Origin of the sequence: Massilia sp. MP_M2 (assembly GCF_039123635.1) — a bacterium.
Classification (GTDB): Bacteria; Pseudomonadota; Gammaproteobacteria; order Burkholderiales; family Burkholderiaceae_D; genus Telluria.
Genome location: NZ_JBCHJF010000003.1, coordinates 285,018 through 340,729, shown reverse-complemented (window position 1 = coordinate 340,729; position 55,712 = coordinate 285,018). Strand labels below are relative to the sequence as shown.

Annotated in this window: 56 protein-coding genes (1 of these 56 only partly in view); 26 read left to right on the top strand and 30 right to left on the bottom strand. The window is 62.9% G+C overall.

What is annotated here, in order from left to right:
- The 5 genes from RCH14_RS09285 to RCH14_RS09265 all read left to right on the top strand — a co-directional run.
- On the top strand, positions 1–1,174 hold the 3' portion of the coding sequence (locus RCH14_RS09285; protein WP_343025841.1) for a penicillin-binding protein activator. 152 nt of this gene lie to the left of the window's left edge; only the last 1,174 of its 1,326 coding nucleotides appear in the window; the start codon falls outside the window, past its left edge; the stop codon is at positions 1,172–1,174.
- Position 1,175: 1 nt separating this feature from the next.
- Positions 1,176–1,535 carry a YraN family protein gene (locus RCH14_RS09280; RefSeq protein WP_343025840.1) on the top strand — a complete coding sequence of 120 codons (360 nt, stop codon included), beginning with the start codon at positions 1,176–1,178 and terminating at the stop codon, positions 1,533–1,535.
- Between the two features lie 56 nt (positions 1,536–1,591).
- On the top strand, positions 1,592–2,188 hold the full coding sequence (locus tag RCH14_RS09275; protein ID WP_183555000.1) for a phosphoheptose isomerase: 597 nt from the start codon (positions 1,592–1,594) through the stop codon (positions 2,186–2,188).
- Entirely contained in the window at positions 2,181–2,828 is a 648-nt protein-coding gene (locus RCH14_RS09270; protein ID WP_343025839.1) for a BON domain-containing protein, read from the top strand. Before RCH14_RS09275 ends, RCH14_RS09270 begins: the two co-directional genes overlap by 8 nt.
- An 80-nt stretch (positions 2,829–2,908) precedes the next feature.
- Positions 2,909–3,427, top strand: a complete 519-nt coding sequence (locus RCH14_RS09265; protein ID WP_343025838.1) for a TlpA disulfide reductase family protein — start codon at positions 2,909–2,911, stop codon at positions 3,425–3,427.
- A gap of 4 nt (positions 3,428–3,431) precedes the next feature.
- On the opposite strand, the gene RCH14_RS09260 is transcribed toward RCH14_RS09265, so the two are convergent.
- From RCH14_RS09260 to RCH14_RS09220, 9 genes are all read right to left on the bottom strand, one after another.
- Complete coding sequence (locus RCH14_RS09260) at positions 3,432–3,854, bottom strand: PaaI family thioesterase (protein WP_343025837.1); 423 nt, start codon at positions 3,852–3,854, stop codon at positions 3,432–3,434.
- A 57-nt stretch (positions 3,855–3,911) separates the two neighbouring features.
- Entirely contained in the window at positions 3,912–5,918 is a 2,007-nt protein-coding gene (locus RCH14_RS09255; RefSeq protein ID WP_343025836.1) for a helicase-related protein, read from the bottom strand.
- A 122-nt stretch (positions 5,919–6,040) separates the two neighbouring features.
- On the bottom strand, positions 6,041–7,033 hold the full coding sequence (gene lipA, locus RCH14_RS09250) for a lipoyl synthase (protein WP_343025835.1): 993 nt from the start codon (positions 7,031–7,033) through the stop codon (positions 6,041–6,043).
- Between the two features lie 13 nt (positions 7,034–7,046).
- Complete coding sequence (gene lipB, locus RCH14_RS09245) at positions 7,047–7,736, bottom strand: lipoyl(octanoyl) transferase LipB (RefSeq protein ID WP_343025834.1); 690 nt, start codon at positions 7,734–7,736, stop codon at positions 7,047–7,049.
- Between the two features lie 15 nt (positions 7,737–7,751).
- Complete coding sequence (locus tag RCH14_RS09240; RefSeq protein WP_183554968.1) at positions 7,752–8,018, bottom strand: DUF493 family protein; 267 nt, start codon at positions 8,016–8,018, stop codon at positions 7,752–7,754.
- Between the two features lie 82 nt (positions 8,019–8,100).
- On the bottom strand, positions 8,101–10,035 hold the full coding sequence (locus tag RCH14_RS09235; protein ID WP_343025833.1) for a DUF6600 domain-containing protein: 1,935 nt from the start codon (positions 10,033–10,035) through the stop codon (positions 8,101–8,103).
- Positions 10,036–10,148: 113 nt separating this feature from the next.
- Complete coding sequence (locus RCH14_RS09230) at positions 10,149–10,787, bottom strand: LysE family transporter (RefSeq protein WP_343025832.1); 639 nt, start codon at positions 10,785–10,787, stop codon at positions 10,149–10,151.
- Between the two features lie 111 nt (positions 10,788–10,898).
- Positions 10,899–11,186 (bottom strand): HU family DNA-binding protein, encoded by a 288-nt coding sequence (locus RCH14_RS09225; RefSeq protein ID WP_343025831.1) that lies wholly within the window; start codon positions 11,184–11,186, stop codon positions 10,899–10,901.
- Between the two features lie 89 nt (positions 11,187–11,275).
- Entirely contained in the window at positions 11,276–11,485 is a 210-nt protein-coding gene (locus tag RCH14_RS09220) for a BrnA antitoxin family protein (protein ID WP_343025830.1), read from the bottom strand.
- Positions 11,486–11,535: 50 nt separating this feature from the next.
- On the opposite strand from RCH14_RS09220, the gene RCH14_RS09215 reads away from it, so the two are divergent.
- The 3 genes from RCH14_RS09215 to RCH14_RS09205 are packed head-to-tail and all read left to right on the top strand — an operon-like array spanning position 11,536 to position 13,485.
- Positions 11,536–11,712, top strand: coding sequence for a hypothetical protein (locus RCH14_RS09215; RefSeq protein ID WP_343025829.1), 177 nt, complete (start codon positions 11,536–11,538; stop codon positions 11,710–11,712).
- Entirely contained in the window at positions 11,691–12,623 is a 933-nt protein-coding gene (locus RCH14_RS09210; protein WP_343025828.1) for a DUF808 domain-containing protein, read from the top strand. Before RCH14_RS09215 ends, RCH14_RS09210 begins: the two co-directional genes overlap by 22 nt.
- Positions 12,624–12,648: 25 nt before the next feature.
- Positions 12,649–13,485 carry an oxygenase MpaB family protein gene (locus RCH14_RS09205; RefSeq protein WP_343025827.1) on the top strand — a complete coding sequence of 279 codons (837 nt, stop codon included), beginning with the start codon at positions 12,649–12,651 and terminating at the stop codon, positions 13,483–13,485.
- Positions 13,486–13,492: 7 nt separating this feature from the next.
- Here the strand turns inward: RCH14_RS09205 and RCH14_RS09200 are convergent, their stop codons facing one another.
- A complete protein-coding gene (locus tag RCH14_RS09200; protein WP_343025826.1) occupies positions 13,493–13,966 on the bottom strand; it encodes a hypothetical protein in 474 nt (157 codons plus the stop codon).
- 36 nt (positions 13,967–14,002) lie between these two features.
- Here RCH14_RS09200 and RCH14_RS09195 point away from each other — a divergent pair, with 36 nt between their 5' ends.
- Positions 14,003–15,292, top strand: coding sequence for an SDR family oxidoreductase (locus tag RCH14_RS09195; protein ID WP_343025825.1), 1,290 nt, complete (start codon positions 14,003–14,005; stop codon positions 15,290–15,292).
- Between the two features lie 26 nt (positions 15,293–15,318).
- Positions 15,319–16,344, top strand: a complete 1,026-nt coding sequence (locus tag RCH14_RS09190) for an NAD(P)-dependent alcohol dehydrogenase (RefSeq protein WP_343025824.1) — start codon at positions 15,319–15,321, stop codon at positions 16,342–16,344.
- Here RCH14_RS09190 and RCH14_RS09185 read toward each other — a convergent pair whose 3' ends face one another.
- The 3 genes from RCH14_RS09185 to RCH14_RS09175 form a co-directional block, all read right to left on the bottom strand.
- Complete coding sequence (locus RCH14_RS09185; RefSeq protein WP_343025823.1) at positions 16,345–17,121, bottom strand: glutaminyl-peptide cyclotransferase; 777 nt, start codon at positions 17,119–17,121, stop codon at positions 16,345–16,347.
- 66 nt (positions 17,122–17,187) lie between these two features.
- Positions 17,188–17,610: a hypothetical protein gene (locus RCH14_RS09180; RefSeq protein WP_343025822.1), complete on the bottom strand. Its 423-nt coding sequence runs from the start codon at positions 17,608–17,610 to the stop codon at positions 17,188–17,190.
- Positions 17,611–17,663: 53 nt separating this feature from the next.
- Entirely contained in the window at positions 17,664–18,011 is a 348-nt protein-coding gene (locus RCH14_RS09175) for a DUF6152 family protein (protein WP_343025821.1), read from the bottom strand.
- A gap of 130 nt (positions 18,012–18,141) precedes the next feature.
- On the opposite strand from RCH14_RS09175, the gene RCH14_RS09170 reads away from it, so the two are divergent.
- On the top strand, positions 18,142–18,651 hold the full coding sequence (locus RCH14_RS09170; protein WP_343025820.1) for a GNAT family N-acetyltransferase: 510 nt from the start codon (positions 18,142–18,144) through the stop codon (positions 18,649–18,651).
- On the opposite strand, the gene nfsB is transcribed toward RCH14_RS09170, so the two are convergent.
- The 4 genes from nfsB to RCH14_RS09150 form a co-directional block, all read right to left on the bottom strand.
- Complete coding sequence (gene nfsB, locus RCH14_RS09165; RefSeq protein ID WP_343025819.1) at positions 18,644–19,297, bottom strand: oxygen-insensitive NAD(P)H nitroreductase; 654 nt, start codon at positions 19,295–19,297, stop codon at positions 18,644–18,646. The two genes, RCH14_RS09170 and nfsB, sit on opposite strands and share 8 nt — an antisense overlap.
- 66 nt (positions 19,298–19,363) lie before the next feature.
- Positions 19,364–20,371, bottom strand: a complete 1,008-nt coding sequence (locus RCH14_RS09160) for a zinc-binding alcohol dehydrogenase family protein (RefSeq protein ID WP_343025818.1) — start codon at positions 20,369–20,371, stop codon at positions 19,364–19,366.
- A 458-nt stretch (positions 20,372–20,829) separates the two neighbouring features.
- Complete coding sequence (locus tag RCH14_RS09155) at positions 20,830–22,143, bottom strand: amidohydrolase family protein (protein WP_343025817.1); 1,314 nt, start codon at positions 22,141–22,143, stop codon at positions 20,830–20,832.
- Between the two features lie 78 nt (positions 22,144–22,221).
- The gene (locus RCH14_RS09150; RefSeq protein WP_343025816.1) at positions 22,222–22,839 is read right to left on the bottom strand and encodes a LysE/ArgO family amino acid transporter; all 618 of its coding nucleotides are present in this window, start codon (positions 22,837–22,839) and stop codon (positions 22,222–22,224) included.
- Positions 22,840–22,933: 94 nt separating this feature from the next.
- On the opposite strand from RCH14_RS09150, the gene RCH14_RS09145 reads away from it, so the two are divergent.
- On the top strand, positions 22,934–23,833 hold the full coding sequence (locus tag RCH14_RS09145; protein ID WP_343026029.1) for a LysR family transcriptional regulator ArgP: 900 nt from the start codon (positions 22,934–22,936) through the stop codon (positions 23,831–23,833).
- Between the two features lie 107 nt (positions 23,834–23,940).
- Here RCH14_RS09145 and RCH14_RS09140 read toward each other — a convergent pair whose 3' ends face one another.
- Complete coding sequence (locus RCH14_RS09140; protein ID WP_343025815.1) at positions 23,941–26,202, bottom strand: PhoX family phosphatase; 2,262 nt, start codon at positions 26,200–26,202, stop codon at positions 23,941–23,943.
- A gap of 235 nt (positions 26,203–26,437) precedes the next feature.
- Here RCH14_RS09140 and RCH14_RS09135 point away from each other — a divergent pair, with 235 nt between their 5' ends.
- Positions 26,438–28,420 carry an ATP-binding protein gene (locus RCH14_RS09135; RefSeq protein ID WP_343025814.1) on the top strand — a complete coding sequence of 661 codons (1,983 nt, stop codon included), beginning with the start codon at positions 26,438–26,440 and terminating at the stop codon, positions 28,418–28,420.
- A gap of 22 nt (positions 28,421–28,442) precedes the next feature.
- Here the strand turns inward: RCH14_RS09135 and RCH14_RS09130 are convergent, their stop codons facing one another.
- The 4 genes from RCH14_RS09130 to tssE all read right to left on the bottom strand — a co-directional run bounded on the left by RCH14_RS09130 (position 28,443) and on the right by tssE (position 32,483).
- Positions 28,443–28,850: a DUF2750 domain-containing protein gene (locus tag RCH14_RS09130; protein WP_183554928.1), complete on the bottom strand. Its 408-nt coding sequence runs from the start codon at positions 28,848–28,850 to the stop codon at positions 28,443–28,445.
- 75 nt (positions 28,851–28,925) lie between these two features.
- Positions 28,926–30,095 (bottom strand): type VI secretion system baseplate subunit TssG, encoded by a 1,170-nt coding sequence (gene tssG / locus RCH14_RS09125; RefSeq protein ID WP_343025813.1) that lies wholly within the window; start codon positions 30,093–30,095, stop codon positions 28,926–28,928.
- Entirely contained in the window at positions 30,059–31,939 is a 1,881-nt protein-coding gene (gene tssF / locus RCH14_RS09120) for a type VI secretion system baseplate subunit TssF (RefSeq protein WP_343025812.1), read from the bottom strand. The genes tssG and tssF overlap by 37 nt, the downstream gene beginning before the upstream one ends.
- Position 31,940: 1 nt before the next feature.
- Entirely contained in the window at positions 31,941–32,483 is a 543-nt protein-coding gene (gene tssE, locus RCH14_RS09115; RefSeq protein WP_343025811.1) for a type VI secretion system baseplate subunit TssE, read from the bottom strand.
- Between the two features lie 172 nt (positions 32,484–32,655).
- On the opposite strand from tssE, the gene tssK reads away from it, so the two are divergent.
- Together tssK and RCH14_RS09105 are read left to right on the top strand one after the other, a co-directional pair.
- The gene (gene tssK, locus RCH14_RS09110) at positions 32,656–34,008 is read left to right on the top strand and encodes a type VI secretion system baseplate subunit TssK (protein ID WP_343025810.1); all 1,353 of its coding nucleotides are present in this window, start codon (positions 32,656–32,658) and stop codon (positions 34,006–34,008) included.
- A gap of 200 nt (positions 34,009–34,208) precedes the next feature.
- Positions 34,209–34,739, top strand: a complete 531-nt coding sequence (locus RCH14_RS09105; RefSeq protein WP_343025809.1) for a hypothetical protein — start codon at positions 34,209–34,211, stop codon at positions 34,737–34,739.
- A gap of 91 nt (positions 34,740–34,830) precedes the next feature.
- On the opposite strand, the gene mqo is transcribed toward RCH14_RS09105, so the two are convergent.
- The 4 genes from mqo to RCH14_RS09085 all read right to left on the bottom strand — a co-directional run bounded on the left by mqo (position 34,831) and on the right by RCH14_RS09085 (position 41,375).
- Positions 34,831–36,420: a malate dehydrogenase (quinone) gene (gene mqo, locus RCH14_RS09100; protein WP_343025808.1), complete on the bottom strand. Its 1,590-nt coding sequence runs from the start codon at positions 36,418–36,420 to the stop codon at positions 34,831–34,833.
- Positions 36,421–37,087: 667 nt separating this feature from the next.
- The gene (locus RCH14_RS09095) at positions 37,088–38,101 is read right to left on the bottom strand and encodes a LysR family transcriptional regulator (protein ID WP_343025807.1); all 1,014 of its coding nucleotides are present in this window, start codon (positions 38,099–38,101) and stop codon (positions 37,088–37,090) included.
- Positions 38,102–38,184: 83 nt separating this feature from the next.
- Positions 38,185–38,787 (bottom strand): NF038129 family PEP-CTERM protein, encoded by a 603-nt coding sequence (locus RCH14_RS09090; protein ID WP_343025806.1) that lies wholly within the window; start codon positions 38,785–38,787, stop codon positions 38,185–38,187.
- An 11-nt stretch (positions 38,788–38,798) separates the two neighbouring features.
- Positions 38,799–41,375 (bottom strand): glycoside hydrolase family 3 C-terminal domain-containing protein, encoded by a 2,577-nt coding sequence (locus RCH14_RS09085; RefSeq protein ID WP_343025805.1) that lies wholly within the window; start codon positions 41,373–41,375, stop codon positions 38,799–38,801.
- A 380-nt stretch (positions 41,376–41,755) separates the two neighbouring features.
- Here RCH14_RS09085 and RCH14_RS09080 point away from each other — a divergent pair, with 380 nt between their 5' ends.
- Entirely contained in the window at positions 41,756–43,189 is a 1,434-nt protein-coding gene (locus RCH14_RS09080) for a histidine kinase (protein WP_343025804.1), read from the top strand.
- Between the two features lies 1 nt (position 43,190).
- On the top strand, positions 43,191–43,874 hold the full coding sequence (locus RCH14_RS09075; protein WP_343025803.1) for a response regulator transcription factor: 684 nt from the start codon (positions 43,191–43,193) through the stop codon (positions 43,872–43,874).
- 166 nt (positions 43,875–44,040) lie between these two features.
- On the opposite strand, the gene RCH14_RS09070 is transcribed toward RCH14_RS09075, so the two are convergent.
- Positions 44,041–44,994 carry a LysR family transcriptional regulator gene (locus tag RCH14_RS09070; RefSeq protein ID WP_343025802.1) on the bottom strand — a complete coding sequence of 318 codons (954 nt, stop codon included), beginning with the start codon at positions 44,992–44,994 and terminating at the stop codon, positions 44,041–44,043.
- Positions 44,995–45,079: 85 nt separating this feature from the next.
- Here RCH14_RS09070 and RCH14_RS09065 point away from each other — a divergent pair, with 85 nt between their 5' ends.
- From RCH14_RS09065 to RCH14_RS09055, 3 genes are read left to right on the top strand one after another with little or no spacing between them, the layout of a single operon-like run.
- The gene (locus RCH14_RS09065) at positions 45,080–45,715 is read left to right on the top strand and encodes a DsbA family protein (protein ID WP_343025801.1); all 636 of its coding nucleotides are present in this window, start codon (positions 45,080–45,082) and stop codon (positions 45,713–45,715) included.
- Between the two features lie 59 nt (positions 45,716–45,774).
- Positions 45,775–46,674 (top strand): MBL fold metallo-hydrolase, encoded by a 900-nt coding sequence (locus tag RCH14_RS09060; protein ID WP_343025800.1) that lies wholly within the window; start codon positions 45,775–45,777, stop codon positions 46,672–46,674.
- A gap of 4 nt (positions 46,675–46,678) precedes the next feature.
- On the top strand, positions 46,679–47,092 hold the full coding sequence (locus RCH14_RS09055; protein ID WP_343025799.1) for a nuclear transport factor 2 family protein: 414 nt from the start codon (positions 46,679–46,681) through the stop codon (positions 47,090–47,092).
- A 77-nt stretch (positions 47,093–47,169) separates the two neighbouring features.
- On the opposite strand, the gene glmS is transcribed toward RCH14_RS09055, so the two are convergent.
- Positions 47,170–48,999, bottom strand: coding sequence for a glutamine--fructose-6-phosphate transaminase (isomerizing) (glmS, locus tag RCH14_RS09050; RefSeq protein WP_343025798.1), 1,830 nt, complete (start codon positions 48,997–48,999; stop codon positions 47,170–47,172).
- Positions 49,000–49,154: 155 nt separating this feature from the next.
- On the opposite strand from glmS, the gene RCH14_RS09045 reads away from it, so the two are divergent.
- Positions 49,155–49,631 (top strand): Lrp/AsnC family transcriptional regulator, encoded by a 477-nt coding sequence (locus tag RCH14_RS09045; RefSeq protein ID WP_343025797.1) that lies wholly within the window; start codon positions 49,155–49,157, stop codon positions 49,629–49,631.
- 135 nt (positions 49,632–49,766) lie between these two features.
- Here RCH14_RS09045 and glmU read toward each other — a convergent pair whose 3' ends face one another.
- On the bottom strand, positions 49,767–51,143 hold the full coding sequence (gene glmU, locus RCH14_RS09040) for a bifunctional UDP-N-acetylglucosamine diphosphorylase/glucosamine-1-phosphate N-acetyltransferase GlmU (RefSeq protein ID WP_343025796.1): 1,377 nt from the start codon (positions 51,141–51,143) through the stop codon (positions 49,767–49,769).
- Between the two features lie 25 nt (positions 51,144–51,168).
- Here glmU and RCH14_RS09035 point away from each other — a divergent pair, with 25 nt between their 5' ends.
- From RCH14_RS09035 to RCH14_RS09020, 4 genes are all read left to right on the top strand, one after another.
- Positions 51,169–52,062 carry a DUF6279 family lipoprotein gene (locus RCH14_RS09035; protein ID WP_343025795.1) on the top strand — a complete coding sequence of 298 codons (894 nt, stop codon included), beginning with the start codon at positions 51,169–51,171 and terminating at the stop codon, positions 52,060–52,062.
- Between the two features lie 78 nt (positions 52,063–52,140).
- Positions 52,141–52,797 carry a 16S rRNA (guanine(966)-N(2))-methyltransferase RsmD gene (rsmD, locus tag RCH14_RS09030; protein ID WP_407070066.1) on the top strand — a complete coding sequence of 219 codons (657 nt, stop codon included), beginning with the start codon at positions 52,141–52,143 and terminating at the stop codon, positions 52,795–52,797.
- A 123-nt stretch (positions 52,798–52,920) separates the two neighbouring features.
- Positions 52,921–53,421, top strand: a complete 501-nt coding sequence (gene coaD / locus RCH14_RS09025; RefSeq protein ID WP_343025794.1) for a pantetheine-phosphate adenylyltransferase — start codon at positions 52,921–52,923, stop codon at positions 53,419–53,421.
- A gap of 16 nt (positions 53,422–53,437) precedes the next feature.
- Positions 53,438–53,698, top strand: a complete 261-nt coding sequence (locus RCH14_RS09020; protein WP_343025793.1) for a YfhL family 4Fe-4S dicluster ferredoxin — start codon at positions 53,438–53,440, stop codon at positions 53,696–53,698.
- Positions 53,699–54,322: 624 nt separating this feature from the next.
- Here the strand turns inward: RCH14_RS09020 and RCH14_RS09015 are convergent.
- The gene (locus RCH14_RS09015; RefSeq protein WP_343025792.1) at positions 54,323–54,520 is read right to left on the bottom strand and encodes a hypothetical protein; all 198 of its coding nucleotides are present in this window, start codon (positions 54,518–54,520) and stop codon (positions 54,323–54,325) included.
- Positions 54,521–54,658: 138 nt separating this feature from the next.
- Between RCH14_RS09015 and RCH14_RS09010 the strand changes: the two genes are divergently transcribed.
- Positions 54,659–55,612: a LysR family transcriptional regulator gene (locus tag RCH14_RS09010; protein ID WP_343025791.1), complete on the top strand. Its 954-nt coding sequence runs from the start codon at positions 54,659–54,661 to the stop codon at positions 55,610–55,612.
- Positions 55,613–55,712 lie beyond the last annotated feature (100 nt).

Below are 55,712 nucleotides of genomic sequence, written 5' to 3'. Positions count from 1 at the left end.
TGCCGCACCTGCCGAATCTGCCGAATCTGCTTATACACCACCTGCGCCGCGTTCCGATAGCGGTGTTCAGACCAGTCCAGTCGAGCTGCCGCCGAGCGCCGACGGCAGCACGCCAAGTGCAGCAGTTGCACCAAGCGGCCCGACCGTCCGCATCGCGCTGCTCCTGCCGCTCGAATCGCAGGCGCTGGCCCAGCCGGCCGAAGCGGTGCGGGCCGGCTTCATGGCCGCGTACGACCAGCAGCGCGGCAGCGTTACCGTCAACCTCGTGCCCACCGGCGACTCGTCGCAAGCCGCGCTCGAGGCCTACCGCATGGCGGCCGCAGAGAACGACATCGTGGTCGGCCCGCTCGCGCGCCCTGCCGTGGCGGCCCTGGCCACGAGCGGCGCCGTCACCAAGCCGACCATTGCGCTGAACCATCCGCAGGTGGCGTCCGCGCTGCCGTCCAAGATGCTCGTCATCGGCTTTTCGCTCGAAGACGAAGCGCGCCAGGTGGCCGACTGGGCTGCTGGCGAGCAGCCATCCGGCCAGGCGCTGGTGCTGACCGGCCGCGCCACCTGGCAGCAACGTCTGTCGGGCGCCTTCAGCGCGCGCTGGTCCGAGCTGGGCCGCAGCCAGACCACGATCGAGCTGCCCAATGCGGGCGGCTATGTCGATGGCAATGCGCTGTCCGACCTGCGCGCGCGCCTGCAATCGCAGCCGCCGCAACTGGTCTATGCGGCACTCGATGCCAACAGCCTGCGTCAGGTGCGCAGCGCGCTCGGCACCTCGACGCCCACCTACGGCACGGCCTCGGTCAACCCGGGCCGCGACCCGGCCAGCATCCCGGCCGAGCTGGTCGGCGTGCGCATCCTCGACCTGCCCTGGACCGTGCAGGCCGATCACCCGTCGATGGCGAGTTACCCGAGCTGGAGCAGCGGTGGCCAGAGCCTCGACCTGCAGCGCCTGTATGCGCTGGGCATCGACGCCTACCGCATCGCGCGCGAACTGTCGCTGCGTCCGTCCGGCTCGTTCGAGCTCGACGGCGCCACCGGTCGCCTGTCGATCGACATGGGCCAAGGCGCGCGCGCGTTCCGCCGCGCCGAAACCGGCGTCGTCGTGCGTGACGCGACCCCTGGCGCCGATGGCGCCGCCGTGACCGGCCGCGTGTTCGAAGCAGTCTCCACCGGCCAGTGACATGTGGCCCGGGCGCCTGTCCCAACGGCAGGCCCAGGGCCACCAATATGAACTTGCCGCTGCCACTTTCCTGCGCCGCCACAGGCTGGCGCCGGTGGAAGAGAACTTTCGCTGCAAGGGCGGCGAAATCGACCTGATCATGCGCGACGGCGCCACGCTCGTGTTCGTCGAGGTGCGCCAGCGCGCCAGCAGCGCGCAGGGCGGCGCCGCAGCCAGCATCACGCCGGCCAAGATCCGGCGCCTGGTCTGCGCAGCCCAGGTGTACCTGCTGCGCTTTCCCGTCACACCGCCGTGCCGCTTCGACGTGATTGCCATCGATGGCGAACAGATCGAGTGGCTGCAGAACGTCATTGAAGTGTAAGCAATTTTTACCGACCTTGCCCAGTGCCCCTTGCTACTACACTATAATCCTCGGCTATGAATACACAACGCATCCTCGCTCACTTCCAGGAGAGCGCTGACCTGAAGATGAGGTCGGCTGCAACCCTGGCTCCCCACATTTCGCAAGCAGTCGAACTCATGTTCGGCGCCCTGTCCAATGGCAACAAGATCCTGGCCTGCGGTAATGGCGGTTCGGCCGCCGACTGCCAGCACTTTGCTGCCGAGCTGGTCGGGCGTTTCGAACGCGAGCGCTTCCCGCTCCCGGCCATTGCCTTGACCACCGACACGTCGATCCTGACCGCCGTCGGCAACGACTACAGCTTCCGCGAAATCTATTCCAAGCAGGTGCAGGCCTTCGGCCAGGCCGGTGACATCCTGCTGGCCATTTCCACTTCGGGCAACTCGGGCAATGTGCTCGCTGCGGTCGAAGCGGCGCTCGAGCGCGAAATGCGCATCGTGGCGTTCACAGGCAAGGACGGCGGCCAGTTGGCCAAGCTGCTGACCGACGCCGACGTCCACGTCAACGTCCCGCATTCGCGCACCGCGCGGATCCAGGAAGTTCACCTGTGCGCCATTCACTGCATCTGCGACGGTATCGACGTCGCGCTGTTCGGAGGAGACGAGAATGCGTAATACCCGCCGTTTCACGGCTGTGTTGTTGACCAAGGTTGTTCTGGGTTCGGCCCTGCTGGCATCGCTGTCGGGCTGCTTCGGCCTGATCGTCGGCGCCGGCATCGGCAGCGCCATCTCGGCGGTTGACCGCCGCACGCTGGGCGCCCAGACCGAAGACAAGTCGGTCACCGTTAAAGCCGAGATCAAGATGCGCGAGATCACGAATGGCGACGGCAACATCAACGTCACGAGCTTCAACCGCAAGGTGCTGCTCACCGGCGAAGTACGCGATGAGGCCATGAAGGCCGCGGCCGAGCGCGAATTGCGCAAGATCGAGAACGTCGTGTCGGTCATCAACGAGCTCAAGATTTCGGGTTCGTCGAGCTACACGTCGCGCTCGAACGATGCGCTCATCACCACCAAGGTCAAGGCCAGCCTGGTCGACATGAAGACCGTGTCGGCGATCTCGTTCAAGGTCACGACCGAACGCGGCGTGGTCTACCTGATGGGTCTTGTGACCCCGCGCGAAGGCAATATCGCCGCCGATGTCGCCAAGGGCGTCTCGGGCGTGACGAGCGTGGTGAAAATCTTCGAATACATCAGCGAAGAAGACGCACGCGCCAAGCAAGTCAACGCACAGAACGCACCGCAGGGTTCCTGAACCCCGGGTGCATACTCACCATGCAAAAAAGCGGCAGGGCTATAATGGCCCTGCCGCTTTTTTTTACTCGATCGCCGACCATGACCGCATCCACACCCTCCCGCTCCTGGATCAAGCCTGCCGCCATCGGCGCCGTCGTGCTGGCGCTGGCCGGCATCGGCTATGCATCACTGGCCAGCAGCACGCCGGCCCCGGACGTCACGTTCATCAGCATCGCCGGCGACAAGGTATCCACGCAGTCACTGCGCGGCAAAGTTGTGATGGTCAACTTCTGGGCCACGTCGTGCGTCACCTGCGTCAAGGAGATGCCCGACATGGTCGCGACCTACAACAAGTACAAGGACCAGGGCCTGGAATTCGTCGCCGTCGCAATGCAATACGACCGGCCCGACTACGTGCTGAACTTCGCCGAGCAGCGCAAGCTGCCATTTACCGTGACGCTCGATTCGGCGGGCGATATCGCGCGCCAGTTCGGCGACGTCACGCTCACGCCCACCACCTTCCTGATCGACAAAGAGGGCCGCATCATCAAGACGTATGTCGGCGCGCCGGACTTCAGCGCGGTGCACAAGCTGATCGAGAAAGAGCTGGCCGGCTAAGCGCCTACGCTTTCGGGTACAGGATCATCTGCGTGCAGCGAAACAGCGCGATGGTCTTGCCGCTGGCTTTGTCCGTGACGGTGGCATCCCAGATTTGCGTCGTGCGGCCCAGGTGCACGGCGGTGGCGACGCAGGCGATGGTGCCTTCGCGCGCGGTGCCCAGGTGATTCGATTTCAATTCGATCGTCGTGAAGTTCTGCGCGCCTTCCGGCAGGTTGCTGACGCAGCCGTAGCCGGCGCAGGTATCGGCCAGCGTGACGACGCTGCCGGCGTGCAGGTAGCCGTTCGGCGCCAGCAGGTGCGGCGCGACCGGCATCTCGGCGGCCAGCTTGCCTGGACTGACTTCCGTAATGCGGATGCCCAGGTGGCCGGGCAGGTAGGTCGCGCCGAAGGTGTTGAAGGCGTCGGGGGTGTGCGGCATGCTCATGGTGTTGTCTCGATGTTTTTATGAAAGCGGCATCGTACACCGAGACCATGGCCGGCGTCAGCGGCGCCGGCCTTCATGGTGCTTGCCACCCTTGCCGCCACCCTTGCCACCATGCCGCTGACGGGCCGCGGCGTTTTGCTGCTGCAGCAGCGCGTCGACCCGCTCGGACGCTTCGCGCGCCAGCTCCTGCGCCAGCGCGATGCTCGGGAAGAATTCCGGCGCCCGGTATCCCAGCCACGCGTAGGCCGAGTACACGCGGCACTGATCCTCGACCTCTTGCAGGTTCATGTAGAACAGCTGCTGCGGATTGCTGTGGCCATGCAGCTTGACGACGATCTTTTTGGCCAGCGACAGGCACCAGTGCTCCCACGCCTTCTGCAGCGCCGGCACGCGGCTCGAGATCGGCACCAGCGACAGCATGAACTTCTCGGCCACCGACAGCGGCAGCGTGTCGAGCCACTCGGCGCGCTCGTTCTGGTCTTCGGTGATGCGCGGGTAAAAGAAGCCGTCCGGCACGTCGATATTGTGGACGAACCGCTTGAGCAGCTTGACCAGCGACGTCTCGCCCGTCACCGACGAAATGCGATGCAGCTGCTCGAGCGACGGCGCCACGGCAAAGCCGCTGGTGGCCACCGCCGGGATTTTCTCTTTCATCAGCGAGCGCATGACCTGATGCGTTTCGTCGTCGTAGCCGACAACGAAGCCTTCGTCGTGCACGCCGTAGCGCCCTGCCCGGCCCGCGATCTGCTTGGCCAGCGCAGCGGAGATTTCTTCTTCCTCGACGCCGTTGTACTTGACCGTGGTCGTCATCACGATGCGGGCGATCGGCATGTTCAGCCCCATCGCCAGCGCATCGGTGCCCACCACGATATCGGCCTGCCCGTCGCGGAAGCGCTCGGCCTGCGCGCGGCGCACCTCGGGCGACAGATTGCCGTAGACGGTGGCCACCGACAGCCCCTTGTCGGTGATCATGTCGCGCCACTTGAGCACCTCGCGGCGCGAAAACGCGATCACGGCGTCGCCCCGGCGCAGGTTCGACAGCTTGCGCACGGCCATCGGTTCCATCTCCAAAGGGCCCATCCGCTTGAGCACGTGCACCTCGAGCGGCACATCGAGCCGCTCGGCCAGTGCCTCGATCGCGCGCCGCGCTTCCGGCGCGCCGACCAGGTACACGACCGCCGCCGGCGCGCCGCACACGGCGGCAGTCCAGGCGGCGCCGCGGTCGCGGTCGGCCAGCATCTGGATCTCGTCGATCACGGCCACGTCGATCGGCGTTTTGGAGTCGAGCATTTCGACGGTGCTGGCAACGTGCGTCGCGCCCTCCACCAGACGCCGTTCTTCGCCCGTGATCAGGCTGACCTTGATCGCTTCGCCGTGCGGGCGCGCGGCCTGCAGGCGCTCGTAGTTTTCCAGTGCCAGGAGGCGCAGTGGCGCCAGATAGACGCCGCTGGGGGCCTTGGCCAGCGCTTCCATCGCGCGGTGCGTCTTGCCCGAGTTGGTGGGACCCAAGAGCGCGATGAACTTGCGGCCCATGCGGCTGGCGACGTCGAACGAGCGCGGGTACTCGGCCAGGTTGATGCTCTCCTTGGTGCGCGCGGCGTGGCGCTCTTCGGCGTCGCGCTCGATCGCGTGGGTCAGGCGCTGCGAAATCCGCTGGAACACGTACTCGGCCGGCTCGGACGTCTGCAATTCGTCCAGCACATCGAGAAACAGCATCGGGTCGTAGCCGGCATCGTCGGCGTCGCCCGCCAGGTCGCGTACGAATTCCTCGGCATCCTGATGCAGGCGCGCGAGGTCGTCATCACCGATACGCTCTTCGATCAGTGCGCGCCGGGCGGCAGCGTCCAGCTTGCGCCACTTGCTCGGCTTGGCCAGCACGCCGCGCGACGGCACCAGGCGATATGGCACGTGCAGGCCTTCGTAGCGCACCGCGCCCGAGAAGCGCAGGAACACGCGGCCTTCCAGTTTGACCAGTTCGATGCCGCGCGCGGCCAGGTCAAGTGCACGCTCGAGCGCGGCGTCGTCGGTGTGGTCGGATGAAGAAGGGTCTTGGAAGTCGGTCATGGCGCAGTGCTGAAGGTCGATGGCGTCACTATATCGCGGCGGCGGCGGATGCAACGCCCGGGAGGCAGACGGCAAAAGGGACGGCAGCGCCGTCCCTTCGTGTGTACGTGCTGCGCTGGCTGTTACGCCGCCACGCCCGCGTTGTGCGCCTGCTGATCGGCGTGATACGACGAACGCACCATCGCGCCCACGGCCGCGTGCACGAAGCCCATCTCGTAGGCTTTTTGCTCGAACATCTTGAAGACGTCCGGGTGCACGTAGCGGCGCACCGGCAGGTGCGAATTGGTCGGTGCCAGGTACTGGCCGATCGTGAGCATGTCGATGTCGTGGTCGCGCATGTCCTGCATCACCTGCAGGATTTCTTCATCGGTCTCGCCCAGGCCGACCATGATGCCCGACTTGGTGACCGCGCTCGGGTACATCTTTTTAAAGTCGCGCAGCAGCACCAGCGAGTGCGTGTAGTCGGCGCCCGGACGGGCTTCCTTGTACAGGCGCGGCACGGTTTCCAGATTGTGGTTCATGACGTCGGGCAGGCCGTCGGCGAAGATGTTCAGCGCTTTGTCGAGGCGGCCACGGAAGTCGGGCACCAGCACTTCGATCTTGGTGTTCGGGCTCGAGGCGCGCGTTTTCTGGATGCACTCCACAAAATGGCCGGCGCCGCCGTCACGCAGGTCGTCGCGGTCGACCGACGTGATCACGACGTACGACAGGCGCAGCGCGGCGATGGTCTTGGCCAGGTTGGCCGGCTCGTTGAGGTCGAGCGGGTCAGGACGGCCGTGGCCGACGTCGCAGAACGGGCAGCGGCGGGTGCACTTGTCGCCCATGATCATGAACGTCGCGGTGCCCTTGCCGAAGCATTCGCCGATGTTCGGGCAGCTCGCTTCTTCGCACACCGTCACCAGGTTGTTGGCGCGCAGGATGTCCTTGATTTCGTAGAAGCGCGACGAGGCGGTGGCCGCCTTGACGCGGATCCAGTCGGGCTTTTTCAGGCGCTCGAAGTCGGCCACCGGCACGATCTTGATCGGGATGCGCGAGGTCTTGCTGGCGCCCTTCTGTTTTTCGCTGGCGTTGTAGGCGGCTGCGGAGGCGATGCCGGTATCGATTTCGGAAGTCATAGGCTCGTTGCCCTCACGGGCTGTCAGTTGGTTTGTTCGGGTCTGGCTGGACGCCCTCGGGTGCCAGCTGATCGACCAGGGCCTGGGCCAGCGCCCGCTGTACATCGTGCAGCGGCACCTCGACGCCCATCGTGCGCATATCGACTGTGACCAGTCCGGAGTAACCGCACGGATTGATCCAGGTAAACGGTGCCAGGTCCATCGCCACGTTCAGCGATACGCCATGGTAGGTGCAACCATTGCCGCGTACTTTCAGACCCAGCGCGGCGATCTTGGCGCCTTTGCGCGGACCGTCTGCGATATAGATGCCGGGTGCACCGGCAACACGCTCACCGCCAAGATTATACGCCCCCAACACATCGATCACCGCCTGTTCGATTTTTTCGACAAACTGGCGCGCGTACAGCTTGCCGCCCGGCTTGTTGCGGCGCAGGTCCATTAACAGATAGATCACGACCTGGCCGGGACCATGGAAGGTCACTTCGCCGCCACGGTCGGTCTGGATCACCGGGATGTCGTGCGGAGCCAGCACGTGCTCGCGGTCGGCGCCCAGGCCCAGCGTGAACACCGGCGGATGCTGGACGATCCACAGCTCGTCGCGCGACTCGGGCGTGCGCGCGTCGGTGAAGGCGCGCATCGCGGCGAAGGTGGGCTCGTAGTCGGCTTGGCCGAGATCGCGAATCAGGGGAGAGGTCGATGACATCGGATACGAACGCTGTTACAGGACCATCTTGACCATCGGGTGCGTCGACAGCGTGCGGTACACCTCGTCGAGCATTTCGCGGCTGGTGGCGCGGATGGTCACGGTCAGGCCCGTGTAGTTGCCCTTGGCCGACGGCCGGGTTTCCAGCTTGCTCTCGTCGAAGGTCGGATCGAGCTGGGTCACCAGCGCCACAATGGTCGGGGCGAAGTCGATGTGGCTCGCGCCCATCACCTTGATCGGAAAGTCGCTCGGGTATTCGATGAGGGAATCTTTGGGGTCCATGGCTGAAATCCTGTGCAAAAGCGCATTGTAGCCAATACCGGCGGTTTCGCCCCGGGGGTGGGCCGAAAACCGCCGGTATCGGTCAGCGCTCGTCGCGCGACACCCCGCGCGCGTCGGTGTTGGCGCGCTGGTCGTTGTTGCGCTGCGCCGGGGTGAACGCGGGCGCCGACGGCTGCGGGCGCGGCGCTGGCGGGGCCACCATCTGCGGCGGCGTGGCGGGCCGTTGCGGCGCGTTCAGCATCGGACCGGGCTCGGGCCGCTGCTGTGGGCGCGATTCTTGCCGCGATTCGGGACGCGATTCCGGCCGCGCAAACACCGGCGCATCGGTCGACATGACCGGCTGTCGCTGACTGCGTTCGGCCTGCTCGCGCATGCGCTCGCGCCCGATCCGCTCACGGTCGTTGCGCTCGACCTGGAAGCGCATGCGGTCCATCTGGTTGCGGTTCTCGAACTCGCGGCCCATGCGTTCACGCTCGCCCTGCTCGCGCAGCGCCCGTTCCTGGCCGTCCATGCGCTCGCGCGCCAGCCGCTCGCCATTATTGCGTTCGCGCGTGAGCCGTTCCTGCTCGCCGCGTTCGCGCGCCTGCTGCTCGAACTGCATGCGTTCGAGGCCGGGGCGCTCAACGCCGTTACGCTCGACGCCGTTACGCTCAACATTCGCGCGCTCGAGCAGGTCGCGCCGGTCGCGGTTCCAGCCGGCGCGCGCCACCAGTGGCGGCGGCGGCGCGCTGCCCGGCGTGCCGGGCGCCAGCTGCTCCGGACGGTTCGGACGCGGCGCACGCGGGACGATCACCGGACCACGCCCGCCAAATTGGTCGCGCGGCACGACGGTCAGGCCATTGTGGCGACCTGGCTGCTGTTGCTCGCGACGGGTGGCATGGCGCCAGTCGTTCAGGCGACGCAGACGCTCGCCCGACAACCGATAGCCCGGCTCATAGCGGTCATAAGGGCTGAGTGGATACCAGCCATGCGCCGCCAGGTTGCGCGACTGGAAGCCGACATTCCAGTTGCTGCCGCCCACCCAGCCAACCAGCGCCGGCGACCATACCGGCCGCCGCTCGAGACGCCCCGGCGCCCAGGCCCAGCGATCCCGGACCTGCACCCAGCGCCCGTAGTGGAAAGGCGCATACCCCCACGGCGCGTTGTCAACCCAGGTCCAGCCCCATGGGGCGATGAAGGTCCAGCTGCCGTCGCGGTAGGGCGTCCAGTCGGCGGCCACCTGCGGGGTCCACAGGCTGCCATAGTCCGAACTGGTGCTCCAGCTGCCGTAGCGGTCGAGTTCTTCGTAGCCGGTCATCTCGGTGCCGATATGGCGCGAAGACTGCGCTGCCACCAGAGCCTGGTCGCGCGTGAGCGACCAGTCGTCGAAGTTGTCGCGCTGCGCCTGCAGCGTGCGCACGTCCTCAATACGCACCTGGGCCGCGCGGCCGCTACGCACGGTCAGGCTGGCGCCGGCGCCATCCACCTGCGCTTGCCCATCGAGCACGCTCACGAGGCTTGTATCGCGCTCACGCTCGGCGTCCACGCGCAGGCGTCCCGGCTGCGTCAGGCGCACGGTGGCTTGCGCGGTGCGCAGCTCGAACTCGGGCACGACGTCGACGTTCATGACGCGCACGCTGACGCTGCCGTAATGCAAACGCAGGCGCAGGCTGTCGTCATCCAGTTCGGTCACCTCGAGCGAGCTGTCGCCGTCGAGCCGGATGGCGGTGGAGCCGATCCGCAGCTCGGTGCGCGCACCACGCGCGGTGGAAATCAGGTTGCGCGACGTGATCGGCCAGTTCAGTTGCGCCGGTGACGATTCGGCCCCGACGTCGCCGCCGATATCGACCTTGCCCTGCACCAGCGAGATGCGCCCGACCCGACCCGGGGCCTCGGCCAGTTGCGTCTCGTCCTGAAACTGCGCCTGCATCTGTCCCTGTTCGAGCGCGTCGGTCTGCAGCACCGTTTGCGCGGGCACGGACGTGGAAAATGCCGCCAGTACGAGCAGTGCGGCGGTCGGGGCGAAACGATGGGTCATGGTGGTGCTCCGGAGGGGAACGCAGACGGAAAAGTACCAAGGCATTACAACGCGCGCCCGCTGGCGGGGCAACGCGCCTTACAAACAGTTGCATCTGACGGCAGACCGGCGCGTCAGCCCGGCTGGCGCTTGACGAAAAACAGCATCGAGCCGATCACCACCAGCACCGCGCCGAACACGCGGTTCTGCAGTTTCATGTGGCGCGGATCGCGCATATAGCGCTGCATCGACGCGGCCAGCGCGGCGTAGCAATGCATGACGACCGAATCGATGACGACCATCGTCACGCCCAGGATCGCCAGTTGCGTGAGCAGCGGGGCGTCTTTCGAAATGAACTGGGGCAGCACCGCGACCATGAAGATGATGCCCTTCGGGTTGGTGGCGTTGGTCAGGAAGCCCGTCAGCACGCGGCGCCCGAACGGTGGATGCGCTTCCAGGCCAACGGTCGATGCGGTGGGGCCGGGCGCAGGCGCGGCGCGCCACTGGCTTACGCCCAGGTAGATCAGGTACAACGCGCCGACCACCTTGACGATCGTGAACGCGACCGAGGATGCCAGCAGGAGCGAACCAACACCGGCACCGGCGATGATCAAGACCAGCACCAGGCCCAGTTGCAGGCCCAGCACGGTGGCGCTGGCTTTCTTGAGGCCATACGCCAGACCGTGCGACATCGACAGCACCGCACCGGAACCGGGCGAAATGGCGATCAGGGAACCAGCGATGACGAAGGCGATCCAGGTGGCGAAGCTCATGGTGGCAGGTAGGGAATGGGGAACAGCGGGGAGGGTGGACGACGGGACGTCACTGCATCAGCCTCGCGCGCGACCCGCACAGGGCCGCGGCACAAGGCCGGAGGATGGTGCTTACTTCTTTTTGGTCGGGTTGACCGACGCCTTCAGGGTCGCGCCAGCCGAGAAACGCGGGCTCTTCGACGCCGCGATCTTGATCACTTCGCCGGTGGCAGGATTGCGACCCTTGCGCGCGGCGCGCTTCGTCACCGAGAAGGTGCCGAAACCGGTGATGCCGACCGTGTCGCCTTTTTTGAGGCGCTCGGTGATGATCTCGAGGATCGTGTTCACGGCCACGCCAGCGGCAGCACCGGACATCTCGGTACGCTTCGCGAATTCTGCGATCAGTTCGCCTTTTTTCATAAATCCCTCCGGGGTTAAAAGAGCGGGAAGATTAGCATAAATATTGCCAAGTGTAATGCCGCGCCAGGAGGGAAATCTGAAAGGAAGCCTTATGCGACGCCAGTTTCGCCAATCGGGCCGTTCAAACGGTTACGCAGCGCGGCGTTGATCAGGGTCTGGTATCCGGTGCCACAACGCTCGGACAGGGTGCGAAATTCATTCAGTACTTCGTCGTCGAGATAGATGGTGATGCGGGTCTTGCGCTTGGGAGGACGGACACGGCGAACGGGAGTGGCGGCCTGGATCGAATCGGTGTTCATGGGATCTCCTTCGTGATGGGGGACGAGGCTGCAGCACCGCAACCTTCAGCATGGACAATACGTACAACGCGTGCGGCGCGGACGGCAAAAGCGACGAGATGCAGATTGGCGGGGGTGAAACGCAAAAACCGGCGCTGAACCGTGTAGGTACTTTACGTCGCCTCGGTTACTATCATTGCAACTTAATTTTGAAGGAGCACGACCCATGGCTGGAGCAAGTTTACTGACCTTACTGGACGATATCGCCGCCGTCCTCGACGACGTTGCCGTGATGAGCAAGGTCGCCGCCAAGAAAACCGCTGGCGTCCTTGGCGACGATCTGGCGCTCAATGCGCAGCAAGTCACGGGCGTGCGCGCCGAACGCGAACTGCCGGTGGTCTGGGCGGTGGCCAAAGGCTCGTTCGTCAACAAGGCGATCCTGGTGCCCGCCGCGCTGGCGATCTCGGTGTTCCTGCCGTGGCTCATCACGCCGCTCCTGATGATCGGCGGCGCATTCCTGTGCTTCGAGGGCGCCGAAAAGCTCGCGCACAAATTCCTGCACAGTGCTGAAGAAGATGCGCAGCACAAGGCCGCGCACGTGGCGGCGGTGGCCAATCCCGAGGTCGACCTGGTCGCACTGGAAAAAGAAAAAATCAAGGGCGCCGTGCGCACCGACTTCATCCTGTCGGCCGAGATCATCGTGATCTCGCTGGGCACCCTGGTGGGCGTCGCGTTCGGCCAGCAGGTCGCCGTGCTGGTGACCATCGCCATCGCAATGACGATCGGCGTGTACGGCCTGGTGGCCGCCATCGTCAAGATGGATGACGCCGGTCTGCACCTGAGCAAGAGCCAGAACGGCGCCGCGCGCGGCCTGGGCAAAGGCTTGCTGGCGTTCGCGCCGCGCCTGATGAAGGTGCTGTCGGTGGTTGGTACCGCCGCCATGTTCATGGTTGGCGGCGGCATCATTGCCCACGCCATTCCTGCCGTGCACCACTTCGCGCAAACCATGGCCGCCGGCGTGGCCGACGTGCCGGCCGTCGGCGGCGTGCTGGCGTTCCTGGTCCCGACCCTGATCGATGCGCTGGTCGGCGTGATCGTGGGCGCAATCATCGTCGCTGTGGTGACGCTGGTGCAGCGCATGCGGGGCAAGAAAGGCTGACGTGCTGGCACAGCTGCGAGCGTTGATGCAGCCACCGGCCGGCATGGCGTTCGACTTCAGCCAGCCGGCCGGCGAACCGGCACTGGCGCCGGCCGGCGGCATCACCTGGCAGGTGTTTGCCAACCCGGTCGCGCTGTTCGTCGGCGGGGTGACGGCAGTACTGCTCGAACTGGCCGAACCGTCGGTGCGCACTGGCGTCTGGGACCACAGCAGCTTCCGGCGCGACCCGGCCCTGCGCCTGCGCCGCACCGGCTTTGCCGCGATGATGACGGTGTATGGGCCCCGCTCGGCGGCCGAACAACTGATCGCGAACGTGGTGCGCATCCACCGCCACGTGCACGGCACCACGCCGGCCGGCGTGCCGTACCACGCGAACGATCCGCGCCTGCTCGACTGGGTGCAGGCGACGGCCACTTTTGGCTTTACCGAGGCGTTTCACCGCTATGCGCGCAGTTTGTCGGCATCTGAAAAAGATGCGGCGTTCGCCGAGGTGCAGGAGGCGGCGCGGTTGTATGGTGCGACGGGTGCCCCGCGCTCTTGGGCCGGGTGGGAAGCCACGCTGGCCGGCATTGCGCCCAGCCTGGAGGGCTCGGCCATCCTGGCCGATTTCATTCATATCATGGGCGAGGCGTCCATCCTGCCGGCGCCCCTGCGGCCGCTCCAGCATCTGCTGGTACGCGCCGCCATCGAGATCACACCGCAACCGGTGCGCTCGCTGCCGCAGCTACGCGGCAATGGCCTGCGCCCGGGCGAGGCCACGCTGGTGCGGGCCCTGGCGCGCGGCGCCGGCTTGCTGCCACTGGGCGACACGCCACCGGCGCAGGCCGCCCGGCGGCTGGCGACAGCCAGGCCGCACCACTAGACCACCATCACTTCGGCGGCTGATTACGCCGCAAGAACATCGAGCCCAGCGCCATGCCGACGGCAATCGACGTGTAGACCACACCCAGCGACTTGTTCGACAGGCGTTTCTGGTAGCCCGGCTGCAGTGGCCGTGGCGCGAGCTTGTGATCGGTGAAGGCGGCAAATGCCGACGTTGCCGCTGCCGAGGCCAGGACGGCGGACGGGTTTTTCTGATCGAGCACGCCGCCCATCACACGCTCGAACACGAGCGCCCAGACAGTGGCGCTGGCATGGTGAATCAACAGACCGGGCACCGTGTAGCGAAGCGAGAAGCGGTCGCGGAAGCTGGCTTTGCGGCCGTGCACATAGTGGCTGACGGCATTGGTTGCGGCATAAGGGCTGCCGGTTTCTTTCTTTGCGACCAGCGCCATGGCGACCGTCGAGACAATACTCGAGGCCGCACCGGAGACAAGTGCGCGCTGTATTACCGTATATTTCATACAATCCTCTTTTCGATCGCGTAAAGGGTACAACGGATGCGGATTTTGCTGACGGGTGCAAGCGGGTTTGTTGGGCAACACTTGTTGCAAGCGTTGCTGACCGAAGGCCACCACGTCGTGTGTGCGGTGCGTCATCCCGAAACGAGCGACGACCCACGCCTCAGCTATATCCATGCTGATTTCACCAACGATAACAATAAATCAACCTGGCTGTCGCGCCTCTCTGGAATCGACGCCGTGATCAACACGGTGGGCATTTTTCGCGAGAGCGGCCGCCAGACGTTTGTCCGCCTGCACAAGGAAACGCCGCGCGCCCTGTTTGCCGCCTGCGCCGAATCGCACGACGTGCAGATGGTGATCCAGCTGTCCGCGCTGGGCGCCGATCGCGAGGGCACCACGCCGTATCACGTGTCCAAGCGCGAGGCCGACGACTACCTCGCGTCGCTGCCGCTGCGTTCCTACATCGTCCAGCCGTCGCTCGTGTATGGCCGCGACGGCGCCAGCGCGCGCGCCATGCGCACGCTGGCCAGCATGCCGTTCACACTGCGCTTCGGGAGCAAGGCGCAGCTGGTGCAACCGATCCACGTGGACGACCTGGTGGCCGCCATCATCGGCCTGTTCAAGCACCGGCTGCCGATGGCGCCGGACGGCGGCGCGACGATGCGCGTGCCGCTGGTGGGGCCGCAGGCGATGCCCTTCACCGAGTACCTGGCCACCCTGCGCCGCGCGATGGCGATGGGCCGCCAGCCGGTGCTGCACTTGCCAGGACGCGTGGCCCGCCTGGCCGCGGGCTTCGCGGGCCTGCTGCCAGGTTCGCTGCTGGATCGCGACGCCCTGAAGATGCTCGATCACGACAACAGCGCCGACGCGACGCTCACGGCCAACCTGATCGGCCATCCGCCACGGCCCGTCAGTGCATTCATCCAGGACGCCGAGTGCGAGCGTGCGCGCGCCAAGCTTGGCTGGCTGCTGCCGGTCCTGCGCTACAGCATTGCCGCGGTCTGGATCATCGCGGCGATCGTCTCGCTTGGCCTGTTCCCGATCGAGGACAGCCTCGCGCTGCTGGCGCAGGCCGGCGTGCCGCCGGAGCTGCAGCTGCCCACGCTGTACGGCGCGGCGGGGCTGGATCTGCTGCTGGGACTGGGCACGTTGTTCCTGGCGCGGCGGCGCTGGCTGTGGGTGACGCAACTGGGCGTGGTGGCACTGTGCAGCGCCGTGATCGCCTTCACGCTACCCCAGCTTCTGGTGCAGCCGTTCGGGCCCCTGGTCAAGAACCTGCCGCTGCTGGCGGCGCTCTGGCTGCTGTACCACCTCGATGAAAAATAACGCTTTCAACTGACACAGGAGCACCCATGCGGGCATACCAAATTCTTCACGGCGCCACCATCGACGGCCTGCAAGCCATCGAGTATCCGGTGCGCGACCTTGGCCTGGGCGAAGTGCGCATTCGCGTGCACGCCGTTGCGCTCAACTATCGCGACCTGATGGTCGCGTCCGGGAACTACCTGGTCTCGGTCGACGATCCGATCATCCCGTGCTCGGACGGCGCCGGTGAAGTGCTGGCCGTCGGGCCGGGCGTCACGCGCGTGCAGGTGGGCGACCGCGTGGCCGGTTCGTTCTTTCCGTTCTGGCACGAGGGCGCACCGACGCCCACCAAGATCCGCAATGGCCTGGGCGGCGACATCGACGGCATGCTGGCCGAAGAAGTCGTGCTGCACGAGGATGCGCTGGCAATTGTCCCGGCGGGCCTGAACTTCATCGAGGCGGCCACGATGCCCTGCGCGGCAGTCACCGCGTGGAATGCCATCTTCGTCTCGAGCAATCACGTCAAGCCCGGCGACACCGTGCTGCTGCTGGGGACGGGCGGCGTGTCGATCCTGGGCCTGCAACTGGCGTGCGCGGCCGGCCTGCGCACGATCGTGACGTCGTCGAGCGACGAGAAGCTGGCGCGCGCACGCGAACTGGGCGCGCACCACACGATCAACTACACCACGATCCCCGAATGGCAGGACGAAGTGCTGCACCTGACCCATGGCGTGGGCGCGCAGGTGGTGCTGGAAGTGGGCGGCCAGGGCACCGTGAACCGGTCGGTGGCGGCGGTGGCGATGGGCGGCACGGTGGCCGTCATTGGTGGCGTGAGCGGCTTTGGCGGCGAAGTCAATCCAGCGGCGCTGCTGGCCAGCGCCAAGCGCCTGGTGGGCGTGCACGTGGGCAGCCGCGCGATGCTGGAGGACGTGATGCGCTTCGTCGATGCGAGCGGTGTCAAGCCGGTGATCGATCGCGTGTTCCCGTTCGGCCAGGCGCAGGATGCGTACCGCTATCTGGCGTCCGGTGCGCACTTTGGCAAGGTCGTGATCGACGTGACCAAAGCCGCGTAATCAGCGGCGCAGGCGTGGCACCAGCTCGATTTCAAACAGCTTGGGCCACAGCTTGCCGGTGACGAACAGGCGCTTGCCTTGTTCGTCCCAGGCGATGCCGTTCAGGACCGCGTCCGTGGATGTCGTGCCGCGCGCTTCGGGCGGCAACAGGCCGGTCAGGTCGATCAGGCCAAGCACCTTGCCGCTGTCGGGATCGATGCGCAGGATGAGGTCAGTGCCCCAGACATTCGAGTACAGCTCACCGTTTACCAGTTCGAGCTCGTTCAGGCGCGGCACCGGCTGGCCCTCGGCCGTGACCTGGATGCGGCGCAGCTCTTTCATCGTCTTCGGATCGAGGATGCGAATGGAAGCGCTGCCGTCGCTCATGTACAGCTGCTTCGCGTCGCCCGCCAGGCCCCAGCCTTCGCCTTCGTACTTGAATTGCTGTTTGAGCTTGAAGGTCTTGAGGTCGAACACGTAGCCGACCTGCGACTGCCAGGTCAGGCCAACCAGCGTGTTGCCAACGGCAGTGGAACCTTCACCAAACACATCGGCCGGCAAAGCGGCCTTCTGCACCACCTTGCCCGTTTTGAGTTCGACCTTGCGGATCGTCGACTGGCCGATCTGGCCGGTGCTTTCATACAGGTAGCCGTCGCGGTAGGACAGGCCCTGCGTGAAGGCTTGCGGGTCGTGGGGATAGGTGTTCTTGACGACGAAGCCATAGACCGGCGGCGCAGCCTGGGCGCTGCTGGCGACGACGATGGCGGCGATGGCAAAGGTGGTGAGCTGTTTCAGCATGGCGGGTCGGGAGGAAAGCGGCAACAGACTGTAGCACGAAGCCCCGGCGGTTGTTCGGCAGGCTTGCTACACATACGCCAGCAGCCGCCCGCAGGCGATGACGGCGATCCAGAGCAGCAGCGACAGCGCCGCATGCAGCCGGGCGCGTAGCGGCGCTTTGGCGGGCCACGATGCGGCCGCGCGCCATGGTCCGAAATGAAATGCCAGCGCATTGCCGCCCGCCGCACCGAGCAGCACCAGCTTGAGCAGAAATACCCGGTTGTCCAGGAGCTCGGGCTGGGTCGAGAACAGCAGCACGCCACTGGGCACGATCAGCAGCAGCGCGGCCCACGACCAGGGCAGCAGGTGGCGCGCCAGCGCTAGTACGGGCAGTGCGCGGCCAAAGCCGAGCAGACGCAGGTCGAACATGGCCACCGCACCTACCAGCACCGTAAAGCCCACGATGTGGACGATCTCGACGAGCGGGTACAACCAGGCGCCGTCGCGCAAGGCTTGCGCCGGCGGGGTCGATGCGAGCCACGCCGCCGCCGCGTGGGCGGCGCTCAGCGCAGCTCCGTCACCTTGTCGCCCACCGTGATGCGTTCGGCGCGCAGTTCGGCGGGCTTGGTGCGGCTCGGGTAGCCGGCGACGGTGACGGTGCCGCCGACGGCCAGCATGTCCCTGGCCAAGCCGCGGTTTTCCATCCGGCCGGGTGGGGCCAGCACGACGAGCCAGGTTTTGTCCGGCGTCTTGAGTCGGACGTAGCCGTGAGGCTGGCGGTAACCCGATTCCTCGATGGTCCCGGTCAGCTGCTGTGGGCGGGTGGCGTCGTACTCGCTCCAGCCGTGGTGGGCGGCGGCGCTGGCGGACATGGCGAGCAGCAGGGTGGCCAAAAGAGGTGTGCGTTTCATGGGCGGCTCCGGTAAAGGTGACTCGACGAATGCAGCGCCAGCATATGCCCGTGATGCGGATTCGGGCGCACGGTTCCTGGGCACAGGATGCGTGTACGATGTGCTCTCACCAACGCTTCAGGAGTGGGACATGCCGATATGTCGTGCGGCCACTGCGGCCGATCTTGCAGCCTTGTGGGTGCTGCGCACACGGGCCGTGCGGGCCAGTTGCGCGGCGCATTATCCGGCGGCCGTGATCGAAACCTGGTGCGCCAGTGCGCCGCCGGCGTCGTTCCCGGTACTGGTCAGGCTCGGGGGTGCCATGGTGGCGGAAGAAGATGGTGAGCTGGCCGGTTTCGCGGTGCTCGATCTGGCCAGCGGCGAAGTCGATGCTGCATTTGTCGATCCGGCGCATCAGGGTCGCGGGATTGCGCTGGACTTGCTGCAACGGCTCGACGTGCTGGCGCAAGAATGCGGCTTGCAGCGCCTGTTCCTGTCGGCGTCGCTCAATGCGGTGGCGTTCTATGAGCGCGCCGGCTTCGTGCGGGTGCGCGACGAGGTGTACGCGCATCGCAGCGGGATCGGCATCGCGTCCGTGTTCATGGAAAAAATGCTGTCACCCGCATGCGATGGCGGGGTACTGCGCGCAGCGGTCAGATGAAGGTGAACGTCGCCTCTTGCGTCAGGCGCGACTTCGGCAAACCCGCATTGAAGTCGGCTGGCGACGAGTAACCGAAGCTCACCAGCACCAGGCTGGTCAAGCCCTTCTCGTTCAGGCCGAATTCGGCGTCGAGGATCTTCTGGTCGAAGCCTTCCATCGGCGTTGCATCGATCTCCAGCGTGGCCGCGCCGACCAGCGCGGTGCCCAGCGCCAGGTAGACCTGCTTCTCGAGCCACTGGGCCACGTCCTTGGTGCCGTAGCGGTGCTGGTTAACATAGCCGCGGCGGGTGGCGTCCTGGCCGGCGCGCGCCTGCGCGTCGCGAAAGCGCCCGTCGCGTTCTTCCTGCTCCAGTACCGCCTCCAGGTGCGCTTCGTCCATGTCGACGCGGGCGCACAGCACGATCACGTGCGACGCATCGTTGACCTTGGCGGCGTTGTAACCATAGCCGCCCTGGGTCGCCTTGGCGATGCGCGCGCGGCCTTCGGGTGTGTTGGCGACGATGAAGTGCCATGGCTGCGAATTGACCGACGACGCGCTGCTACGCAGCAGGCCATACACCTGCTGCATCACCTCTTCGGGGATGCGGCGCTCGGTATCGTAGGCTTTGGCGGTATGGCGTTTCCTGGCGGCCGACAGAATGTTCATGGTGGTCCTTTCGCGTTCACGGGTGTTCGTGGATTGTTCAATCCACGATGGTAAGCGATTCCGGCGTCAGAAGTTTTCGAGGACGATTTTTCCGATCGCCTTGCCGCTTTCGATCAGCGCATGCGCGCGGCGCAGGTTATCGGCCGTGATCGGGCCGAAGTGCTCGCCCAGGGTCGTGGTCAGGCGGCCGTCGTCGACCATGTCGGCCACGCGGTTCAGCAGCTCGTGCTGGCGCACCATGTCGGGTGTGCCGAACAGCGAGCGCGTAAACATCAGCTCCCAGTGCAGCGAGATTGACTTGCGCTTGAGCGGGACCGCGTCGAGCGTGGCCGGATCGTCGATCAGCGCCAGCTGACCCTGCGGCGCGAGGGCATCGATGATGTCGGCGTAGTGGTGGTCGGTGTGGGTCAGGCTGATGACGATGTCGACCTGGTCGAAGCCCAGTTCGGCCAGCTGCGGCTGCATCGGCCGCGTGTGGTCGACGGTATGGTGCGCACCCAGTTTGGTGACCCATTCGCGCGTCGCATCGCGCGAAGCGCTGCCGATGACGGTCAACCCGGTGAGCTGGCGCGCAAGCTGGATCAGGATCGAGCCAACACCACCAGCCGCGCCGATGACCAGCAGCGATTTGCCGGCCCCGCCGCCTTCGGGCACGCGCAGGCGATCGAACAGCAGCTCCCAGGCGGTGATCGACGTCAGGGGCAGGGCAGCCGCTTCGGCAAAGCCGAGCGTACGGGGCTTCTTGCCAACGATACGCTCATCGACCGCCTGGAACTGGCTGTTGGAACCGGGGCGGATGAGCGAACCGGCATAAAACACCTCATCGCCCGGCGCGAACAGCGTGACACTGTCGCCAACCGACTGCACGACACCACTGGCATCCCACCCGAGCACCCGCGGCTCAGTCACCGCCACGCCAAGGCGAATCTTGGTATCGACCGGATTGACCGACACCGCGCGCACCTCGACCAGCACATCATGCGGCCCCGCCACCGGCATCGCCAATTCCACCTCAACAAGCGCCTTCGGATCATCGATCGGCAGCCCGTGCTGCGTATAAACAATTGCTTTCATTTCTTCTCCTAAAAACAAACAATTAGGGTCAGAGTCGAATTGTTTGACAACTTCAGTTAATCAATTCTTTTTCAATTCAACTCTGACCCTAGTTGATTTGCAATATCTGAAACCAAGCTCATGGTTAAAGTTACATCGTGCGGAAATTGAATCAATTGCTCATTAATTCTACTCTGACCCTAATTGTTTAAAGGGGTAACCCGGCATAAAACGATGGCTATGAAAAACTAAATTCAACCACGAAATTAAGTCATCCTTGAACACATCAACTTCAAAGAAAACAAATAGGGTCAGAGTCGAATTGTTTGTCAATTTTTGAAAATAAATTGAAAATTAATTCGACTCTGACCCCAATTAAAGCTGATGCATGTTCAAGTGATTCAACGCTGCTGACGCTGCAACATTTACTAGCTTGATACAGGGATATTGCTTATTAATTCTACACTGACCCTCATTGTTTAGGGGGTGGTGCGTTTGACGATGGTGCCGTTTTGGATGACGACGGCGGGGGCTTCCAGCAGGCGCACGTTGACGGTTGGGTCGCCTTGGACGGCGACCAGGTCGGCGTAGCGGCCGGGTTCGATGATGCCGACGTCTTTGCGTGCCAGTGCTTCGGCGGCGTTGATGGTCGCGCTCTGGATTGCTTGCAGTGGCGTCATGCCGTACTGGACCATGACGGCGAACTGCTTGCCGTTGCCGCCGTGCGGGTGGACGCCGGCGTCGGTGCCGTAGACCATTTTCACGCCGGCTGCATGCGCGCGCTTGAAGTTCTGGCGCTGCAGTTCCGTCACTTCGCGGTCCTTGCGCAGATTGTCTTCCAGGACGCCGTTCTTCTTGCCCTCAAGCGCCGTGTAGCTGCCGTTGTAGATGTCCATCGACAGCCACGCGCCATGCTTCTTGGCCAAGGCGATGCCTTCGTCGTCGATCAGGCTGGCATGTTCGATCGTGTTCACGCCGGCTCGGATGGCGTCCTTGATGCCGGCGGCGCCGTGCGCGTGCGCGGCGACCTGCAGGCCCCACTGGTGCGCTTCTTCGACTGCTGCGCGCAGTTCGGCGAGGTTCATCTGCTGCTGGCCCGGCTCGGTGTTGCGCGAGAACACGCCGCCCGTGGCGCAGACCTTGATGACCTGGGCGCCGTACTTGCGCAGCGAGCGCACCGATTTGCGCACTTCGTCCGGACCGTCGGCGTTGTACGGGCCTTTCTGGTCCATCGATGGCGGGAAGTAGGTGCTGTCGCAGTGGCTGCCGGTTGGGCCGAACGACCAGGCGGCGGGGATGATGCGCGGACCGCGCACCTTGCCGGCGGCGATCGCCTGGCCCAGGCCGACGTCGTTCCAGTCGGCCGCGCCCAGATTGCGCACCGTGGTAAAGCCCGCGTCGAGCGTCTTGCCTGCATGCGTCACGGCCAGCGCCGACCAGAAGCGGTCGTTGTATTCGAGATTGCTGTAGCCACCGTAAGTGGGGTCGGAATCGAGGTGGACGTGCATGTCGATCAGGCCGGGCAGCAGCGTCATGCCCGGCAGGTCGATGCGCGTGGCGGCTTCGCCAGCGGCTACCGCACCACCTGCGCCTCCTGCACTACCCGCGCGCCCGATGCTGACGACTTTGCCGTCGCGTACCAGGATCTCGGGCTTGTCGATCATGCGGCCGGTTTTCACGTCCAGCAGCCGCTCGGCGCTGATGATGACGTCGGCGGCGTGTACGCCGGACCAGCCCAGGGTGGCCATGCACAGGGCCATCAGATTCAGTGCCAAACGGTTCTTGCGGTTCAAGCCAGCTCCTCGAAATTGGATGGACAAAATGCAACTTTACACCGCCAGGCACCCGGTCCATCCACTTTTTTTGCTGCCTCAGCTGTCGAGGACGAGCAGCACCGCCAGCACCAGCATCACGGCGCCCGTGAGCGCCTCGATCACGCGCCACACGCCCGGTCGCGCCAGTGTCGATGCAAAGCGCCGTGCCCCCAGGCCGATCGCTGAAAACCACAGCGCGGAAGCCGTGATCGCCCCCAGCGCAAACGAACTGCGCTCGCTCGCGGCCAGGCTGCTGCCGACCGCCCCCAGCAGCACCACGGTGTCCAGATACACGTGCGGATTGAGCAGCGACAGCGCCAGCACGGTTGCCAGCGCCGCGCCCAGCGTCTGCGCCTGCGCTGCCGCGTCGCCAGACAAGGTCGCGCCGCCACGCCAACTGCTCGACCAGCAGCGCAGCCCGTACCAGACCAGGAACGCGGCGCCCCCGTAGCGCGCCAGCGGCATCAGGATCGGCGACGCTTCGATCAGCGCGCCCAGGCCACTGGTGCCGGCTGCGATCAGGATCGCATCGACGACGATGCAAGTGGCCACCGTCGGCAGCACGTGCCGGCCCCGCACTGCGGTGCGCAGCACGTGCGCGTTCTGGGCGCCGATGCCCATGATGAGACCAGCGCCCAGGCCCAGCCCCTGAAGATAGATCTGTTGCGAAAACATGGCAGCCTCCGAGCGAAAGCAGCCACTATTCCAGCTCATGGGGTCCACTTCAATTATATTCATGATTATTCACGCACCGTAAGAAACGCTAATGATGAAGCTCGACCCTCGCCGCAGCGCTGCCTTCCTCGCCGCCATCGACGCCGGCAGCCTGGAAGCCGCCGCCGCCCAGCTCAGGATCACGCCATCGGCCGTCTCGCAGCGCATCTCGGCGCTGGAGCAGGACATGGGCACGCCGCTGCTGGTACGCAGCCGGCCATGCCGCCCGACCGCGCCCGGCGCGCGGCTGCTGCAATACCTGCGCCGCTCCACGCTGCTCGAATCGGAGTTTCTGGCCGAGATGGCGGGCGACCCGGGCCCGGCGCGCGTGACGCTGGCCGTCAACAACGACACGCTGGCAACCTGGCTGCTGCCCGTGCTGGCGCCCATCCTGATCGACGAAGGGCTGCTGGTCGAGTTCATCCTCGACAACCAGGGCCACACGTTCTCGCTGCTCGAAGGCGGCCATGCGGTGGCCTGCATCTCGGGCGAGCCGGAACCGATGCGCGGCTGCAGCGCCAGCCTGCTCGGCGTGATGCGCTACCGGCTGGTGGCCTCGCCCGCGTTCGCGCAGCGCTGGTTCCCCAACGGGATCACGCGCGCCACCGCGCAAGTCGCGCCGCTGATGGTCTTCGATCGCAAGGATGCGATGCAGTCATCCTTCCTGCTCACGCAATTCGGGCTGCCGGAAGGCGCGTACCCGTTTCACTACGTGCCGGCCAGCGATCCGTTCGCGGAAAGCGTGCGCCTCGGACTGGGTTACGGCATGCTGCCGCACGAGCAGTGTGCGGCGCTGCTGCAGACCGGCGAGCTGGTCGACCTGTCGCCCGCCATCGCACACGACGTGCCGCTGTACTGGCACGCGTGGCGCATCCAGCCGCCGCGGCTCGAACGCATGGGCGCGGCGCTGCTCAAGGCCGCGGGCGCTGCGCTGCTGCCGCTCGCGCAGCCTTGAACAGCGCCGCCGGAGCGCCACCCCGATGCGGGCAGGCGCCGCAATGAAAAAAGGCCGGCTGCGCTAGCAGCCGGCCTTTCAGGTCAGGCAAATATCAGATCAGGCGATCATGAACCGATACGGCCACCGTCGTTCTTGGTGATGACCAGCGTCGCCGAACGCGGACGCTTGCCCGCGCCGTAGCCGGCGTTGGCTGGCCACTGGCTCGTGTACTTCGTGACGTCGCCAATGTTGGCGGCAGCGGTGTTCTCACCCGGGTGCTGGATGTTGACGAACAGCGCCTTGCCATCCGGCGTTTCGGCGATGCCGGTCAGCTCGCAGCCTTTCGGCCCCACCAGGAAGCGCTTGAGCGTGTCCGCCGTGGCGGCCTTGCCCACATAGGTGTCGACGTTCAGGACCGAGCCGTCGGCCTTCGCGTTCGGCACGGTGACCTTCTTGCCGTCGCCGACCGTGCCTGGCAAACCGGCAAGCATCATGCAGTTGGTGACGTCGGTGTAGGCGCCATCGTCGGTCTGGAACCAGCAGATACCGGTCGAGACGGTGAACGACATGCCGTCCGGGCTCGAGAAGTCCTGGTCCGCGGAGAGGCCGGACAGGTTGATCGTGCTCGCAGCGGCCGCCGCTTCGGCGCCGAACAGGTACACGTCCCAGCTGAAGGTGGTGGCGGTCGAACCGGCGGCGTCTTCCTTCATGCGGATGATGTGGCCGTTCGGATTACCCGACTGGGCGGTGGTGCCCTTCATGTCGGTGTAGGCGCGCGGATTGGCTGCGTCCACGCCGACCTGGCTCGAACCGCTTGGTTCGGCGCGGCGGTTGCTGTTGTTGGTCAGCGTGTAGTAGATCTCGCCGTTGGCTGGGTTGACCGAGCACCATTCAGGACGGTCCATCTTGGTCGCGCCGACGGCATCGGCCGCCAGGCGCGCGTTGACGAACACGTCGGCCTGGTCGGCGAACTTGTAGTTGGCGTAAGCAGCAATCGCGGCGTTGGCGATATTCAGCTCGATCCAGCTGCCCTTGCCGTCGGCATTGAACTTGGCCACATACAGCTTGCCGCTGTCGAGGTATTTGTCGCCGGTGGCGATGCGGTCGGCAGCGATTGCATCGGCCGGGTTCCATGGTGCGCTCGAGACGAATTTGTAGATGTACTCGCCGCGCGAATCGTCACCCATGTAGATGGCCAGCGGCGCGCCGGCCAGCAGGCGGCCAAAGGCGGCGCTTTCGTGCGCGAAGCGGCCCAGCGCGGTGCGCTTTTTCAGTGGACGGGTCTTGTCGTAGGCATCCATCTCGATGATGTAGCCTTCGCCATTGAGTTCATTGCGGTAGTCATCGGTGCCATCCGGCGACGTGCCCGACTTGCTGATGTTCCAGCGTGCGTACTTGTCGTCCGCGCCGCCCGTTTCCCAGCCGTGGCGCGAGGCCGCGCCCTGCGCCATGCCGTAGCGATTGAGCGATGCGACGCTCTTGTCGCCGCGCGCCGCGTTGTCGGTGGCCGAGCGGGTAAAGTAGCCGGCCCAGTTTTCTTCGCCCGACAGATAGGTGTTCCACGGGGTGCGGCCGGTGCCGCAGTTGTTGAGCGTGCCGCGGAATTTGGTGCCGTCCGGCGAGTACTTGGTCTTGACCAGCGCATTGCCGCGCACCGGGCCCGAAATCTGGACTTCGGTCTGCTGGTGCACGCGGCGGTTGAAGTTCGAATTCTGCAGGTATTCCCACTTGCCGTTGTTGGTGCGCACTTCGACGATGGACAGGCCGTGCAGCGCCATTTCCTTGTCGACTTCCAGCGCAGGACGCGGCAGCGTGTTGGTGCCGCCATTGGCGTGCACGAAGAACGAGGCCAGGCCTTCGTTGGTGGTCGCTTCGTGGTTCATGGCCAGCAGGCCACGCGTGACGCCGGTGGTCGAGACGGCGCCGTCGGCGGACAGCGAGAAGAATTCCATGCCGTCGTGGTGGTCGCCCGCGCGGTTTTCGAAATCGGTATCGGTGCCGTCGTTCTTGTAGGCGGCGGTGCCGGCCGCGAGCGGGTCGCCCAGCGCGTAGATCACGCTCGCGGTGTAACCGGCCGGGACAACGACGGTATCGGCCAGGCTCTTGCCGACAGCGGTAAAGCCCAGCAGCTTTTCAACCGGCGCTGGCGGCGTCGTGGCCACTGGTGGTGGGGCCGCTGTGACAGGATCATCATCCGAACCGCCGCACGCGGTCAGGCCGAAGGTGCTCAACAGCGCGGTGGCAGCCGTGGCGGCGCCGCCGCGCAGCATGTTGCGGCGGCTCAGGCGGGCGTTCATGACAGTGCTGAATTGCTCGTTCGACGAGGTATTCAGGTCGATATCGTCATGGTCGGCGCCATGGCGGGCGAGATCGGTCGGCTTGTTCACGGGATGGATCCTGTATTTGTTGTGTGGATAAGGGAAAGCCCGTGAATAGTAGTAAGACAAGATGACGCCTGCGTGACAGTTTGATCACAGTTTGATGACATGAACGGGGAATACGCCACTGCCGGATGCACGGCGCATACATAAACACTGCAAGGTCCCGCCGATCTGGGTAAAATTTCCTGTTGATATTGTTTTAACGTCCTCCCTAGCTGGAGGCATAGCCGGAAGGTCACACATGCAGGAAACCCGCGACACCATGCCGGCACAGGACGCAGTCACCTTCGGCTGGGCGTTGTTCGAAGCCATTCCCGACTGCGTCAAGCTGCTCGACACCGATGGCGCCATCCTCGCGATGAACTGCAATGGCCGCAGCGTGATGGAGATTGACGATATCGACGGGCTGCGCGGCCAGCCCTGGATAGCATTCTGGCCAGCCGAATCCCAGGATGCCGTGCGCGCGGCGCTGGAGACGGCGCGCGCCGGCGGTATCGGCCATTTCGTTGCCGCCTGTCCCACCGCCAAAGGCACGCCCAAGTGGTGGGACGTGGTGATCACGCGCACCGCCAGCCACGATGACCTGCGCGCCCATCTGCTCGTGATCTCGCGCGACATCACGCAGCAGCGCAACGCCAGCGAAGAGCGCGAACAGCTGCTGTGCCAGCTGCAGGCCGCAAACATCGAGAGCGAACGAATGGTCGCGCAGCTGCGCGCCAGCGAAGAACGCTACCGCACCCTGTTCAACTCGGTCGACGAAGGCTTCTGCATTTTCGAGATGCTGTTCGACGAGGCCGACCGGCCCATCGATTACCGCTTCCTGGAAATGAACCCGACCTTCCAGGCGCACACGGGCCTGAAAGACGCCGTGGGCCGCACTGCGCGCGAGATGCTGCCGGGGCTCGACGAGTTCTGGTTCGACACCTATGGCCGCGTGGCACTCACGGGCGAGCCGGTGCGCTTCGAGAACGAGGCGCCGGCCATGGGCCGCTGGTTCGACGTCTATGCGACCCGCATTGGCGGTGCGGACAGCCGCAAGGTGGGGCTCCTGTTCAACGACATCTCGGTGCGCAAGCAGTCGGAATCGACGCTGCGCGGCCTGGCCGACGATCTGGCCGAGGCCGACCGCCGCAAGACGGAATTTCTGGCCACGCTGGCGCACGAGCTGCGCAACCCCCTGGCGCCGATCAGGAACGGCCTGTCGGTGATGCGCCTGAGCGGCGACAATCCGGCAGCCATGGCGAAGGTACGCGACATGATGGAGCGTCAGGTCGGGCACATGGTGCACCTGATCGACGACCTGCTCGACATCGCCCGCATCAGTGGCGGCAAGCTGGAACTCAAGCGCCAGCGCACCGACCTGGCATCCATCCTGGCCAGCGCGGTCGAAACGAGCATGCCGCTGATCGAAGCGGGCCAGCACGCACTGACGCTCGATGTGCCCGATGCGGCCCTGCCGGTCGACGCCGACGCCACCCGCATCGCGCAAGTCGTGGCCAACCTGCTCAATAACGCGGCCAAGTACACGCCGCCGGGCGGGCAGATCGCCCTGTCGGCGCGACGCGAGGGTCTTGACGCCGTGATCACAGTGCGCGACAGCGGCGTGGGCATCGCCGCCGATGCGCTGGCCGGCGTGTTCGAGATGTTCAGCCAGATCGGCCGCACGGTCGACCGCTCGCAGGGTGGGCTGGGCATCGGCCTGTCGCTGGTGCGGCGCCTGGTGGAGATGCATGGTGGCTCGGTCGCCGCTACCAGCGCCGGCGCCAATACCGGCAGCATCTTCACGGTGCGCCTGCCATTGGCCGTCGAGGCGCCGGCCAAGGCGGCGCCAGGTGAGCCTGCGCCGGCGCCTGATAACGCGGCCGGTGGCCTGAAGGTGCTGGTGGTGGACGACAATGTCGATGCGGCCGTGACGCTGTCGATGATCCTGGAGATCTCGGGCTACAAGCCCCGGGTGGCGCACGACGGCTACGAGGCACTGGCCGTCGCGCAGGCGTTCGGCCCGCGCGTGGCGTTTCTGGACATCGGCATGCCGGGCATGAGCGGCTACGAGACGGCGCGCGCGATCCGCGCCACGCCGGGCCTGGAAGACATTGTGCTGGTGGCGCTGACCGGCTGGGGCGCCGAGAGCGACCGCCTGCGCTCGAACGAGGCCGGGTTCGACCACCACCTGACCAAACCGGTGCAGCTCGACGTGGTCGAGGCGCTGCTGGCGGGCCTGTGACACCGGCGCCTGGCCAGAGCGATCAGTTGCGGCGCAGTTCGTCCTCGAGGTCGCCGATCAGCTGCGCGACGGTGGGTGTGATGCCCTTGTCGCCGGGCGTATAGAACACGCCCGGCAGCACGCTGTCTTCTTCGAGCTGCGGCAGCAGTTCTTCGATCAGTTCTTCGAGAGAGAACGCCTGCGCGTCGTAGCCGTCCCATTCGAATTCGGCGCACAGCGTGGCGTATTCGTTGGCCGGCCACATCGGAAACACGAGGGTGCCGTCGTCGGTCTTGGCCAGTGCCCAGCCATCCTGGTACAGGCCCCACACTTCGCGCGCCTCGGCCGCGCGCCGGATGAAATACTCGTAGCGTTCCGGTCCCGCCAGCGTCACGACGGCCGCCAGCTGCTGGCCGCCCAGCTTGATCGCCGAGATGATCTGTTCGCTCATCACCACTCCAGTCCATCGAGGCGTGATGCCCCACAACCGTCAGGATACGCCATCAGGATGCACGGGGTGCGTTTGTCACGCAACGAACGGCGGCGATGCGGCGGGCTGTGTCTGGGCAATCGGGGACGGCGTGGCATGCAGGTCGTAACGCACATCGTGCCGGTTGCCCGGCGGCGCATCGAGCACCAAAAAAGCGTCCCAGCCCAGCCGGCCCGGGCTGACGGCGTCCAGCGTGGTGTTGTGGACATCGGCCGCGCGCAGCACCAGCTCGACTTCGTATTCGAGGGCGACGCCGGTAAACAGCGCCAGCACGCTCTTGAGCGCGCGCGCGGCAAGCCCGCCCGGCAGGAAGGCCTGGAAGCCCGCATGCGCCAGCGGCCCGACGATCAGGCGCAGGCGCAGCGTGCGCTGCCAGACGCGCGCGCCGGCCAGCGCGCGCGTGCCAAGAACGGCGCTGTCCTGGCCCAGCATCGATTGCTGCGCGGCCGGAATGTCGTACCAGGCGCCGATGAATTGTTCGGCCACGATCGGCTGGCCGAAATATTCTGACAGCACGCGCGCGAGCTGCACGGCCGAGACCGGCCGGTGCCGGATCGACGCGGCAAAATAGCCGATCGATTCATCCAGCACGGCGCCATCGCCCACGTCGGCCAGGCGCCGCCGCAGCGCCTCGTCACCCAGCCCGGCAAGGCTCATCAAAAGGGGCAGGAACGCATCCTGGCCATCGAGCTGGTACTTCAGCGGCAGACGGTACTTGCGCCAGGCTTCGTAGAACAGGGCCAGCGAGCGGTTCGAGAATGCGTCCAGGAAGGCGCGCGGGCCGTCGTCGTCTTCCTCGTTCTTGTGCTGCGCCTGGTGCGCGGCAATGCGCTCGGTGTAATGCGCAGGCAGCACGCCATTGCAGCCCAGCAGGCCCATGAAGGCCGGCGTCAGGCGCACATGGCGCAGGGTGCCTTCCTGCACCGCGTTGGCCAGCGCGGCAGCGTCGATCGGCAGCGCGAACGGCATGCCGATCGACAGGTCGCGCACGTCGGCGTGAATGCTTTCGAGCTGGCTGGCCGGAAAACCCAGCGAGATCGAATTCTGGAAGCGCAGCATGTCGGCCACCAGCCTGCCCGGTGGCTGGCCGCGGCGGCGCAGCCACAACTCGAGCACCCGCACCGCCTGGAAGAAATCGAAGCGCCAGGGCTCGCAAAACAGCTGCTCGATTACAGCAGACTCAGATCGCCGCTTCGGGGTGCGCATCGCAGCAGCTCCTCTGACGATTGATGGGACACGATCACCAGTTGGGTGAAGCTGTTGGCGTGCACATACAGCGCCAAAAAGCGCTCGATGATGTGGGCGAAGAGGTGGATGCCGCTGCCGACGAACGCTTCTTCGTCGATGCCGAGGCGCACCTCGATCCCGCGCACCAGGCAATTGAAGGGATTGCCGGACAACCAGGCGCTGGTGGGCGCATAGGCAATCGCGAGGATGCCGCCGATCTGGCGCGTCGAGGCGGCCGAGCGGGGCACGTCGTGCAGCGCCAGCATTTCGCGAAAGGCGTCGACGCCGCCATCGGCCAGCGACAGGTGGTTCAGCGACAGCAGCGAGATCAGGCGCCACTGCGCGCTGCGTCCGCGCGCGAAGCGCCAGGTGCGGGTGGGCTTGCGCAGGAAGGCAATGGCGTGCGTGCCCGAGCCGCCTTCCGTGAACAGGTCGCCCCCCGGCTGGTTGTACGGCAGCAGCGATGGCAGGTCGCGGTTGGTGCAGGTCAGTTCGAGATTGAGTGTGGTCTTTTCGACCTTGGCCGGGTCGAAGTCGATGTCGACGATCGTGATCTGGGTCTCGAAGCCGGGGCTGCGTTCGGCCAGCGCTTCATCGCGCGCCATGGCCCAGTAGTGCCCATTGTGCTGCGGCGTCTGCGCATGCTTGAGCGAATAGAAAGGCTGGAACTTGATGATCGTTTCGCCCTGGACCGTCTGGCGCACCATATTGACGTCGTTGATCGCATTGACCTCGTAGCCATAGGCGCGGCGCCCATCGGCCAGCACCGGGTAATTGGCTTTGGCGTGGGTCAGCTGGATCGGTTCGCCGCGCTGGGGGAACAGGTTGATGACCGGCGTGCAGCCCGTGAGCAGGTTGTTGGTCGAGAGGGTCCCCAGCATGCGTGCCAGATTCGAGTCGCTGCGGATGCCGGCCAACGCCAGGTGCACCGTGAGCGCGCGCGTACCGCGGGGCAGGGCGGCCGTCAGCATGGCCAGATCGAGGTCGACGAAGTTGAATTTTTCGGGAAAGCAGAAGTACTCGGTCAGCAGGCGGTAGGCGGCGTGCGAGCGCGCCGGGAAATCGATCAATGCCTCGTCGTCGCCGAAGCCGGCGCTGCGCACCGGCAGTGAGGGCAGCGCGATCCAGTGCCCGCCATCGGCCTGCACGTAGGCGGCCACGGTGCGTACCAGCAGCGCGTCGCGCAGCGCCGCGCACAGCGACGGCTCGCCATCGAGGAACAGCCGCAACGCCGGCAGCGCCAGCGCATCGAGGCCACGCCCGTCGCAGGTGATGGCCAGGCGCAGGCTGATGCTGGCCGTGGCGCCGCCCGGCAAGCGCACCGTGTCGGGCGCGCCGATGATCGGGGAGAACGCCGCGCGCGTGATCGCCAGCGGCGCGATCGTCACCGGATACACGGTGCGAAACGTACATTCCACGCCGCGCACGGGCCGCGTGTTGAACGAGGCGCCGCGCTCGATCGTCGTCACACCCGTCTGCTGGCTGGCAGCGGTGCTGGTGGTGCTGGTGGTGCTGGTGGTGTTGGTGGTGCTGGCGACGTCGATCTGCGCGATCGAGCACGATGGAAAAGGCCGCAGGTAGTGCGGGTACAGCACGTCGAACAGCGCTTCGGTGAACTCGGGATAATCGTCGTCGAGGCGCCGGGCAATGCGCGCATTGAGAAACGCAAACGACTGGATCATGCGTTCGGTGTGCGGGTCTTCGCAGACTTCACCGCTGATCAACAGGCGTCCGGCGACGCGCGGATAGCGCTCGGCAAATTCGCGCAGGTTGTGGCGCAGGTAGGCCAGTTCGCTTTCGTAATAGGGCAGCAGTTGGTCCATTTCAGGCCTCTTTCGCTGCGGCAGCCGGCGCTGCGGCAGCCGGCGCTGCGGCAGCCGGCGCTGCTGCGCGGCCGGCCTTGCGGATGCTGTACTGGAGCGTGGAGGGCTGCAGCACGGCGTCGAAGTTGACCGGCTCTTGCGATATGCTGCCCACCAGCACCGCCGTGATCGAAAAGCTCAGGCGATTGATCGACGGGCCGGCCGCATCGTCGCGCAGCGCCAGCTGCGCCTTCACATCGGTCAGGCGCGGCTCATGGCGCGTGATGGCCGCTTCGATGCAGGCGCAGATGTGGGCCCGGTCGGAAGGGCTCGAGAGCGAGCGGTCGGCAAAATCGCACAGGCCATAATCGACCATCGACGTTTTGCATTCGGTGTAGCCGGCAAGTTCACCCTCCTGGATGATCGAGCGCGTGTTCAGGAGCGCCTCGAGGTCGCGCGCCACCGCGTCCTTCAACTCGTCGGCATTCAGGCGCGCGACGACGACGCCTTTGCGTACCGGCTGGCCGAGCAGACGGTCGAACAGATCCGGCGTGTATCCCTTCATGAGGCGTTCCTTTGCGGTGAGGCTGGAGGAGGGAGAGGGGGAATGTTGCGTGATGAAAACCAATCGCATGTTGCCATGGGGTTCGTCGCCAAACGTTGATGAACTTCACGTGGGCAACTCTATGTCGTCGTTATTGTTTCTTTTCGGCCATAACAACTGGAAAGGCAGCACCATGACGAGCAAAGTTCTCTGGGGCGAAGGTCTGCTGCTGCGCCCCCAGCACTTCCAGCGCCAGGATGCGTACCACGAGCATTGCCTGTTCAAGAGCGTCAAGGCGGTCCATCCCTATGCCTGGGGCGTGGAGCTGTGCGAGATCGACCGCGAAGCGCTGGCCAGCAGCATGCTGCGCGTGACCGGGCTGGCGCTGCGCTTCCAGGATGGCGAACTGTACGAGGCGCCCGGCAGTGACGAGCTACCCGCCACGATCGACCTGAGCACGCTGGCGCAAACGGTGCAGGGGGTGACGTATTACGCGGCGCTGCCGGGCTTAAAGCCCTTCAATGCCAATTTCGTGCAGCCGGGGCAGGCCGCGACGTCCGCCGACAATGCAGCGCGGTTCATGCAGGCGAACCTGGAAGCGCCCGACCTGTTCACGCAAGCCGCGCCGGTGCAGCTGGCCTACCTGCGGCGCGCGCTGCGCCTGGTGGCCGAGTTCGAGCCGCGCGACGCCTACATCCACTTCCCGCTGCTGCGCGTGCGGCGCACACCGACCGGCGGCTTCGAGCCCGATCCGGCCCTGGTGCCGCCGGCCCTGTCGGTGGGCGCCTCGCCCGTGCTGTTCCAGGCCTTGCGGCGCCTGCTCGATGCGCTGCAGGCCAAGGTGGGCGCGCTGTATGGCCACCACCGCGAACCCACCCGCAACGTGATCGAATTCCGCTCGGGCGACATGTCGTCGTTCTGGCTGCTGCACACGGCCAGTTCGGCCTACGCGGCGCTGACGCACCACTTCCATCATCCGGCGCTGCATCCGGAGCGCCTGTTCCAGTCGCTGCTGGACGTGGCCGGCGGCCTGATGACGTTCTCGAAAACCTGGACCCTGGCCGACCTGCCGAGCTACCAGCATGGCGATCCCGGCCCCGCTTTTGCGACGCTGCACGCGATCATCCGCGAACTGCTCGACACGGTCATCTCGGCCAAGTACTTCGGCATCGCGCTCAGCGAGGTGCGCCCGTCGTACCACCTCGGGGTGCTCGACTCGGGCAAGATCGACGACACCACCACGTTCTATATCGCGGTATCGGCCGACATCGCGGCGCTCGAACTGATCGACATCGTACCGCTGCGCTTCAAGGTCGGGGCGCCGGACGACGTCGAAAAATTCGTGCTCTCGGCGCTGCCCGGCGTACGCCTGCAATATTCACCGCAGCCGCCGGCCGCGATCCCCGTACGGCCCGAGACCTGCTACTTCAGCCTCGAATCGAAAGGGCCGATGTTCGAGCGCATGCTCAAGGCGCAGTCGATCTCGATCTACGCGCCGGAAGGCTTGAAGGAACTCAAGCTGGAATTGCTGGCCGTGATGGCATGAAGAGGCGCTGCCGACCCAGTGGGGATAAACCTGTGGATAAGTCTGAATACTCAGCCATGCCGCTGTATGCACAGCGTTTTACACCCAGCAACCGCGCAACACACTGGTGCTATTTAGTGGGGGACTTAATTCTCATTGGAAACTATCGCGTATGATAAACGTCTCTTCACGACACGATCTGACGCGCAATGACCACTGCCATGGCCGCCCCACCAAAGGCCGAGATGCCCCCAGCCCTGCTCGCTGAGCTGAGTGCCTGGGCCCAACAGTATGCGCACGATGCCGGCGCCGGTCTGCGCGACGCACTGGCAACGGCCGACAGCGAGAAGCTGGCGCTGCAGGCCGATCTGGACCAAGCCCAGGCCGCGCGCGACCATGCCCAGTCGATGGCCGAGGAGCGCGACGAAGAAATCCAGCGCCTGACGGCCGAGCTGCGCAACGCCCGCCAGATCGCCACCGACGCCCTGGTCGGCAAGGCCAAGGACCAGCTGGCGATCGACGGCAAGGATGCGCAACTGGTCGATCTGCGCCAGCAGCTCGAGCGCAATGTGACGGCAACGGCGGCCGAGTCGGATGCGCGCCTGCGGGCCCAGATGGACCTGATCGGCGCCACGACCGAGCGCGACAACCTGGCAAGCGAGCTGAAGGAAATGCAGACGAAACTCGACACGTCGCGCACCGAGCGCAGCGCATTGCGGGCCGAGCTCGAAGCCCTTCGTTCACGCAAATAACACGCCCTGCACCGTACAACGACAAAGGCCCCGGCGCTGTGAAGCACCGGGGCCTTTGTCATTGCTACGACGGTCTGGCTGACAGTCTTGCTTACTCTTGCGATGCCGCCGTCACGTCGAGCGTGATGGCTTTCAGGCCCAGGACAGCGCTGCTCTGCTGACGGATCTGGTTGGCGTACGCTGCATCACCATTGAGCTTGCGGCCGTACGAAGGAATCATTTCCTTCATCTTGGCTTGCCACTCAGGCGTCTTCAGCTTGTCCTTGAACGACGATGCCGCGATCACTTTCAGCATGATCGGCGCAGCGGTCGAGGCGCCTGGCGACGCGCCCAGCAGGGCGGTGACCGAACCGTCACCCGATGCCACCACTTCGGTACCAAACTGCAGCAGGCCGCCCTTGGCCGGATCGTCCTTGACGATCTGCACGCGCTGACCTGCGTTGACCAGTTTCCAGTCTTCCAGCTTGGCTTCCGGCAGGTACTCACGCAGCGTTCCCACGCGGTCTTCCTGCGACTGCATCACTTGCTCGATCAGGTACTTGGTCAGCGGGATGTTGTCGACACCGGCTTGCACCATCGGACGCACGTTGCCGGTGTTGACCGAGGCTGGCATGTCGATCCACGAACCGTTTTTCAGGAACTTGGTCGAGAACGTCGCGAACGGGCCAAACAGCAGGGCTTTCTTGCCGTCGATGACGCGGGTGTCCAGGTGCGGCACCGACATTGGCGGCGAACCGACCGATGCCTTGCCATACACCTTGGCGTTGTGCGCCTCGATCAGCGCCGGGTTGGTCGTGACGAGCCACTGGCCACCGACCGGTACGCCACCGAAGCCCTTGGCTTCAGGAATACCGGTCTTTTCCAGCAGTGGCAGTGCGCCGCCGCCAGCACCGATGAACACGAATTTCGTGCTCACGGTCGAGACCTTGTTGTCGGCCAGGTTCTTGACGGTGACGTTCCACAGACCGTTTTCGCCGCGCTTGATGTCTTCGACCTGGGTACGCAGGTTCAGCGTCATCCCGTGGGTGCCGGTCAGGTGCTTGACCATGCTGCGGGTCAGGGCGCCGAAGTTCACGTCGGTACCGATTTCCATGCGGGTAGCAGCCACTTTTTGCGCTGCATCGCGGCCATTCATGACCAGCGGCGCCCATTTGCTGATTTCTGCCTGGTCTTCGCTATACAGCATGCCCTTGAACAGGTTTTCCTTCTGCAGTGCGGCGTAGCGCTTGCGCAGGAAATTGATGTTGTCGTCGCCCCAGACAAAGGCCATGTGCGGCACATTGTTGATGAAGGTCTGCGGCGCGCCGAGATACTGCTTCTGCACCTGGTAGGCCCAGAACTGCTTCGACACTTCGAACTGCTCGTTGATGTCGACCGCCTTCTTGGTCTCGATGGTACCGTCCGGCATTTCGGGCGTGTAGTTCAGCTCGGCGAAACCGGAGTGACCGGTGCCGGCGTTGTTCATGGCATCCGAACTTTCGGCCGAGACCGAATCCATGCGTTCGTACATCTGGATCGTCAGTTCCGGATCGAGTTCCTTGAGCATCGTACCGAGCGTGGCGCTCATGACGCCGGCACCGATCAGGACAACATCGACCGGCTTGTCATTGGATGGAGCGGGCGCTTTCGAGCACGAAGCAACGACGAAGCAAGAAAGGACGACGAATAGCGAGTTGCGCATACGAGTATCACCTGAAAAAATGTGTGCGATGGCCTGGCATGCAACATCTGATTTAAAAATTCAACGGTTCGGTAATGGCGCATTCCGCAAGCAACAGGAAGCGCCAATAGAGAACGGGTTGTCGGGATCTGTCGCGGCAATCAACCGCAACAAGCCTCGGCAACCGACGCAATAGCAAGGCCGATGCATCGCTGCGACCGGGTCTCGATCGTAGCGGCATCGTGGGCTGGCAAACAAGGATATAACGCGTTGACAGGAGAGTCAGGCGGGCCAGTCAATATCCCTGGCGTCCATCGAAACTGGGGTTAACTCTTGTATAGGAGTTGGGCAAGTATAGCCCAAACAAAGTAGCCTTGCTTGGGGCAGGCCCCCTTAAAAGGCTCTCTCAGTATTCAAGCGGTATCGCTCTGCGTACTACTACTGAGGCGGTGGCGCGACGTTTGTGCGGTGGGTTTCTTGAGGTGCTCTATGCGGGTTTCAGCCGCTTTCGGGCGACGACCGGATAGATACTCTTGGACAGCGCGGCGCGACGCGGCGCGTGCGCAGGGCATCGAAGCATCGCTGACCGGATCGGTAACTGCGAACCTGGACGTTGCGACAACCGACGCTTATACGCACGCCGCCTGTCGGCATCTGGTCGAACAAACGCGGCAACGCCAGCAGATGCTCAATCCAGAATGCGGGCGTTCGCAGTTGTAGAAGCCGGCGATGGACTTGGCCACGTCATGCCTGGCTTCGGCATCATTCGCGCAAGAGCGGAAAGTTCGTCGCGTAGCCAGCCATGACACGGGTCTTCGGTAAGGTGGCGGTGCCATTGCATGCAAAGGCGTATCGCCGGAAGTGCCATCGGCGGCGTCATTAGCCTCACTGCATATCGCTCGGCACAAGTTGTGGCAAGACGGGTTGGCATGGTTGCTATGAGGTCAGTCTCAACCACCATCTGCGCCATTGACGCAAAGTCGTGCGTGGTCACTTGCAATCGGCGCTCGATGCCGTATCGATGAAAAATGCTCTCATCCAGCGCGCCGGTACGAAATAGGCCGAATAGTGGCGTTACGTGGTCGCCCGCAGCGAACGACTGTATATCGATCGACTTCCCCACGTTGCTGTTGCCGGTCCAGATCACACAGCAATAGCTATCCGACAGAAGATGCTCTTGCGGTTGCTCTTCGCTTGCAAACTCTTCCTGAATTATTACAAGATCCGTCTGGCCGTCCTTCAAGATATCACCCGGCGATGCGAACAATGGGATCAATTCAAACGTGATGCGTGGCGCCAATGTCCGCATGCGTCGAATCAAGGGCGCAAGCAGCAGCGATATCGCGTAGTCTGATGCGGCTATTCGGAAATTTCGCTGCTCGTCAGACGGCACGAACTTGTGTTGAAATGTGATCGTATTGTCGATTTGACGTAGAAGTTCATGAACCGGGGCAGCGAGTTCTTTCGCCAGTGGAGTGCATTGCATCCGACGGCCTACCGGGACTAATAATTGGTCGCCGTAATGTGTACGAAGCCGTCCCAACATCCCGCTAATCGTCGATTGACTGATATTGAGACGCAACGCGGCTTTGGTCGTATTCTGCTCCTGAAGCAACGCGTCCAGCGCAACCAGCAGGTTAAGGTCCAGCTGCTTATAGCGCATCAGACGTTCTTCTCGAATTGATGAAGCAAAAAACAGCATACAAAAAACATACCCGACATGACATGCCGAGTATGTTCATCTGATGCTGTATAGATGGCTGCGGTAGTACGCGCCGCTAAAGCTTACCGGCGCACGCGGCGCATTGTGCTGTACATCGCAAACAGTCCAATTGCCATCAGCAGCCACTGGCCTGGTTCCGGCACCTCCGTGATGTCGATCGACGTCAACGTCGCGTAGGGCCTGCGCACATTCGGCGTTATGCTCCCATCGGCATTGAGCTCGATGCCGACTAACGCGTCCTCGCCCAGCGCGAAGTCAGTGAATTCAGGCAGATAGAGGTTTACCCCGAACAGGGTGCCCACATCGGCCGGCGCCGCGTCGAACACCACGTCGAAGCCAAACAGACCACCGAAGTTGACGACGTGCGTCATGTAATTGTCGCCCGGAAGGTTGCCCAACATGATCGCGGACGTGGTATCTCCGGTGACCGCACCGAACGAGTCATAGACACCGCCGAAGCTGCCGCTGAAATTGCTCAGGACGGCGTTGGCGGTCTGGTAGGTGCCGCCGCTGATGAACGAGAAGTCCAGCAGGCCTTCGCCACTGAGCGATGACGTATCGATCGCAACACGATAGGAAACTGGCGCAGCGAGCGTCGCGCCGGCGGAACTCATCAAAGCCAGCATGAGCAGTGCGCGTGAAAACAGGTTTTTAAAGGTGAACATCGTGCGAGTCCTTAAAGAGTGCCGCTGAACAGTTTAGGCGTGTAGGTAAAGGCGCCTTTGGATGGATTGGTGAACGTGACCGTGACCGTGGTGGTGGCGCCAGGCGCGATGCTGCCCGGCAGCGTGACATACGACACGCCGTCCGTGACGCCGCTTCGGTTATCCAGCTGCACGCCTGCGGCCAGGCCTTCAAAGCGGAAAGTCAATGGGCCTTCGAGCGCTTCACCCGTCGTGTTCGTGAATTTCACAGTGCCGGCGTATTTGCCGGTGACACGGTTCGCGGCCAAGCCGGACTGCTCGATCTTGACCCGCGACGTGACATTGACGAAAGTAGGGGCGGCGGCACTGACCTGGGCCACTTTGGTCAGGCGCAGATCGCGCGACGATGCGCCGACCGTGAACATGTGCTCGCCGTTGACGATGCGCCAATCGGACGATTTGACGTCCCATATCGAGAATGGGCGGTTGCTGGACTTGCCATCGACCGTAATCTGGACGACACGTTGCTCACCCGGTGCGAGCTCGATGCGGTCGAATCCCACCATTCGCTTGCCCGGTTCCGCCGCCGCAGCAGGCAAGGTCAGGTACACCTGAGGAACTTCTGCGCCCGCGACCTTGCCAGTGTTACCCACGGTGAATCTGACGTTGTAGCTTGGGGCTGCGCTTCCAGGCTGATCGTCGGTGGTGACTTCCAGGTCCGAATAAACAAAGCTCGTGTACGACAGGCCATGGCCGAAGGCGAACAGCGGCGCGATCTTCTTTGCGTCATACCAGCGATAGCCAACCTTCAGACCCTCCTTGTAATTCACCTGGCGGATTTCGTTCGAGCGAACTGCGCGCGTGGTGGAGCCGTCAGCAAAGGTGCCGGGATAGGCATCGTTCGGCGTGCCGCCGGTTGGCAGGTCCGCCAGATTCTTCATGAACGTGACAGGCAGTTTTCCCGATGGATTAACGTCGCCAAATAACAGACCGGCCATCGCTTCGCCGCCTCTCACACCGGACCACCACATTTCAAGAATCGAGGGCACACGGTCGGCCCACGGCATGAGTACCGGGCCGGCGGTTTGCAGCAGCACGACGGTGTTCGGATTCGCCGCTGCTACTGCCGTGACAAGTTCATCCCCTTTGGAGAACAGATTCAGATTTGGCAGATCGAAAAACTCGCCGGCCCGGTTATAACCAAAAACAACAACGACGTCAGCAGAAGCCGCAACCTTTGCCGCAGCGGCCACATCGCTGCCGCCATCGAACACAACGGTATTTCCCTCCTGCGCAGCGCGTGCCGTAATTGCGTCGAGCGGCGAGGTGCCACGGCAGTCGTACAGCACAGGTCCGGCGCTAGGATCGCCGAAGAGCGGTGCCGTGCATACCGTTTCTGCGCTGATGCCATTCGTCGGCGAATTCGATACCGTAGGACCGATCAGTGCAATACGCTTGCCTGACAATTTCAATGGCAACACATTGCGTTCGTTTTTCAGCAGTACCGCACCCTTCTCGGCCATTTCCTGAGCTACTGCAAAATGCTCACTCTTGCGCGCATCATGATCGCGCCCCGACTCCGGTAGCGTGTTGTCCATCAAGCCATTGGCGAACTTTGCATAGACAACGTGGTAAGCCGCCTTGCGAATCTGTGCTTCCGTGATTTGTCCAGCTGCCATCGCCTCACGGAGTTTGGCCGGGGCAAAGAACTTCGGCAAACTCAATTCTTGACTCAGGCCAGCGCGCAGGGATGCAGCAGTTGAGTGTTGTGATCCGTTATCCGTCACCACCAAGCCCTTGAACCCAATCTGATCGCGCAGGATTTTGGTCAGAAGGGTCGGGTGCTCGCAGCTGAAAATCCCGTTGAGCTGATTAAAGCCGCACATGACCCCTGCTGGTTGGCCAATGTCGAAAGCGATTGCGTACGGCAACAAGTAAATTTGCTGCAGCGTCCGCTCATCGATATTCGATGAGCTGGTCGCACGCTCCAGCTCCTGTTGGTTACCGACAAAATGCTTCAGGATCGCGGCAACAGGCTGATTTGGATTGCTTTCCCGCAGTGCTTTAACCCACACGCCAGCAAGCTTGCCTGCAAGGTAGGGATCCTCGCCGAGGTACTCGGCATTACGGCCACCCCATGGGTGACGGACAATATCAATGCCGGGGGCCAGCAGTGTGTTGTATTGCTTGCTCCAGGCTTCGTCGGCCATGGCCGCACCTTTTTTACGGGTCAACTCGAGATCCCAGCTCGCAGCCTGGGCTACCGGAACGGGAAATCCGGTCGTCCCCCACAGGTAGGCAATTCCCCACGGACCATCGACATCCGCATGAAATCCAACGCAGGGGACCTGGGCTGGATACGCGACGCCACCGAATGACATCGTGAAATTTTCATTCGCCGACGCTTCGTTCAGCCAGCGCATTACCTGATCGAGCGACGACCCTTCCAATAGCAGGTTGGTACGTTCTTCCGGCGTTTTTGTGGTGTCCATCCACGGGCATGCAGCGCCTGCAGGCGCTGCGGTCTGACCAGCAGCCAATGCAGTAGTACAAAAGATTCCTGCACAGGCGGCAGCAATCAGGTTGGCCAGTAACTTACGATGTATCATCTGTTTTCCGATTAATGGAGTGGGCTCGTTCAGTCGATGACTGCTCATCGCTGGACTGTACGAACGCGCAAATTTTGTACTCGGCGTCTTCGAGGATATCGCTGACCGGGTCAGGATTCGCTCGAGAGTGCCATCTGAAATTGTCTACATTGCAATTTTATATGCCATTCAGATATTGCAAATCAGTCAATAGGATGGTTCTGTCTCAGCCTTTAGACTGATCTCCGTGCAGTCCTGCAGGTAAAAAATCGCGTTGATGTCGGTCTTGAGGAACAGCGACCGTTGGACTTTTAGCAAGGCAACTTTTGGCATTTGTTATTTCGCGCTGGGCACGACGCCCGCGTGCTGTGGTCGCTGCGGTCTTCCGATGGCGGCACAGCATGTTCTGGACGCTCGTGCCAACGATGGTTCTCGTGTCATACGGCTGCGCCGCCCTCTTGATCGTGCTTGCCACTGTCGACGAAGACGGCAGGCTTCGTAAAGCGCTCGCGCCATCGTTGATGCGTGCAGGCTTCGAGTCCGGGCTGACATCACCCAAGTTTGGCTGGATGCACGACGCCGCCTATCCTGCCGCCTGCGTCGATTCCTTGTCTGTGTTGTCGGACTCGGTACTTGGCAAAGTCATGGGTGACCTGACCGCGGATGGCAACTTCAACGGCTCTCTGCATGCCGTCAGGTCGGGACGGCTCATCGTGTCGCTGAGGCGGGCCGACGGCGCCACCTGTACGTTTCCATCGCCTGAAGTCCGCCTGCACGACGGCCTGAAGGAGCAGATCCGCGCTGCCGCTCAGCCGACGCGCAGCGCACCAACCGGGCAGATCGCAGAGCTGCCTGACGGATGGACCAGCGTGACGAAGTTCGCCGTGGCCGGCGCAAGCGATGCCGTGCTGACCGTCGGGGTCCATATCATGTCGCCGAAGACCAAACTCCAGCGACCCGCATGGACCTACAGCGGGCTCATGAAGCTGATCTTCAGCATCAACACCGTCGCCGCGCTGGTCCTTCTAGTAATGCTGGTCAGACGGATCAGACGCGCTGATCATGCCGCGGAGCGTTGGACGTCCGGCGACCTTGATATTCGTATCGCGGAGCGGGGAAAGGACGAACTAGCCAGGCTCACGCACAAGTTCGACCTGATGGCCGATGCAATGTCGGGTGTAATCCAGATGAAGCAGGAACTGGCAGTTGCTGAAGAGCGCAATCGACTTGCGCGTGACTTGCATGACTCCGCCAAGCAACGGGCATTTGCCCTGAACCTGCAGCTGTCGGCACTGCGTCAACTCATGCCGCCAGACACAAAAGGCGCAACGCTGATCACATCGGCATTGTCGCTGACAGGCCAGTTGCAGCAGGATCTGGGGAGCGTGATTCGGCGCCTGAGCGCGCCGACCCTGGCGGAATCGGGCTTTCGTCGAATGCTTTGCGAGAGCATCGAGGCCATGCTGGCAAGCAGCAACATCGCCTTGTCGCTATCGCTGAACGATGATGCGGATGCGGCGCTGACGAACAGACCGGAAGTCGCCCAGCAATTGTTTCTGATTACGATCGAGGCGGTGGGAAATGTATTGAAGCACGCCGGCTGCAAGACATGTGCGATCTCTGGTGAACAATCCGGCGACTGCTTTATCTGGCGTATCACCGACGATGGCGTCGGCTTGTCATTATCTGAAGGAAGGACCAATGGCATGGGCTTGGCCAATATGAAACTACGCGCCCTTGGGCTTGAAGAAGGCGGGCTGGACATCCAGCCAATCAACAGCGATGGTGGCGGCACCATCGTGACCGTTACTTTCCGTCTGAACCGGTCTGACTGACATGAATTCAACGATTTTATTGGTCGACGATCATGGCATCGTACGACAGGGAATGGCGGCGCTGCTGTCTACCACGAAGGACTTGACCGTTGTCGGCGAGGCCGGCGATGGGCCGCAAGCCATCGACATAGCGCGCAAACTCACCCCTGACGTCGTCATGCTTGACCTCCTGATGCCCGGGATGAACGGCGTCGCCGTTATCTCGGCACTACGGGCAGTCAGCCCGCGCAGCAAAATCGCCGTGCTGACCTCATCCGAGGATGAGCACCTGGCATTTGCCGCCATCGAAGCGGGCGCACACGCTTTTCTTTTGAAATCAATGGCCGGCGACGATATCCTGCATGCGATCAGACGCGTCATCGATGATGAAGCGGTCATCCATCCTCTGGTCACCCAGCGCATACTGGGCCTGGTCCGCACGATGCGGCAGCCACGGGTCGATCCATTTGCCGTGTTGAGTGAACGGGAGCGGGATGTCCTGCGCTCGCTGGCGGAAGGCGCCAGCAATGCACGCTTGGCCGAAATGCTGGCAATCAGCATTAAAACGGTCAAGACGCACATTGGCAGCATCCTTGGCAAGCTCGAACTGACCGATCGGACTGAAGCAGTGGCATTCGCCTGGCGACATGGCTTGATCCACCAGGAAGTGCGCTCGCCCGAGGCGCCGGCGGGCAAACAGCGGTGACGGCAGCCAGATCCTCAAGTCGTGGCGCCACCGGACGCATCATCGCGTGATCCAGACATCGGTGAAAACAGAATCCCGGTTTCGCGTCCTCTCTCTCGATAGGCCATCACCGGAAGAACTGCGAGCAGGCGCGGCGCCGTATCTACAATTGCTCGAACGTGCTGTATTAACCTGGTGCCTCACTCGCATAGCGTGCTTTTTCTTGACTCGCCAACACGTCTACGAAAGCGCGCACCTTGACTGGACGAAAACGCGCAGACGGGAAAACGACGTGAATACCCCCTACTGGTAACTGCCATTGCGGTAGCACATGAATCAAACGGCCGGTTGCCAGATCGTCGGCGATCGCGAAATCGGGGAGCACCGATAGACCAACGCCTTGCAGGACCGCTTCGCGCACCGCCAACGTGGTGTCGAGAAAAATCGAGGCCTGCCCGCTAAGGCTGATCCGCTCAGTCTCGCGACGTGTGAAATCCCATCGCAACGGCTCTCGCAAAGCCGTATTGGCGACAAATGGCAGATCAGCCAATTGCTCCGGGCTTGTCAATTTTTCAATCTTGGAACGAAGAGCTCGCGGCGCCACAAGCAATTGACGAAAAGTTCCAATTTGGCGCGCCTGCAAATCGCTGTCCTTCAACCATCCAACGCGAATCGCCAGTTCGATGCTGCCCGACATCAGGTCCAGCGTTTGATCACTAAAAACAGCATCGACTTTGCAGTCCGGGTAGCGCTTGGAAAAGGCAGCAATTGCTGGAACGACGCGACTGATGCCGTAATCAAACGGTGCAGTCAGCTTGAGCGTGCCGACGGGGTCAACGACGGCCTCTCCCAGTTCACCGAACGCCTCTTCAGCTTCGCCAAGAATGCGCGCACAGCGCACATAGAACGCCTGCCCGGACTCGGTGGGCTGCACTTTGCGCGTGGTTCGTACCAGTAATGAGGTACGGAACTCTTGCTCCAGGCGCGCCACCTGCTGGCTCACCACGGCCTTCGTGATGCCAAGGCGCTCGGCGGCAGCGGTGAATGATCCAGTTTCCACGACGGCGGCAAAATACGCCAGGCGCCGCAGATTGCTGAGTTCACCGAGTCGAACCTCATTCTTATTGTATGTATTTGCCATACGGATCGTATATCACGTATGTATTTAAAGTTCAATCGAATAACGTTAGGATCGATGTCATTGGGACCCTTGCATGGAGTTAGTGATGAACACGACACTGTATTATTTATTTGATCCCCTTTGCGGCTGGTGCTACGGCGCAGTGCCCGCACTCACCGCAGTGGCGGCGGCTGGGATCAATGTCGAATTGCTGCCGACCGGCTTGTTTTCAGGCTCGGGGTCACGCGCGATGGATGATGATTTCGCCAGTTTCGCGTGGAACAACGACCAGCGCATCAACCACCTTTCCGGCCAGCGCTTTACCGAGAATTATCACCAGTCGGTGCTGGCGAATCGCCAGCAGCGATTCAACAGCGAACCGGCCAGTCTGGCACTGACCGCAGTGGCGCTGACCAGCCCTGAGCATGGCCTGGCGACGCTCAAAGCCATTCAACACGCGCGCTTTGTCGATGGCCGTGACGTAACGGACTGGCCTACGCTGGGCGCCATATTGCGGCAGGCCGGTCTTCAGGACGCCGCTGACGCGCTGGCGCAGCGCAGCCAGGCCATGCTTGAAGCGCACCACCTGCGCGTCGCCCAGGCCCGCGCCATGATGGACGAATTGCACGCCACAGGTGTGCCCACTTTTGTTGGCGTATCGCGCAGCAGGCGCTGGCTACTGCACAGTAATGGCATCTATGCGGCGCCGAACGCCTTGTTGGGGCAATTGCAGGCGGCTTGAGCGGCAGAGACGATGTACCCGGTAATTCAATTTCCAATCATATTGAAAGCGAGAAGAGCATGATGACAAGACGCGATATGTTGAAAACCGCCGCCGCGACCGGCGTTGCAACGACCATGATGGGCAGCGAGTTGGCCCTGGCGGCGAACAAGGGCTTGACTCAAGCGCATTTCCCGGCCGGTGAACATGGTTTCTTTCGCGCGCCAGTGCTGATCAGTGGCGCCAGCGACGCTATCCTGATCGACGCAGGATTTACTTTCCCCGATGCGAAAACGCTGATCGCGGCGATCCAGAAAACCGGCAAAAAACTCACCACGGTCTACATCAGCCAAAGCGATCCGGATTACTACTTTGGACTAAGTCCAATCAAGGCCGCCTTCCCGCAAGCGCGCATCGTCGCTGCCTCGGCGACCATCGCCGCGATCAAGGCCAGCGTCGACAAAAAACTGGCGACCTGGGGTCCCCAGCTCAAAGAAAATGGTCCGCAATCCATGGCTGACATCGTCATCCCGGAAGCATTTGATGGTCCCGCACTGGATGTGGAAGGCCACAGCATCGACATCGTCAATGCGGATGGCCTCGAGAATCGTCGCTATCTGTGGGCACCGTCATTAAAAGCGGTCTTTGGCGGTGTGCTGGTGTTCTCCGGCACCCACGTCTGGACGGCCGACACCGCGACCGTGGCAGCGCGGGCGAGCTGGATCAAGAATCTGGATGCCATGGCAGCACGCAAACCGATCACTGTTATTCCCGGCCACATGACGCCCGCAGCTGCCATCGATATCTCGGCCATCGCGTTTACTCGCGACTACCTGGTCGCGTTCGACAAAGAGCTGGCGAAGGCTGGCAATAGTGCCGAGCTGATTGCCGCCATGACCAAGCGCTATCCGGAGTTGGGCATGGGCATTGCGCTGCAGATTGGCGCCAAAGTCGCCAAAGGCGAGATGCCGTGGGGTTGATGCGATGACGACCAATCTGGACATCATCCGCGCCACCTATGAAGGGGTGGCGGAAGAAAATGGAAAAAACCTGATGGCCTCACTTGCCGACGATGTGGTGTGGACCGAGGCCGCGGGCTTCCCCTATGCAGGCACTTATCACGGTCCACAGGCGATCATTGACAATGTGTTTCAGCGGCTGACTAACGAGTGGATCGATTATCAGGCCAAGGTCCACACCTACTTATCGGAAGGTGATCATGTAGCTGCCTTTGGTGTGTACTCAGGCATTTATCGTAAAACAGGCATTGCGATGAAGGCCACCTTTGCGCATTTGTACAGGCTGAAAGAAGGAAAAATTATCAGCATGGAACAATACGTCGATAGCGCCACAGTCGTGCGGGCAATGGATCCTGCGTGGCCTTTGAAAGGCGAATAACGCTTTCACAAACTGGGCCAAGAAGGGACCGGCGCGGCGGGCCGTATTGGATGAACAGCACGGCCTTCATCGATGACTTACTCGACCGTCACCGACTTCGCCAGATTGCGCGGCTTGTCCACATCGGTCCCACGCGCCAGCGCCGTGTGATACGCCAGCAACTGCAGCGCTGCCACGTGCAGGATCGGTGACAGCAAACCGTAGTGCTCAGGCAAACGAATCACGTGCAGGCCATCGCCCGACGTGATGCGCGAATCGACGTCGGCGAACACGTACAGCTGACCACCGCGCGCGCGCACTTCCTGCATGTTCGACTTCAGCTTTTCCAGCAGCGCGTCGTTCGGCGCGATCGTGACCACCGGCATCTCTTCGGTCACCAGCGCCAGCGGGCCGTGCTTGAGTTCGCCAGCTGGATACGCTTCGGCGTGGATGTACGAAATCTCCTTGAGCTTCAGCGCGCCTTCCAGCGCGATCGGGTAGTGAATACCGCGACCCAGGAAGAGGGCGTTTTCCTTGCGGGCGAAGTCGTCGGCCCAGGCGATGATCTGCGGCTCTAACGCCAGCACTGCGGACAGCGCGACCGGCAGGTGTCGCATCTGCTTGAGGTACTCGGCTTCTTCGGCATCGGTCAGGCGACCGTTGACCTGGGCCAGCGTCAGCGTCAACAGGAACAAGGCGGCCAGCTGGGTCGTGAATGCCTTGGTCGAGGCCACGCCGACTTCGACACCGGCGCGCGTGATGTAAGCCAGCTTGCACTCGCGCACCATGGCGCTCGTCGAGACGTTGCAGATGGTCAGCGTGTGTTCCATGCCCAGGCTGCGCGCATGCTTGAGCGCGGCAAGGGTGTCAGCCGTTTCGCCGCTCTGGGTGATGGTCACGACCAGCGTGTCGGGATGCGGCACGCTGTCGCGGTAGCGGTATTCGCTGGCGATCTCGACGCTCACAGGCACCTTGGCCACCGACTCGATCCAGTACTTGGCGGTCAGGCCCGCGTAGTAGCTGGTGCCGCAGGCCAGGATCAGCACGCGGTCGATTTTCTTGAACACCGGGAAGGCGCCGTCGCCGAACAGTTCCGGCATGATGCCGGTGACGCCTTCGAGCGTGTCACCGATCACGCGCGGCTGCTCGAAGATTTCTTTCTGCATGTAGTGGCGGTAAGGGCCGAGTTCGGCGGCGCCCGTGTGGGCGTGCACAGTCTTGACGTCGCGCTCGACCGGACGGCCGTCGACGTCGACGATCCAGTAACGTGCCAGTTGCAGGTCGACCACGTCGCCCTCTTCGAGGTAGATGATCTGGTCGGTCGTGCCAGCCAGCGCCATCGCGTCGGACGCGACGAAGTTCTCGTCCGTGCCCACGCCGACGATCAGTGGCGAGCCCTGGCGCGCGGCGATCACGCGGTGCGGTTCTTCGCGGCAGAACACGGCGATGGCGTAGGCGCCGTGCAGGCGCTTGACGGCTTGCTGCACGGTCTCGAACAGGTCGCCGTTGTACATGTGGTCGACCAGGTGGGCGATGACCTCGGTGTCGGTCTGGCTCACGAAAACGTAGCCCAGGCCGGTCAGTTCGGCGCGCAGTTCGTCGTGGTTTTCAATGATGCCGTTGTGAACCAGCGCAATGCGTGCATTGTCTTCGCTTGGCGAGAAGTGCGGGTGGGCATTGTGCGATGCCGGCGCGCCATGAGTGGCCCAGCGGGTGTGGGCGATCCCGGTGAAGCCTTCCAGATGTGCTTCCTTGACCTGCGCTTCCAGTTCGGCCACGCGCGACGTCGAGCGCGAGCGGGTCAGGCGGCCATCGACGTGAACGGCCACGCCGCAAGAATCATAGCCACGGTACTCGAGGCGCTTGAGACCCTCGATCAGGACAGGGGTAATGTTACGTTTTGCGACTGCTCCGACGATACCGCACATGGCTAACCTCACTTCAAAATATTTAATGAGTATTATCGTAGAGCAATTGCCATGAAATAAGCGTACAGTGTGCGGCTATATTTGTCATATTATTTCACTGGTAGTAGCCTGTGAAATTCTGTTTCATATAGTAGCTCTAAATACACTTAGATTTCATGCCAAACAATGCTCCGCCTGTCCTCGACGACGTCGATCGTCGCATTCTGACCATTCTGCAGGCTGACGCATCGCAGACGAACGCACAACTGGCGGCGCAGGTGCACGTGTCGCCGCCGACATGCCTGCGCCGGGTGAAGAACATGACGGACAGCGGCGTCATCCAGCGCCAGGTGGCAATTGTTGCCCCCGACAAGGTGGGGGCGAGCCTGAGCGCCATCGTCGAGATCACGCTCGACGTGCAGGCCGCCGAACGGATGGCCGAATTCGAGCGGTTGGCAGACACAGAGGCAGCGGTGCTGCAGTGCTACCGCGTGTCGCCCGGCCCGGATTTCGTGTTGATCGTGCAAGTGGCTGACATGCCGGCCTACCATGAGCTGGCGCACCGGCTGTTCACGGCGCACGCCAATGTGCGCAACGTGAAGGCCTATTTTGCGACTCACCGCAGCAAGTTCGAGACGCGCATTGCCGTGTAGTCAGGCCAGAACATCTACGCGAATGACTGTGGATAACAATGTGGATGACCACAGGGAAGAACCTGGGATAAGCACGGTATTACCTTGTGTTTATCTTGTTCATTTCCTGTGATTAGGCTGTGTACGGCCGGTGGATTACTTCTTGATTTTCACCGGACGCTTCCAGCCGTCGATGGTGACTTGCTTCGGACGCGACAGGGTCAGCTTGCCGGCTGGCGCATCCTTCGTCAGTGTCGTGCCGGCGGCCAGCGTGGCACCCTTGCCGACCGTGACCGGGGCGATCAGCTGGGTGTCGCTACCCACGAACACGTCGTCTTCGATCACGGTGCGGAACTTGTTGGCGCCGTCGTAATTGCAGGTGATGACGCCGGCGCCGATGTTGACGCGCGAACCGATGGTGGCGTCGCCCACGTACGCCAGGTGATTGGCCTTGCTGTGCGCGGCGACCGTGCTGTTCTTGACCTCGACGAAGTTCCCGATGTGGACATCTTCGCCAAGTGCCGTACCCGGCCGCAGGCGCGCGTACGGGCCGATCTGCGAGGCGGCGCCGATCGTGGCGTCCTCGATATGGCAGAGCGGCTTGATATTGGCGCCCGCGCCCACGGTGGCATTGACCAGCACGCAGTGCGCGCCGATGCGCACGCCATCGGCCAGCTCGACGCGGCCTTCGAACACGCAACCGACGTCAATCGTGACATCGCGGCCGCAAACGAGTTCACCGCGCACATCGATGCGCGCCGGATCCATCAAGGTCACGCCGCGTTCCAGCAGTGCGTGGGCAATATTCAATTGGTGACGGCGCTCGAGCTCGGCCAACTGCACCTTGCTGTTGACGCCCGCCACTTCCCATTCGCCGGACGGCTGGCTCGAGACGACCGGTACGCCGTCGGCCACGGCCTGGGCGACGATGTCGGTGAGGTAGTACTCGCCCTGGGCATTGGTGTTCGACAGGGCCGCCAGCCACTTCTTGAGGTGGCGGGTTGGAATCGCCATGATGCCGCTGTTGATTTCCTTGATGGCGCGTTCGGCCTCGGTCGCGTCTTTTTCTTCGACGATGCGCACGATCTTGCCGTCTTCACGCACGATGCGGCCCAGCCCGAATGGATTGGCCTGCTCGACGGTGAGAATACCCAGCTTGTCGCTACCTGCGACCTCGACCAGACGGCGCAGCGTGTCGATCGTGGTCAGGGGCACGTCGCCGTACAGCACGATCGTCGGCTGGTCGTCGTCCAGTTGCGGCAGCGCTTGCATGACGGCGTGACCGGTGCCCAGCTGCGGTTCCTGCAGCGCGGTAACGATCGTGCTGCCGGTGGATTCTGCCACTGTTGCGACCATCTCTGGCACCGCTGCGCCTCCATGTCCATAAATCACGCATAATTTCTGCGGACTCAGGCCATGCGCGGTATCGATGACGTGGCGCAAAAGGGGCTTACCAGCCAGTGGATGCAGTACTTTCGGCAAGGCAGATTGCATGCGTTTGCCCATACCGGCGGCGAGGATCACAACGTTCATAAGCCGTTCTCAAAAAGTTGAATATATGAAAAATTTTAGCATGCGCGATGGCGCTTTCCGACGTGCTTTCGCACTCCTGCTGCTTGCCATCACGGTCATGGCAGCCGGTTGCAGCTCGATTCGCTTCTCGTACAACCAGGGCGACACTTTACTGTACTGGTGGATGAATTCGTATGTCGACTTCGAAGGTCAACAGGCAGATGTGGCCAAGCGCGATATCAATGCCGTGTTCCAGTGGCACCGCAAGACCGAGTTGCGTGACTATGCTGCATTATTAGGCACGTTCAAACGTCAATTGGCTGGCAACCCGACCCAGGCCGACCTGCTGGGTGGCTACCGCGAAATTCGGGTACGCGCCGATCGCCTCGGCCAGCGCGCCGTGCCGGAACTGACGACGCTGGCCATGTCGATCACACCCGAGCAGATCACCCACATGGAGCGCAAGTTCAAGGACAAGAACGACGACTACCGCCGCAAGTTCATCGATGGCAGCGCCGACAAGCGCCAGCGCGCCCGTTTCAAGAAATCGATGGAACAGATGGAACTGTGGTTCGGGAACTTCAGCAGTGAACAAGAGGCGACCCTGCGCCGCGCGTCCGACCTGCGTCCGCTGGACAACAACCTGTGGCTGGAAGAGCGCCAGTACCGCCAGCGCCGCGTGCTGGCATTACTGACTGAGATCCACCAAAAGAAACTCAACCGCGAGCAAACTGCGGCGCGCGTATCCGGCTTGATGCGGGAACTGTCCAGCCGCATGGACTCGCCCGAACACAAGGGTTTCTATGATGCCAGCATCGATCACACCACCAAGTTCATCCTGACAGCGATCCGGATCGCGACGCCCAAGCAGAAAGACCATGCGCAGGAGCGCATCCAGGGCTGGATTGGTGATCTCGAGGCGCTGGCTGCCGGCAAATAAGCAGGCAAACAAGCACGCAGACAGGCACCCCAAGGGCGGCGCGCAATCGCATGTAAACCCCATGCTATAGTGCCGCCCATGCACAGAAAGTCCATCAATTCCAAGCCTGCCGGCCCCAAGCCGCACGGCGCGCCGCGCATGGCGCAGCACCAGGTCCGCATTATCGGCGGCGCGTTCAAACGAACCCTGCTCCCGGTCGTCGACGCCCTTGGCCTGCGGCCCACGCCGGACCGCGTCCGCGAGACTGTCTTCAACTGGATCAATCATCAGCTGGGCAATGACTGGGACGCCGCTACCGTGCTCGACCTGTACGCCGGTTCCGGTGCACTGGGCTTCGAAGCGGCCAGCCGCGGCGCAGCAGCGGTGCTGATGGTCGACAACCACAGCCCGGCGGTACGCCAGCTGGAAGCGAACCGCGACAAGCTCAAGGCAACCAGCGTCACCATCCTGCGCGTCGACGCCCTGACGCTCGTGCGTGACCTGGCTAGCCGTGGCCAGCGCTTTGACGTGATCTTTCTCGATCCACCCTACCAGCAAGACTTGCTGGCCAAGACTTTGCCGTTATGCATAGCGCTGCTGAAAGAGGGCGGCATGGTGTATGCCGAAGCCGAGACGCCGCTGCTGGCCGAAGGCGATGCGGTGCCCGAGTGGCTCGCAGGCTGGGAGGTCGTACGTGCGGACAAGGCAGGCATGGTCTACTATCATCTCCTCAAGCTGCAAGAAAAACACGCATGAGTTGTTGAAAGGCTGTGGAAACTGCACAGCCATTGGACAAACCGCGCCCCAAGCTGGGGCGAATGCCGGGTATTTAAGGCATAATGCGCGTTCTATCACGGTGTATTTTTCACAGGAGCCGCAATGGTTGTAGCTGTTTATCCAGGTACTTTCGATCCGCTCACCCGCGGCCACGAGGATTTGGTACGCCGCGCATCCGGCCTGTTCGACCGTCTGGTGGTCGGCGTTGCCGATAGCCGGAACAAGCGTCCCTTCTTCACGCTTGAAGAGCGGCTCGAAATCGCCAATGAAGTGCTGGGCCATTATCCGAACGTGCAGGTCGAGAGTTTCTCGGGTCTGCTCAAGGACTTCGTGCGCAAGCACGACGCCCGCGTGATCGTGCGCGGCCTGCGCGCGGTATCCGATTTCGAATACGAGTTCCAGATGGCGGGCATGAACCGCTACCTGCTGCCGGATGTCGAAACCCTGTTCCTGACCCCGTCCGACCAGTACCAGTTCATTTCGGGCACCATCGTGCGCGAAATCGCCATGCTGGGCGGCGACGTGTCCAAATTCGTTTTCCCATCGGTCGACCGCTGGCTGCAAAACAAGATCACCAGCCTGCCCCCAGCACCGGTCGTCTGATCCACCTGGAAGTACCATGGCCCTCCTGATTACCGACGACTGCATCAACTGCGACGTCTGCGAACCCGAATGCCCCAACGATGCCATTTCGATGGGCGAAGAGTATTACCAGATCAATCCGAACAAGTGCACCGAGTGTGTCGGGCACTTTGAAGAACCGCAGTGCCAACTTCTGTGCCCGGTCGCTTGCATCCCGCTCGACCCGGCCTGGCGCGAATCGCGCGAAGAACTCCTCATCAAGTACGAGCGTCTGACGGCTGACAAAGCCGCAGCCTGATCCCTTCTCTGGCCGACGCGTCTCTGTCGGCTTGCTTCTCCCTGCCGTCATCGCTTCATCGCTTCATCGCCAGCTGGCTTGACCCGCTGGCGTCTCCGTTCGCGTATTGAAATTGCCTGGCATCCCGTCTGACCCTCCAACGTTCTTCACGGTTACATTTATCTGGTACTTTCAGTAGCAAATTTCCCAACACCCTTTTTATTACTTATGGTTGTGCTATAAATTATATAAAATGTGAACTTCGTCAAAATGATGCTATAAAATAGATTAATTTGCTTATCATCGTCTAATTTAATCTATTTACATTTATTTTTTCGGTACCGACTCGGTCGCTCATGATTCGGATAAAATCATCTAAAATACAGCTTTATTAGTCTATATTGATGGATAATAGCCGTAAAATGCTATTTTTAATCCATTTATATTTTCATCGCTTGTAATTCTATGTGAACTTTGTCACATATTAAGGTCGAGAAAAACCAGGCAACATCAAGTCACCATCACAAACATGAGAGTTGGGCGTGCTTTGCCAGACTACGAAGCGACCGGCGAAAAAAAACGCGGCTACCGTGTCCGGTGCCGCGTTTCAGTAAGGGGGAAAAGCAGATCAGTGATGAAGAGTCATCAAGCTGATTTCGACGGCGGTGCCGACTTGCTGCGCCGTGGACGTACCGTCAGGTACAACGCGCGGCCAATGCCAACGAGCAGCGGGCGGAAGAACAGGGCAATCCCGCCGAACAGGGCGAGATAGACGGTCATGCTGAACAACAGGCTGAAGGGCACCGCGTTGACGGCTTGAACTAGGGTAGCGGTAGAAGACATAAGGTACTCGTTCTATAATTGTGGATAACTTTAGTGCATCGCAACATATAAATCTAATTCCCATCGCTGATGGCCCTTATACTGTTTGTGAATGAGTTGATGTACACTTGTGTTCACAACAGTCTTATCCCGAATCCCATGAGCTTTCTGACGCTAGACCTGAATTTGCTGCGCGTGTTCGACGCCGTCATGACCGAGCAGAACCTGACGCGCGCCGCTGGCCACCTGGCCATGACCCAGCCTGCTGTCTCGAATGCCATCAAGCGATTGCGTGAAAGCCTGGGTGACGAACTCCTGATCCGTACCGCCTACGGTGTCAAGCCGACACCGCGCGCCGAAGCATTGTGGCCGGCCGTGCGCCAGGCCCTGGCAGCGCTCGAAGCGGCCGTGATGCCCGAGACGTTCGATGTCTCCAAGGCGCAGGCGACGTTCCGGATGGCCATGGCCGACGCTACTGCCGCCCTGTGGCTGCCGTCACTGATGCGCTCGATCGAAAGCGAGGCGCCGGGCGTGAATATCCGCATGGTGCCGCTGACCACGCGCGAACCGCGCCCGATGCTGCTGCGCGGCGATATCGACCTGGCTGTGGGGTTCTTCCCCGGTGTGGCGGCCCAGTTGTCGTACGAAACCGGCTCGCCGATCCGCCACGAACGGCTGTATTCGGGCGTGTACGTGTGCGTGATGCGCAAGGATCACCCGTTGGCCAAGGAAAAGCTCGATCTCGACACCTATTGCAAGGCGAACCACCTGCTGGTGAGCTTCTCGGGCCGCGCCCACGGCCTGGTGGACGAAGCACTGGGCCAGATGGGCCGTGAACGGCGCATCTTGCTGACGGTGAACCAGTTCTTCACAGCTGGCCGGGTGGTGGCCAACTCCGACCTGATCACGGTGTTGCCAAAGCACTTGCTGGTTTCGACCGGCATGGCCGATGTCCTGATCTGGAAAGAACTGCCGCTCCAGCTGCCTGCTGTCCACCTGGACATGCTATGGCACGAACGCGACGGCCGCAGTCCGGCGCACCGCTGGCTGCGCAAGAACCTCGAAGGCATGGCCGAAAGCGCGTCCAAGGGCGGCGTGCGCAAGGTCGTCTGACGTCGTGACCCGAGGTGGCGCGAGCGCGCCACCGTTCCCCGATCGACTTTGCGCCAGATCGTCCTGCACGATTCGTCACGTTCCAGAATAGTCATGCGCG

Excerpts from the sequence above, each read along its gene's own strand:
- RCH14_RS09280 (WP_343025840.1), top strand. The coding sequence starts at position 1,176 with ATGTGGCCCGGGCGCCTGTCCCAACGGCAGGCCCAGGGCCACCAATAT.
- RCH14_RS09275 (WP_183555000.1), top strand. The coding sequence starts at position 1,592 with ATGAATACACAACGCATCCTCGCTCACTTCCAGGAGAGCGCTGACCTG.
- RCH14_RS09270 (WP_343025839.1), top strand. The coding sequence starts at position 2,181 with ATGCGTAATACCCGCCGTTTCACGGCTGTGTTGTTGACCAAGGTTGTT.
- RCH14_RS09265 (WP_343025838.1), top strand. The coding sequence starts at position 2,909 with ATGACCGCATCCACACCCTCCCGCTCCTGGATCAAGCCTGCCGCCATC.
- RCH14_RS09260 (WP_343025837.1), bottom strand. The coding sequence starts at position 3,854 with ATGAGCATGCCGCACACCCCCGACGCCTTCAACACCTTCGGCGCGACC.
- RCH14_RS09255 (WP_343025836.1), bottom strand. The coding sequence starts at position 5,918 with ATGACCGACTTCCAAGACCCTTCTTCATCCGACCACACCGACGACGCC.
- lipA (WP_343025835.1), bottom strand. The coding sequence starts at position 7,033 with ATGACTTCCGAAATCGATACCGGCATCGCCTCCGCAGCCGCCTACAAC.
- lipB (WP_343025834.1), bottom strand. The coding sequence starts at position 7,736 with ATGTCATCGACCTCTCCCCTGATTCGCGATCTCGGCCAAGCCGACTAC.
- RCH14_RS09240 (WP_183554968.1), bottom strand. The coding sequence starts at position 8,018 with ATGGACCCCAAAGATTCCCTCATCGAATACCCGAGCGACTTTCCGATC.
- RCH14_RS09235 (WP_343025833.1), bottom strand. The coding sequence starts at position 10,035 with ATGACCCATCGTTTCGCCCCGACCGCCGCACTGCTCGTACTGGCGGCA.
- RCH14_RS09230 (WP_343025832.1), bottom strand. The coding sequence starts at position 10,787 with ATGAGCTTCGCCACCTGGATCGCCTTCGTCATCGCTGGTTCCCTGATC.
- RCH14_RS09225 (WP_343025831.1), bottom strand. The coding sequence starts at position 11,186 with ATGAAAAAAGGCGAACTGATCGCAGAATTCGCGAAGCGTACCGAGATG.
- RCH14_RS09220 (WP_343025830.1), bottom strand. The coding sequence starts at position 11,485 with ATGAACACCGATTCGATCCAGGCCGCCACTCCCGTTCGCCGTGTCCGT.
- RCH14_RS09215 (WP_343025829.1), top strand. The coding sequence starts at position 11,536 with ATGGACAATACGTACAACGCGTGCGGCGCGGACGGCAAAAGCGACGAG.
- RCH14_RS09210 (WP_343025828.1), top strand. The coding sequence starts at position 11,691 with ATGGCTGGAGCAAGTTTACTGACCTTACTGGACGATATCGCCGCCGTC.
- RCH14_RS09205 (WP_343025827.1), top strand. The coding sequence starts at position 12,649 with ATGCAGCCACCGGCCGGCATGGCGTTCGACTTCAGCCAGCCGGCCGGC.
- RCH14_RS09200 (WP_343025826.1), bottom strand. The coding sequence starts at position 13,966 with ATGAAATATACGGTAATACAGCGCGCACTTGTCTCCGGTGCGGCCTCG.
- RCH14_RS09195 (WP_343025825.1), top strand. The coding sequence starts at position 14,003 with ATGCGGATTTTGCTGACGGGTGCAAGCGGGTTTGTTGGGCAACACTTG.
- RCH14_RS09190 (WP_343025824.1), top strand. The coding sequence starts at position 15,319 with ATGCGGGCATACCAAATTCTTCACGGCGCCACCATCGACGGCCTGCAA.
- RCH14_RS09185 (WP_343025823.1), bottom strand. The coding sequence starts at position 17,121 with ATGCTGAAACAGCTCACCACCTTTGCCATCGCCGCCATCGTCGTCGCC.
- RCH14_RS09175 (WP_343025821.1), bottom strand. The coding sequence starts at position 18,011 with ATGAAACGCACACCTCTTTTGGCCACCCTGCTGCTCGCCATGTCCGCC.
- RCH14_RS09170 (WP_343025820.1), top strand. The coding sequence starts at position 18,142 with ATGCCGATATGTCGTGCGGCCACTGCGGCCGATCTTGCAGCCTTGTGG.
- nfsB (WP_343025819.1), bottom strand. The coding sequence starts at position 19,297 with ATGAACATTCTGTCGGCCGCCAGGAAACGCCATACCGCCAAAGCCTAC.
- RCH14_RS09160 (WP_343025818.1), bottom strand. The coding sequence starts at position 20,371 with ATGAAAGCAATTGTTTATACGCAGCACGGGCTGCCGATCGATGATCCG.
- RCH14_RS09150 (WP_343025816.1), bottom strand. The coding sequence starts at position 22,839 with ATGTTTTCGCAACAGATCTATCTTCAGGGGCTGGGCCTGGGCGCTGGT.
- RCH14_RS09145 (WP_343026029.1), top strand. The coding sequence starts at position 22,934 with ATGAAGCTCGACCCTCGCCGCAGCGCTGCCTTCCTCGCCGCCATCGAC.
- RCH14_RS09135 (WP_343025814.1), top strand. The coding sequence starts at position 26,438 with ATGCAGGAAACCCGCGACACCATGCCGGCACAGGACGCAGTCACCTTC.
- RCH14_RS09130 (WP_183554928.1), bottom strand. The coding sequence starts at position 28,850 with ATGAGCGAACAGATCATCTCGGCGATCAAGCTGGGCGGCCAGCAGCTG.
- tssG (WP_343025813.1), bottom strand. The coding sequence starts at position 30,095 with ATGCGCACCCCGAAGCGGCGATCTGAGTCTGCTGTAATCGAGCAGCTG.
- tssF (WP_343025812.1), bottom strand. The coding sequence starts at position 31,939 with ATGGACCAACTGCTGCCCTATTACGAAAGCGAACTGGCCTACCTGCGC.
- tssE (WP_343025811.1), bottom strand. The coding sequence starts at position 32,483 with ATGAAGGGATACACGCCGGATCTGTTCGACCGTCTGCTCGGCCAGCCG.
- tssK (WP_343025810.1), top strand. The coding sequence starts at position 32,656 with ATGACGAGCAAAGTTCTCTGGGGCGAAGGTCTGCTGCTGCGCCCCCAG.
- RCH14_RS09105 (WP_343025809.1), top strand. The coding sequence starts at position 34,209 with ATGGCCGCCCCACCAAAGGCCGAGATGCCCCCAGCCCTGCTCGCTGAG.
- mqo (WP_343025808.1), bottom strand. The coding sequence starts at position 36,420 with ATGCGCAACTCGCTATTCGTCGTCCTTTCTTGCTTCGTCGTTGCTTCG.
- RCH14_RS09095 (WP_343025807.1), bottom strand. The coding sequence starts at position 38,101 with ATGCTGTTTTTTGCTTCATCAATTCGAGAAGAACGTCTGATGCGCTAT.
- RCH14_RS09090 (WP_343025806.1), bottom strand. The coding sequence starts at position 38,787 with ATGTTCACCTTTAAAAACCTGTTTTCACGCGCACTGCTCATGCTGGCT.
- RCH14_RS09085 (WP_343025805.1), bottom strand. The coding sequence starts at position 41,375 with ATGATACATCGTAAGTTACTGGCCAACCTGATTGCTGCCGCCTGTGCA.
- RCH14_RS09080 (WP_343025804.1), top strand. The coding sequence starts at position 41,756 with ATGTTCTGGACGCTCGTGCCAACGATGGTTCTCGTGTCATACGGCTGC.
- RCH14_RS09075 (WP_343025803.1), top strand. The coding sequence starts at position 43,191 with ATGAATTCAACGATTTTATTGGTCGACGATCATGGCATCGTACGACAG.
- RCH14_RS09070 (WP_343025802.1), bottom strand. The coding sequence starts at position 44,994 with ATGGCAAATACATACAATAAGAATGAGGTTCGACTCGGTGAACTCAGC.
- RCH14_RS09065 (WP_343025801.1), top strand. The coding sequence starts at position 45,080 with ATGAACACGACACTGTATTATTTATTTGATCCCCTTTGCGGCTGGTGC.
- RCH14_RS09060 (WP_343025800.1), top strand. The coding sequence starts at position 45,775 with ATGATGACAAGACGCGATATGTTGAAAACCGCCGCCGCGACCGGCGTT.
- RCH14_RS09055 (WP_343025799.1), top strand. The coding sequence starts at position 46,679 with ATGACGACCAATCTGGACATCATCCGCGCCACCTATGAAGGGGTGGCG.
- glmS (WP_343025798.1), bottom strand. The coding sequence starts at position 48,999 with ATGTGCGGTATCGTCGGAGCAGTCGCAAAACGTAACATTACCCCTGTC.
- RCH14_RS09045 (WP_343025797.1), top strand. The coding sequence starts at position 49,155 with ATGCCAAACAATGCTCCGCCTGTCCTCGACGACGTCGATCGTCGCATT.
- glmU (WP_343025796.1), bottom strand. The coding sequence starts at position 51,143 with ATGAACGTTGTGATCCTCGCCGCCGGTATGGGCAAACGCATGCAATCT.
- RCH14_RS09035 (WP_343025795.1), top strand. The coding sequence starts at position 51,169 with ATGAAAAATTTTAGCATGCGCGATGGCGCTTTCCGACGTGCTTTCGCA.
- rsmD (WP_407070066.1), top strand. The coding sequence starts at position 52,141 with ATGCACAGAAAGTCCATCAATTCCAAGCCTGCCGGCCCCAAGCCGCAC.
- coaD (WP_343025794.1), top strand. The coding sequence starts at position 52,921 with ATGGTTGTAGCTGTTTATCCAGGTACTTTCGATCCGCTCACCCGCGGC.
- RCH14_RS09020 (WP_343025793.1), top strand. The coding sequence starts at position 53,438 with ATGGCCCTCCTGATTACCGACGACTGCATCAACTGCGACGTCTGCGAA.
- RCH14_RS09015 (WP_343025792.1), bottom strand. The coding sequence starts at position 54,520 with ATGTCTTCTACCGCTACCCTAGTTCAAGCCGTCAACGCGGTGCCCTTC.
- RCH14_RS09010 (WP_343025791.1), top strand. The coding sequence starts at position 54,659 with ATGAGCTTTCTGACGCTAGACCTGAATTTGCTGCGCGTGTTCGACGCC.